We start from the raw sequence: 43277 nt of genomic DNA, 5'->3' as shown, positions 1-43277 counted from the left end.
CATTTTCACTGAGCTTTGACAAACATTGTAACTACAATATTCTAATGTCACTTTTAACCCATTTAGAAACGGTTGTCTGGATTTAGCATGATAACGTTTAACGATCCGGTCGCGTACAACCGGGCTATCGGGTAACAGGTTATCGAAGAAGTTAAACACGGCATCAGAGGTGATATTCCCCCTCTGCAATGGCAGCGATAGCGACAACGGCCTGGCATAACGGTTGGCTAACCACTCCGGCGCATACCTAAAAGTGTGCGCGCCATTGGCCAACTTCGTTAACTCGCCTACCCGCTGGTTGTTCATCCAAGTGACAAGTTTAGGCATTACCACTCCAGATCTTGCTGTTGTGTTGATTCTGGCGCAGCGTTTTTCGTGTCGCATAGCGTCATTGAGAGTTCAAGTGACTGTAATATCTTAAAAAATGTCGTCAGCGTGGTGTTATCGGGATTATTCTCGAAATTCGAAATCGTCGCCTGCTTAATGCCGATTTTTTTCGCCAGCTCGCTCTGCGTCCAGCCATTTTGCTGACGAACCAGTTTCATTGCATTCGCTAATTGCGTTGGGCTATAGATCATCGGAAAGCTCATCATGCCATACGTCCACAAGAAGTTTATCCGCTCAAGGGGATATTGTCAGTTTTATCCCTTAGTGAGGATAAAGTCAATCTGTAAACGCATTTTATCCGCTCTACGGGATAAACGCTGCGATATCCGCGATCGCGGATAAAATGGAGGATTAAAAAACGGCGCTGATGTGCCATTTGAGGTTGCTGACTAAAGTCGTCAATACTAAACCGCATACCATCTTCGGCATGCGGCTTGATACGGTTTAGCAGATATATTTCACTCCCGGCATGCCCAGCCGTTATCACCTAATCCTAATAAAGAAAAGAAATAGGAATACCGATACTCAAAAATTAACAGCCACGGTTATCAGGATGTGGCTGTCAATAAAACTATAACCCAGGCGCTTTCCATAACGATGTCGTCAGTCCGTGATCAACCAGCCCCAGTTGATCCTGATATACAGCCTGCCACTTATCGCGTGAATCTTGATAAAGTTCATGCTTTTCCGGGTCTGGTGTATGCGTCCGTTCCCAGCGTACAAGACGTTCTCCAGTTTCTGCCATTGATGAATAAATCCCGGCACCGACGCCAGCTGCAATGGCACATCCTAATGCGGTGGCTTCTTTGACCACCGGAATATTAACGGGTAATCCCGCGACATCAGCGAGAATTTGACTCCATAATTTCCCTTTTGAACCTCCGCCTGCAAAGACCAGCGATGTAGGATGAATATTCGAGAAATCAGCAATTTGCTGCAAGTTACACGCCGATACAATCGCCGCATTTTCTTCCAGCGCGCGGAACAACGTCGCTTTGTTACATTTATCCGGATCAATGGACAAGTTAATAAAGGAAGGCGCTGCGTGATACCAGGTTTTAAAGCGCATTCTGTCGGAGAATATCGGCATCACGCCCCACGACCCAGGCGGCACCCGGCTGGCCATCTCTTCAAGCAGCGTGTAAGTGTCGATACCTAAACGTTCGGCAATCAGTTTTTCTTCGGCACAGAAAGCATCGCGGAACCAGCGCATGGTGAGTCCGGTAAAAAAGCTTATAGATTCAGCTTGTACCATGCCAGGAATAACATGGGGATTAACGCGCACGTTCATTTCTGGGTCTGTCATCGGCGCGGCTAAGTTTACAACTTGCTGCCAGAATGTGCCGCCAAGTACGGCAGTTTGTGCCGGGCACACTACACCTAATCCCAGGCAACCAAGCTGTACGTCCCCTCCTCCCACGACCACCGGAGTGCCAGCCTTCAGGCCGCAAAGTTCCGCAGCTTGTGAACTTACCACGCCCAGCAATGTGCCGGTTTCTTTGACAGGAGAAAGAATATCAGCCCGCAGTCCGGCCATATCCAGCAATGCAGGTTTCCAGTCACGGGTGGTTAGATCGAGAAGTCCCGTGGTGCCTGCGTTAGACGGATCGACCGCCAGTTCCCCACTTAACATATAGGCCAGCCAGTCGCTGATCATGGTGATGGTCGACGCTTGTCGGTAGATATCAGAACGATGATGCGCCAGCCAAAGTAATCTGGGAATGGCGCTTAAAGCCAACGTTTGTCCGGTCGCGCGATAAACTTCGTTTTCAAAGGTATTGTTATGCAGTTCTTTAAGTTCGCTGACTTCCCGCGCCGCTCTGGCATCCACATTGGCGCAGGCCCAGATCGGTGTTCCTTCATTGTTATATAAAACAATACCTTCGCGCATCGAACATGCCGAAACGGCAGCAATATATTCCGGCGCGATACCAGAATTATGTAACGCCTGGCGCATACATTCGCACGCCAGTTGCCAGTTCTTATTCAGATCAAATTCCATTGAACCGGGAACGTCAGGTACTGCCAGATGCCGCCACTCCGCCTGTCCTACTGCGATTTGATTGCCTTCCAGGTCGAAAATCACAGCCCGAATACTTCCGGTGCCTGCGTCCAGCGCCATCAGGTAATGCTTTGATTCTGAAGGGGTAAAGAGTCGAGCCATTAGATTGTCCTCGGCTTAAGCGTTCTGTCTGTTCCTCTATACGTTCTCCATCGTTCCCGGTAATAAGGTGATGCTAAATTAACCACGTAAAATCGCAGCGGCAGTATCCTGGTCGGTAACCAGCGCGTTGATGTAGCCGCCTTTCATCGCAGCGGCGATCGCTTCGGCTTTATTTTCGCCCCCTGCGACACCTACTCTAGTTGGAATAGTTGTCATCGCGGTTAAAGGTAAGCCAATCAGTTCGTTATGTATTTTGATATCCGTGACAACGTCACCTTTAGCGTCAAAAAAGTAACCTAAAATATCGCCAATGGCCCCTTTTCGACCAATCATTAACTGTTCGCCCTGGCTGATATAACCGGAGCGAATAATCGTCGCATTCTCTTTTTGATTCACTGCGCCAATGCCGACAATGGCCACATCCGCAGCTTGTGCGGCTAACAGGACATCTTTGACGCAGTTTTCATTTTTCAGCGTTCGGGCAATTTCAGCCGAAGATGCCCGTAATGGCGCCGGAATGATGTTTACGCTGCACGCTGCGTTAAGTTGCCCGATGCCTGTCATATAAGAGCCGACACCACCGGAGAGCGTGACCAGGCGGATTTGCTGTGACGAAATAAACCCACTTAAGCGTTGCAGCGTGTTCATCGTTGCCTCGCCAAAGCCAATCGCCAGCATTTGCTGTGGCTGGAGCAATCCCATCAACATATGCGCTGCGCCGATTCCTAAGCGCCCGCCGACATCTGCATCTGCGAGTCCAGGGATCACCCGCACATGCTGTAATGAAAACTGGCGACGTAATTGCGTTTCATATTCCAGACAGCCTTCAAAGCGAGAATTAATCTGCACGCGAATAATGCCGGACTGATGCCCTTTCTCCAGTAACCGCGACACTTTCAAACGCGTTAGCCCGAGGCGATCGCTAATCTCGCTCTGAGTCAGCCCGTCGTGATAGTAAAACCACGCGATCCGCGCGACCTGTTCTTCTTCACACATTCCCTGTTCTGAAATTGCCGAATCGTTGATTGTCATAATTCATTCTTCACTTTGAACATATTTAAATCTTTAATGCAATTGTTCAGTTATTGCGCGCTTATATCTGTGATAGCCACCACAGTTTGGTCAAACAGCAATGAACAAACGCAACCATAAAAATCAAAATAGCATAAATTGTGATCTATTCGTCGGAATTATGCGCAATAGCCACCTAAGGTTATGAACAAATTAAAAGTAAAAATACATTTGTTCAAAACTCACCTGCAAAACTGAATGGGGGAAATATGCAAACGAGTGATACCCGCGCGTTACCGCTACTTTGCGCCCGCTCGGTTTATAAACAGTATTCAGGGGTTAATGTCCTGAAAGGCATCGATTTTACGTTGCATCAGGGGGAAGTCCACGCCCTGCTCGGCGGTAACGGCGCGGGTAAATCGACGCTAATGAAAATCATCGCCGGTATTACCCCTGCTGATAGCGGTACGCTGGAGATTGGGGGCAACAACTACACCAGATTAACGCCAGTTCATGCTCATCAGTTGGGTATTTATCTCGTTCCCCAGGAACCGCTGCTTTTCCCAAGTCTGTCGATAAAAGAAAACATCCTGTATGGGCTGGCAAAAAAACAGCTTTCTATGCAGAAAATGAAGAACTTGCTGGCGGCGCTGGGCTGCCAGTTTGATCTGCATAGTCTGGCGGGCTCACTGGATGTTGCCGACCGCCAAATGGTGGAAATCCTGCGCGGTCTGATGCGCGATTCGCAAATTCTTATTCTCGATGAACCTACAGCGTCGCTTACCCCTGCGGAAACCGAACGCTTGTTTGGCCGTTTGCGGGAACTACTCGCCACTGGCGTGGGCATTGTTTTTATCTCACATAAGCTGCCGGAAATTCGCCAGATTGCCGATCGGATTAGCGTGATGCGCGACGGAACTATCGCGTTAAGTGGCAAAACCAGTGAGCTGTCTACCGACGACATCATTCAGGCCATTACGCCAGCAACGCGGGAAAAATCTCTCTCAGCCAGTCAAAAGTTATGGCTGGAGTTGCCCGGTAATCGCCCACAACATGCAGCTGGAACATCGGTACTGGCGCTGGAAAATCTGACTGGCGAAGGTTTTATGAATGTCAGTTTTACGCTGAATGCCGGAGAAATTCTTGGCCTGGCTGGGCTAGTGGGGGCCGGGCGCACTGAACTGGCAGAAACGTTATATGGTCTGCGGCCTTTGCGTGGCGGGTGCATCATGTTGAATGGTAAAGAGATCAATAAATTATCTACCGGAGAACGTTTGCATTGCGGTCTGGTTTATCTACCAGAAGATCGCCAGTCCTCAGGATTGAATCTCGATGCTTCGCTGGCGTGGAACGTCTGCGCCCTCACCCATAATCAACGCGGATTCTGGGCAAAAACCGCGAAAGATAACGCCACACTGGAACGATATCGTCGCGCGCTGAATATTAAATTTAACGAATCGGAACAAGCTGCACGAACTTTATCCGGTGGCAACCAGCAAAAAATCCTGATTGCCAAATGTCTGGAAGCTTCGCCGCAAGTATTGATTGTTGATGAGCCGACGCGCGGCGTAGATGTCTCGGCGCGTAATGATATCTACCAGCTGTTGCGCAGCATCGCCGCACAAAATGTGGCTGTGCTGCTTATTTCCTCCGATCTGGAAGAGATCGAACTGATGGCTGACCGCGTGTATGTGATGCATCAGGGTGAAATTACCCACTCGGCACTGACCGGGCGCGATATTAATGTCGAGACCATTATGCGCGTTGCCTTCTGCGATAGTCAGCGTCAGGAGGCGTCATGCTGAAGTTTATTCAGAACAACCGTGAAATCACGGCACTGCTGGCGGTGGTGCTGCTGTTTTTGTTGCCAGATTTTCTCGACCGTCAGTATTTAAGTCTGCAAACGCTGACCATGGTTTATAGCAGCGCACAAATCTTGATCCTGCTGGCGATGGGCGCGACGCTGGTGATGCTGACGCGCAATATTGATGTTTCGGTAGGCTCAATTACGGGTATGTGCGCGGTGCTATTGGGGATATTACTGAATGCGGGGTATTCACTGCCTGTTGCTTGTGTCGCGACGTTACTGCTCGGCTTGCTCGCGGGATTTTTCAACGGTGTACTGGTCGCGTGGCTAAAGATCCCTGCCATTGTCGCTACGCTCGGTACATTAGGATTGTACAGAGGCATCATGCTGCTGTGGACTGGCGGTAAATGGATTGAAGGGTTACCCGCCGAACTGAAACAACTCTCCGCCCCGCTACTGTTTGGCGTTTCCGCGATTGGTTGGTTGACGATAATTCTGGTGGCATTTATGGCCTGGCTGCTGGCGAAGACGGCGTTTGGACGCAGTTTTTATGCCACGGGCGATAATTTACAGGGCGCTCGTCAATTGGGCGTTCGTACAGAAGCCATTCGGATTGTGGCATTTTCGTTGAACGGCTGCATGGCGGCACTGGCGGGGATTGTGTTTGCTTCGCAGATTGGGTTTATCCCTAATCAGACCGGCACCGGGCTGGAAATGAAAGCTATCGCTGCCTGCGTGCTGGGCGGCATTAGTTTGCTCGGCGGTTCCGGCGCGATTATCGGAGCGGTGCTCGGCGCCTGGTTCCTGACGCAGATCGATAGCGTACTGGTGCTGTTGCGCATTCCGGCATGGTGGAATGATTTTATCGCGGGCCTGGTTCTGCTGGCGGTGCTGGTGTTTGATGGACGCCTGCGTTGCGCGCTGGAACGTAATCTGCGGCGGCAAAAATATGCCCGCTTTATGACGCAACCGCCATCCGTTAAACCCGCTTCGTCAGGTAAAAAACGGGAGGCCGCGTAATGCGTATTCGCTACGGTTGGGAACTGGCCCTTGCCGCACTGCTCGTTATTGAGATCGTCGCATTTGGTGCAATTAACTCGCGGATGTTAGATCTCAATATGTTGCTGTTCAGCACCAGTGACTTTATCTGCATTGGCATTGTCGCCCTACCGCTGACGATGGTGATTGTCAGTGGCGGGATCGATATTTCGTTTGGTTCGACCATCGGCCTCTGCGCCATTGCATTGGGCGTACTGTTTCAAAGTGGTGTGCCGATGCCACTGGCGATTCTTCTGACATTACTGCTCGGCGCATTGTGCGGGCTGATCAACGCCGGATTAATCATCTATACCAAAGTTAACCCGCTGGTGATTACGCTTGGCACACTGTATCTGTTTGCCGGAAGCGCTCTGCTGCTTTCCGGGATGGCCGGAGCGACAGGGTACGAAGGTATTGGTGGATTCCCGATGGCGTTTACTGATTTCGCTAACCTGGATGTGCTGGGACTCCCTGTTCCGCTGATTATCTTCCTGATATGTCTCCTCGTTTTCTGGCTGTGGCTGCATAAAACCCATGCCGGACGTAACGTGTTTTTGATTGGGCAAAGCCCACGCGTGGCGGTTTATAGCGCGATTCCAGTTAACCGTACCTTATGTGCGCTCTATGCCATGACAGGGCTGGCGTCTGCGGTCGCCGCTGTGCTGCTAGTGTCGTATTTTGGTTCCGCGCGTTCCGATCTCGGTGCGTCGTTTCTGATGCCCGCCATCACCGCAGTGGTGCTCGGCGGTGCCAATATTTATGGTGGCTCCGGTTCCATTATCGGCACCGCCATTGCGGTTTTATTAGTGGGATATTTGCAACAAGGTTTGCAAATGGCAGGAGTGCCAAATCAGGTGTCCAGCGCCCTTTCCGGTGCGCTGCTTATCGTCGTTGTCGTTGGTCGTTCCGTTAGCCTGCATCGCCAGCAAATTAAAGAGTGGCTGGCGCGTCGGGCCAATAACCCATTGCCATAAAGGATATCTTCATGACACTTCATCGCTTTAAGAAAATCGCCTTACTTAGCGCCCTTGGCATTGCCGCAATCTCTATGAATGTGCAGGCCGCAGAGCGTATTGCATTTATTCCCAAACTGGTTGGCGTGGGATTTTTTACCAGCGGTGGCAACGGCGCACAACAAGCGGGTAAAGAGTTGGGCGTTGATGTGACCTACGACGGGCCGACAGAACCCAGTGTTTCTGGTCAGGTACAGTTGATTAATAACTTCGTCAATCAGGGATATAACGCCATTATCGTTTCTGCGGTTTCGCCAGATGGTTTATGCCCGGCGCTGAAACGCGCCATGCAACGTGGGGTGAAAGTACTTACCTGGGATTCTGACACCAAACCGGAGTGCCGTTCTTACTACATTAACCAGGGAACGCCCGCCCAGTTGGGAGGTATGTTGGTGGATATGGCGGCGCGCCAGGTAAATAAAGACAAAGACAAAGTCGCGTTTTTCTACTCCAGCCCCACGGTTACCGACCAAAACCAGTGGGTGAAAGAAGCGAAAGCGAAAATCGCCAAAGAACATCCAGGCTGGGAAATTGTCACTACGCAGTTTGGCTATAACGATGCCACCAAGTCATTACAAACTGCCGAGGGGATATTAAAAGCCTATAGCGATCTCGATGTCATTATCGCCCCCGACGCCAACGCCCTGCCTGCTGCCGCGCAAGCCGCTGAAAACCTGAAAAATGACAAAGTTGCGATTGTGGGATTCAGTACGCCAAATGTGATGCGTCCGTATGTAGAGCGCGGCACGGTGAAAGAATTTGGCCTGTGGGATGTGGTTCAGCAAGGCAAAATTTCGGTCTATGTCGCAGATGCATTATTGAAAAAAGGTGCAATGAAAACGGGCGACAAGCTGGATATTCAGGGCGTAGGTCAGGTGGAAGTCTCGCCAAACAGCGTTCAGGGCTATGACTACGAAGCGGATGGTAATGGCATTGTACTGTTACCGGAGCGCGTGGTTTTCAATAAAGAAAATATCGGCAAATACGATTTCTGATGTGCATTACTTAACCGGAGTAAGTTATGGCAGATTTAGACGATATTAAAGATGGTAAAGATTTTCGCACCGATCAGCCGCAACAAAATATCCCTTTTACCCTCAAAGGTTGCGGTGCTCTGGACTGGGGAATGCAGTCTCGTTTATCGCGGATATTTAATCCGAAAACGGGTAAAACCGTGATGCTGGCCTTTGATCATGGTTATTTTCAGGGGCCGACTACCGGACTTGAACGCATTGATATAAATATCGCCCCACTGTTTGAACATGCCGATGTATTAATGTGTACACGCGGTATTTTACGCAGCGTGGTGCCACCCGCGACCAATAAGCCAGTGGTACTGCGGGCGTCAGGTGCGAACTCTATCCTTGCGGAATTAAGTAATGAAGCAGTGGCGTTATCGATGGATGACGCCGTGCGCCTGAACAGTTGTGCGGTGGCGGCGCAGGTTTATATCGGCAGCGAATATGAACATCAGTCGATCAAAAATATTATTCAGTTGGTCGATGCTGGAATGAAAGTGGGAATGCCGACCATGGCAGTCACTGGCGTGGGCAAAGATATGGTGCGCGATCAGCGTTATTTCTCGCTCGCGACCCGAATCGCCGCTGAAATGGGGGCGCAAATTATCAAAACCTATTATGTCGATAAAGGTTTTGAACGGATTGTTGCCGGATGTCCGGTACCTATTGTTATTGCTGGCGGTAAAAAATTACCGGAGCGCGAAGCGCTGGAAATGTGCTGGCAGGCTATCGATCAGGGCGCTTCTGGTGTGGATATGGGGCGAAATATTTTCCAGTCAGACCATCCGGTGGCGATGATGAAAGCCGTACAGGCGGTGGTTCACCATAACGAAACGGCTGATCGGGCATATGAACTCTATCTGAGTGAAAAACAGTAACTGCGGATTTAAGGAGAAGAATCATGCACGTCACACTGGTTGAAATTAACGTTCATGAAGACAAGGTTGACGAGTTTATCGAGGTCTTTCGCCAGAACCACCTGGGCTCGGTACAGGAAGAAGGTAATTTGCGCTTCGATGTCTTACAGGACCCGGAAGTGAATTCGCGCTTTTATATTTACGAAGCCTATAAAGATGAAGACGCAGTGGCGTTCCATAAAACTACGCCCCACTACAAAACCTGTGTCGCGAAACTGGAAGCGCTAATGACCGGGCCGCGTAAAAAACGTGTGTTCAATGGGTTGATGCCGTGAGGCGAATTCATCAGTTTTATCTACAATTGGGGTAACGCGCTGACGGGAGTAAAAAAATGTCTGACTGGAACCCCTCTTTATATCTGCTCTTTGCCGCTGAACGATCGCGTCCGGCGGTGGAGCTGCTTGCCAGAGTGCCGCTGGAGAATGTCGAATACGTTGCCGATCTTGGCTGTGGCCCAGGTAACAGCACCGCCCTGCTGCATCAACGTTGGCCTGCGGCCAGGATAACGGGCATCGACTCGTCTCCGGCGATGATTGCCGAAGCGCGCAGTGCTCTTCCAAAGTGTCAGTTTGTGGAAGCAGACATCCGCAACTGGCAACCGAAACAGGCACTTGATCTGATTTTTGCTAATGCCTCGCTGCAATGGCTGCCCGACCACTACGAATTGTTTCCTCATCTGGTTTCATTACTTAATCTCCATGGTGTGTTGGCAGTACAGATGCCAGATAACTGGCTGGAGCCGACCCATGTGCTGATGCGCGAAGTCGCCTGGGAACAAAATTATCCAGATCGCGGGCGTGAGCCGCTGGCTGGCGTTCATGCTTATTACGATATTTTGAGCGAAGCCGGATGCGAGATTGATATCTGGCGAACCACTTACTATCACCAGATGCCGTCGCACCAGGCGATTATTGACTGGGTGACCGCAACCGGATTACGCCCATGGTTGCAGGATCTGACTGAGAGCGAACAGCAGCATTTTCTTACGCGCTACCATCAGATGCTGGAAGAGCAGTATCCACTCCAGGAGAACGGGCAGATACTGCTGGCATTCCCGCGACTTTTTATTGTTGCCCGACGTACGGAGTAATTATCACGTCAGCTGGTAATGGCGATCGGGAAGAATTTTCGCTGGAATTTCTGCTTCATCGTTCATCTGTAACAGGTCAATTTCAATAGCGTTGCAGATGGCATCCAGTGGTAAATCGTTGTTTTCTGTACCGAACGGATCTTCAAGTTCTTCCGCCAGACAATCCAGCGAAATAAAGGTGTAGGAAATCAGCACAGAGATAAAAGGCGTCATGTAATGCAGATCCACGACCAGCGCGAACGGCAGCATGATACAAAACAGATAAACGGTACGATGCAAAATCAGGGTGTAGGCAAAGGGAATTGGCGTATAGGCAATGCGCTCGCAGCCTGCCAGAACCGCTGAAATATCATTAAGCCGATCGTTGAGGCTAATAAACAGGATATCTGAAAGTTGTCCATTGCGTCGCTGAACCGCCAACCACTCCCCCATTATCAACAAGATACGGTTAGCTGGAGTGTTTGAAGCCAGTACACGCTGAAGATCTTCGGCATTGAGATAATGTGCCAGCACTTCCGCCTGTGGTTGTTTGCGTAACGTCATGCGTAAACAGTGGGCGAAGGCGATTTGCAGTCGGGCAAACTCCCTTACACTTGCCGAATCTGGCAAAGTCGTTTTTACCTCACGCAATAATGACCGTGAAGCAATCATCAACTGCCCCCAAAGTTTGCGTGCTTCAACATAACGGGCATACCCCGCGTTATTACGAAAACCCAAAAAGATGGCGATGGCGACACCGAGAATGCTGAACGGTGCAAGGGTGAATTTGATGCCCAGATGCGTGTACCAGGGCAGCATGAAAATAACAGCGATAGAAAAGAGAAAATTGAGTAGTAAGCGCGAGGATATCTTGGATAATACTGAACCGTGCCAGACAAAAATACGGCGCAGCCAGTGTTGTTGTGGACGAACAATCATGGTTATCTTCAGGCGTGGAAAAGTCGCCCTATTAAACGTGATTACGATCACATTCTCAAGATGCTACTTACAAATTACCTACAAGCTTACAACATTAACAGGTGCTGCATGTGGCACCTGTTAATGATAAAGGCACATAGGATGTTGTAACTAATATAGTGAAATAAGAAACCCGGTCGAAACCGGGTTCAGAGTATTAGCACAACGGACGTACAGCTTCGCGCATCCCTTTTTCCAGAATGGAATCCAGGTCATTAGCAACCAGTTCGACCAGGCCAGGCACTTGCGTCAGGTCCTGTTCCCAGTGGTCTTTTTCTGCCAGCACAGTAGCGACCAGCTCCTGGGTGTCGATGATACGGTCACGATGCTGGCTCCAGAGTTGCTGATAACGTTCCAGCCAGTGGGCATCATCCTGAACCGGATACGCTTCCCCGTTACGTTCTCCACGATAGAATGCAATCAATGCGGCTAACGCGAAGGTCAGTCGGGCCGGAAGTTTACCGTTCACCTTCTGCCCTGCCAGCAACTGAGGCAGAATTCGGGTACGGAACTTAGTCATACCGTTGAGCGCGATGGAAAGCAGCTGATGCTTAATATACGGGTTACGGAAACGCCCGGTTACCGCACTGGCGAAAGATTCCAGTTCATCACGTGGCAAATCCAGTACTGGAATAATTTCTTCGTAGATGGCTTTCTCAACGAATGCACAAATTTCAGCATCGTTCATCGCTTCGCCTACAGTATCCAGCCCTGCCTGGAACGCAACTGGCACCAACGCGGTGTGTGCACCGTTGAGGATTGCCACTTTGCGCTCTTTATACGGTTTAATATCGTCAACAATCAGCACGTTGAGCGGATATTTGTCCAGACGCAGTTCAGTCGCTAAAGATTTCGGCCCCTGAATTACAAACAGGTAAAAGTGTTCAGCGGTATCGAGGAAACCATCGTGATACCCCAGTTCTTCTTCCAGTTTCGCCACTTCATCACGCGGATAACCGGTAACGATACGGTCCACCAGCGTTGAACAGAAGCTATTAGCCTGATCCAGCCATTGAATAAATGCTTCTGGTAGCGCCCACTCCTGCGCGTAGCGCAGAACCAGTTCACGCAGCGCATCGCCGTTATAGTCGATCAGTTCACACGGGATGATAATCCAACCTTTATCCAGCGCACCGTTGAAATGACTAAAACGTTCGAACAACAGGCGAGTCAGTTTTGCCGGATAGCTTACCGCTGGCGCGTCAGCAAATTTGTCGCCTGCATGGTAGCTGATACCTGCTTCGGTGGTGTTAGAGAAAACAAAGCGCATTTCCGGGTTGTGCGCCAGTTTCAGGAATTCATCGTATTCACTGTAGACGCTGATTTCACGATTAACAGAACGAATCAGACGCGCATCGCTGACCGCCTCGCCCTTCTCATTCAAACCACGAATGATGGTGGTGTACAGACCATCCTGAGTGCTCAGTGACGGCGGGAATGAAGTTTCAATCGGACGAACTACGACCACACCAGAATTCAGATCGGTGTGCTCATTCAGGAGATCAATTTGCCAGTCGACAAAGGCACGCAGGAAGTTACCTTCACCAAACTGAATGATACGTTCTGGATACTGTGCACCGGGAAAATCGCGACGATTTAGTGTTTTCACAATGGGTTCCCTTTTGATTAGTCATACAACCTGTTTGAATTGGTACGACAGGTTAGCAAACTTTGATACGCTGAACCCCTGTTTTGATCAACTCGCGGCGAACAATTCACATTTTTTGGCGAAAAATGTGCTGTTGGTCAAGGTTCCGGAAAGTGAAAGCTTGTAATCATGATTTCCGGTAAAAATGGGAAATGACAAAATTGGTAGAACAAATTAGATGTTCACCGCCAAAAAATCACAACCTGTCAGACAACTTCTTCGCCATAATGCATAGTGCTGGTTCGATTTCGCCCGTCTTTTTTCGAGCGATAAAGGCAAGTATCAGCTTCTACCATCAACTTGTTGAAATCATCGATTAACGTACGAAATGTTGCACTCCCACTTCCGACACCAATGCTAACCGTCAAATAAAGCGTTTTTTGTTGCCAGATAAACGGTTGCATTTCTACGCCTTTACGGATTTTTTCCGCCATCAGCAGACCATCCACAGGATTCACTGAAGGCACTGCAACAGCAAATTCTTCGCCGCCCATCCGCGCCACCAGCCCTTTATCACCAACTATCTTCTGTATATGCCGGGCAAACACGCTTAAAACTTTATCGCCACATTCATGACCATAGTTGTCGTTTATGCTTTTGAAATAGTCGATATCAAGCAGCATCACCGTCAGATGTTGTGTCTGTTGTAGTGACGGATTTTTTAATGCCTCAAAAAGACCTGAGCGCGAGTAAACCTGGGTGAGAAAATCAAAATCGGCACGCAGAGAAACTTGCTTAACCAGCGAATTAATTGCCGCCACGCTAAAGGAAACCATGATTGGGCAAATTGCCATGGTAGCAATCCCCAGACGAGCGGAGAACATTTGTGGGATAGAGAACGGCGAACCGACGGCGATATCTATCACCGAATTTGCCACCAGCACGATTTCCACCGCGCCCGTCAAAAAAGTCAGCAAACACGTTACCTGCGGGGTATAGCGTACCGCACACCAGATCAATGCAGGCAGTGGGAACGCCAGACTCCCCGCCCCGCCAATCACCACAGAGGCAATCACCGATACAATGAGCGCAATAAACGGCATCATCTGTTCTGCTTTAAAGCGTGGCAACGCCCTGGGGATCGCCAGCGTCAACATACACGGAACAATTAACACGCCCGTCGAAAACTGTTCGCTAAACCAGTCAGCAAGTAAGGGCCAAAAATCCAGACTATCAATACTTACTGAACCAACCGCCCCGACAATTGCGCATAATAATGCGGCTATAAGGCAATAATTAAACAAGCGTAAGGCACTTACTGGCTCATACTTATTTTTCCCCAGTCGCTTATCCCTCAGCACTAACCGAGCCACGGTCACAATAAACATCATATTGGACAAGTTGATGACCAGTGAAACTAAACCCCATTCGGTAGTCATCGCATCATAAGCCATCATCGCCACGTAACTGATTGCATAGTAATGCAGCCGATTGAGCCAGACATACCGGGCAAAAACCCCTGCCATCACACCATTCAGCGGCCAGAAGAGAGAGAGTTCATGAACCAGACGTAACTCTGCACCAACAAAATAGAACAGCGTGGTTAGCGCAAAAATCGCGATGCTGTTACGTAGCAAATGGCCTTCCAGGAACAAATGGAAAGTTGAGATGGGGTGTACACGCATTAATTATCTGTCCATACAATTGCAGGCTGCAATTATTTTAACGCAATAAGTAAATTCTCATAAAGGATAGCATGTTCACTGGCAGCGGTGACAAATAAAGATATTAATCCGATACGGCTTTGTCGAAATCTGACATTCTTATGGCTGATTCATCTGAATAACCAGCCAGTGGTAGATAACCGTCACAATATAACGTTGTTGTTCCTCACTTAACGAAACACCCTGCGGAATGTTGTGCCACTTAGCCAGACAGCCGCGACAACATGTTGCTGTAGCATGCTGGGCAATAAACACCGGATGCCCGCGCATTGGAGTTTGCTTGCCATCGTTCGCCGGTAAGGCCGGGGCAAGACGTTTAGCGACAAAATCCGCCGCATGTTGTTCGATAACCGGCGCGCCCTTCTCCAGACAATACTGACGCTCCTTCACGCCTAAACGAAAGCGGGAGCGAAATTTTGAACGGGATAAACGCGCGAAGAGTGGATCAAGAGACTGCATTAGTAAACCGAGCGTCCTAATTGTTTCGTCAATTGTTCAAGTACTGCAATACCGGCAAGAGAGTTACCTGCGTCATCCAGTTCCGGACTCCAGACCGCAATGGCCATTTCATGTGGGACGATCGCCACAATACCGCCACCAACGCCAGATTTCGCCGGAAGTCCCACCCGCCAGGCAAACTCGCCCGCGTTCTGGTACATACCACTGGTTGCCATCAGCGCGTTAATTTGTCGCGCCTGCATTGGCGTTACCACCGGCTCATCGATATGAATAGCCTTCCCCTGATTTGCCAGAAAGACAAACGTTCGGGCCAGCTCAACGCAGCTCATTTTTAGTGCACAGTAGTGAAAGTAGTTTTGCAGTACTGTTGTCACATCATGATGGAAATTGCCAAACGACTTCATCAGCCAGGCTATCGCCGCATTTCTCGCAGAATGCTCGAACTCTGAACGCGCTACCACCGTATCGTAGGCAATATCAGACACGCCGCTTAGTCCACGCACCACTTCCAGCATACGTTGCCGTGGGGCGCTTAATCGCCCTTGCAACATGTCGCAGACCACCAGCGCACCGGCATTAATAAAAGGATTTCGTGGAATACCCTGTTCCATTTCCAGTTGGACCAGAGAATTGAATGGCGATCCCGACGGATCCTTGCCTACACGTTGCCAAATCTCTTCTTCGGAGTAATGACGCATTGCAACAACGAGGCTGAGCACTTTAGAAATAGACTGAATTGAAAAACGCTCTTGCGCGTCTCCGGCCTGAAAAAGCTGCCCGTCAACGGTACAGATAGCAATGCCCAGTCGGGAACCCTCTACCGTTGCCAGTGCCGGAATATAATCCGCGACTTTCCCCCGACCAATTAGCGGTCGTACTTGCCGCAAGATGTTTTCTAAGATTGCATTATCCATGGCGACTGCCACTCTCTGCTCCTTGCTCGCAGGTCTGAAAAGACCTGCGAGTATAACAGAGCTAAATATGTGACGTCAGATCCGGTCTTTCCATACCGTCTGGATATTACAGAACTCATGTAACCCAAAATGGGAAAGCTCACGACCAAAGCCGCTCTTCTTCACACCGCCAAACGCTACCCGTGCATCACTGGCGCTGAAACCATTGATAAACACCCCTCCACATTCCAGACGTGCTGCCATTTTTTTCGCCAGTGCTTCATCAGAGGTAATAATGGTTGCAGAAAGTCCAAACTCGCTGTCATTAGCCAGTTTAAGTGCATGTTCAGCATCTTTCGCAATGGTGATTGCCGCGACGGGTCCAAACAATTCTTCACGAAACGCGGTCATTTCTGGCGTGACGTCTGCGAGAACCGTTGCCGGATAGTAGTTTCCTGCGCCTGCTACCTTTTCCCCTCCGAGTAACAGACGGGCGCCCTGTGCCAGCGATTTTTCAACCTGATGATGTAGCTCATCACGCAAATCGAAACGCGCCATCGGTCCGAGGTCGTTTTCCTCATGACTCGGATCGCCCATTTTCAACGCCGATACCGCCGCCACAAAACGTTCGGTAAATGCAGAGGCAATCCCCTCTTCGAGGATAAAGCGTTTTGCTGCTGCACAAACCTGCCCGGTATTCTGATAACGTCCGGCAACCGCGGCTTTCACGGCCAGGTCCAGATCGGCATCGTTAAGCACAATAAACGGGTCGGAACCGCCCAGTTCAAGCACACATTTTTTCAGCGCCGCCCCAGCCTGCGCGCCAATGGCTGCTCCCGCACGGACACTTCCGGTGACGGTAACCGCAGCAATGCGCGGGTCTTTAATCATCTGGCTTACACCGTCATTGTCGGCATTCAACCAGCCATATACGCCTTGTGGGATACCTGCATCGTTAAAGACCTGAGCAATTAACTGTGCACAGCCCATCACATTTGGCGCATGCTTAAGCAAATAACCGTTACCTGCCAGGATAATGGGAACAGCCCCTCGCATCACCTGCCATAACGGAAAGTTCCACGGCATAATCGCCAGGATCGTCCCCATAGGACGATATTCAATAACCGCTTGCTGATTTTCTACCTGCGTAGGTTCGCTCTTCAGCATTGCCGGGCCATGCTCTGCATACCAGTCGCACAAGTTTGCCGATTTCGCCACTTCGGCACGCGCCTGTTTGATCGGTTTCCCCATTTCTCGAGTGATCATTTGCGCCATCTCTTCGCTACGGGCGCGCAAAGCCTTACCGAGATCACGCAGTTTTTCTGCGCGATAATCTACGTTTGTTACGCGCCAGTCGCTAAAGCCTGCCGCTGCGAGCCGAAGTGCGTGTTCAATATCGTCAGCGCCAGCCCACGGCAGTGCAGAAAGTTGTTCGCCATTGGCTGGATTTATTGAAATAGCATGGGTAAGCGGAGTAATGGTCATCCGGGTATCTCCTTCGTGAGTTATGGTGTGAAGATACGCAGATTTACTCTTTCGTTAAAATGAATAATATTAAGTCACTTGTTCACGAATCGAGAATGCTATGGATCTGACCCAACTGGAGATGTTTAACGCCGTTGCCGAGGCTGGCAGCATTACCCAGGCGGCAGCAAAAGTGCATCGTGTGCCATCTAACCTGACTACCCGTATCCGCCAGCTGGAAACAGAACTCGGCGTGGAACTGTTTATTCGCGAGAATCAGCGTTTACGTCTCTCTCCTGCCGGGCATAATTTTTTGCGCTATAGCCAACAAATTCTCGCGTTGGTCGACGAAGCGCGAAATGTTGTTGCTGGCGATGAGCCACAAGGCTTGTTTTCTCTCGGTTCGCTGGAAAGCACCGCAGCGGTACGCATCCCAGCTACACTGGCAGAATTTAACCGTCGTTATCCTAAAATTCAGTTTTCCCTTTCCACTGGCCCTTCCGGAACTATGCTGGACGGTGTACTTGAGGGAAAACTGAATGCGGCATTTATTGATGGTCCGATTAACCATACAGCCATTGACGGGATGCCGGTGTACCGCGAGGAGTTGATGATCGTTACGCCGCAAGGACATACTCCCGTTACCCGCGCTAGTCAGGTTAATGGTTGTAATATCTATGCCTTCCGCGCTAACTGCTCGTATCGCCGCCACTTTGAGAGCTGGTTTCATGCCGACGGCGCAGCGCCGGGGACAATTCATGAGATGGAGTCATATCACGGTATGCTGGCCTGTGTAATCGCCGGAGCGGGAATTGCGCTTATTCCTCGTTCCATGCTGGAAAGTATGCCGGGGCATCATCAGGTTGAAGCCTGGCCATTAGGTGAGCAATGGCGTTGGTTAACGACATGGCTGGTCTGGCGTCGTGGCGCGAAGACTCGTCAGCTTGAGGCGTTTATTGAACTGCTTGACACATCGCTGGAACAGCATGAAGCGGCAAAATGAGATGTGGATCACAAAGTCATTGTATTCACATCATTAACCGTTTTAAGATCATTTCATCACCTTTTCGCAACTCACCCGATAATCTGTTATGACAACAAACACTGTTTCCCGCAAAGTGGCGTGGCTACGGGTAGTTACGCTGGCAGTAGCCGCCTTCATCTTCAATACTACCGAATTTGTCCCTGTTGGCCTGCTTTCTGACATTGCGCAAAGTTTTCACATGCAAACTGCTCAGGTCGGCATCATGTTGACCATTTATGCATGGGTAGTAGCGCTAATGTCATTGCCTTTTATGCTAATGACCAGTCAGGTTGAACGCCGCAAATTGCTGATCTGCCTGTTTGTGGTATTTATTGCCAGCCATGTGCTGTCATTTTTATCGTGGAGCTTTACCGTTCTGGTGATCAGTCGAATCGGCGTTGCTTTCGCACATGCTATTTTCTGGTCGATAACGGCGTCTCTGGCGATTCGCATGGCGCCAGCAGGTAAACGAGCGCAGGCGTTGAGTTTAATCGCTACCGGTACAGCACTGGCAATGGTATTAGGTTTACCCATTGGTCGAATTGTGGGGCAATATTTCGGCTGGCGAACGACGTTTTTTGCCATTGGTATTGGAGCGCTTATCACCCTGCTATGCCTGATTAAGTTACTTCCATTACTCCCCAGCGAGCATTCCGGGTCGTTAAAAAGTCTTCCGCAACTGTTCCGCCGCCCGGCATTGATGAGCATATATTTGTTGACGGTAGTGGTGGTTACCGCGCATTACACGGCATACAGCTATATCGAGCCTTTTGTGCAAAACGTAGCTGGGTTCAGTGCCAATTTTGCTACAGCATTGCTGTTAATGCTCGGAGGCGCAGGCATTATTGGTAGCGTGATTTTCGGCAAACTCGGCAATCAGTATGCGTCTACGCTGGTGAGTGCGGCAATTGCGTTATTGCTGGTGTGCCTGGCGCTACTGTTACCTGCGGCGAACAGTGAGATGCACCTCGGCGTACTGAGCGTTTTCTGGGGGATTGCGATGATGATCATCGGCCTTGGGATGCAGGTAAAAGTGCTGGCGCTGGCACCGGATGCTACCGACGTTGCGATGGCGCTATTTTCGGGGATATTCAATATTGGTATCGGCGCCGGGGCGCTGGTGGGTAATCAGGTGAGTCTTCACTGGTCGATGTCGATGATTGGCTATGTTGGCGCGGTGCCTGCTCTCGCTGCGTTAATATGGTCAATTGTCATATTCCGCCGCTGGCCAGTGAAACTCGAAGAACAGACACAATAGTTGAAAGGCCCATTCGGGCCTTTTTTAATGGTACGTTTTAATGATTTCCAGGATGCCGTTAATAATAAACTGCACTCCCATACACACCAGTAAGAAGCCCATCAGGCGGGAGATCGCTTCAATTCCCCCCTTGCCCACCAGCCGCATAATTGCGCCAGAGCTACGTAGGCTTCCCCACAAAATGACCGCAACCAGAAAAAAGATCAGCGGCGGCGCAACCATCAGTACCCAGTCTGCGAAGGTTGAACTCTGACGTACTGTGGACGCCGAACTGATGATCATCGCAATGGTCCCCGGTCCAGCGGTACTTGGCATTGCCAGTGGAACAAAGGCGATGTTGGCACTGGGTTCATCTTCCAGCTCTTCGGATTTGCTTTTCGCCTCCGGTGAGTCAATCGCTTTTTGCTGGGGGAAGAGCATACGGAAACCAATAAAAGCGACAATTAAGCCGCCAGCAATACGCAGACCGGGAATCGAAATCCCGAATGTGTCCATCACCAGTTGTCCGGCATAGTACGCCACCATCAAGATGGCAAAAACATATACCGAGGCCATTAATGACTGACGATTACGTTCGGCGGTGTTCATGTTACCCGCAAGCCCGAGAAACAACGCTACGGTGGTTAACGGGTTAGCTAACGGCAATAACACCACCAGCCCCAAGCCTATCGCTTTAAACAAATCTAACATTGGTGGTTGTCATCCTGTGTCGCTAGTTACCTGCGAAAAGTATAAAGGGTAAACAAGGAGAAAGTTTCACTCTTTAACTAATCTTGCAGCACACTGCGCAATACTTGAACCGATTTAGCAAATCGTGGCATCGAGGGATTCATTCGTTTGACTTATACTTGCCTGGGCAATATTATCCCCTGCAACTAATTACTTGCCAGGGCAACCATTGTGAAAAGTACCAGCGACCTGTTCAATGAAATCATCCCATTAGGTCGCTTAATCCATATGGTTAATCAGAAGAAAGACCGTCTGCTTAACGATTATCTGTCACCGCTCGATATCACCGCGGCACAGTTTAAAGTGCTCTGCTCTATCCGCTGCGCAGCATGCATTACTCCCGTTGAGCTGAAAAAAGTCCTTTCGGTTGACCTTGGCGCGCTGACCCGCATGTTGGATCGACTGGTTTGCAAAGGCTGGATTGAGCGGTTGCCGAACCCGAATGACAAGCGCGGCGTGTTGGTGAAACTCACCAGCAGTGGCGCGGCAATATGTGAACAATGCCATCAATTAGTTGGCCAGGACCTGCATCAAGAATTAACAAAAAACCTGACGGCGGACGAAGTGGCAACGCTTGAGCATTTGCTTAAGAAAGTCCTGCCGTAAACAAAAAAAGAGGTATGACGATGTCCAGACGCAATACTGACGCTATTACCATTCATAGCATTTTGGACTGGATCGAGGACAACCTGGAATCACCACTGTCACTGGAAAAAGTGTCAGAGCGTTCAGGTTATTCCAAATGGCACCTGCAACGGATGTTTAAAAAAGAAACCGGCCATTCATTAGGTCAATACATCCGCAGCCGTAAGATGACAGAAATCGCGCAAAAGCTGAAAGAAAGCAACGAGCCAATCCTCTATCTGGCAGAACGTTATGGTTTCGAGTCACAGCAAACGCTGACTCGCACCTTCAAAAATTACTTTGATGTTCCGCCACATAAATATCGGATGACCAATATGCAGTGCGAGTCGCGGTATTTGCATCCATTGAACCATTACAACAGTTAATAAAAATGTGACAACGTCACTGAGGCAATCATGAAACCACTTTTATCCGCAATGGTAACCGCGCTTATTCTGTTTTCCGCGCAGAGCTTTGCGGAGCAAACCTCGCAACCGGTCGTTACTTCCTGTGGCGATGTGGTGATTGTTCCCCCATCGCAGGAACAACCACCGTTCGATTTAAATCACATGGGTACAGGCAGTGACAAATCGGATGCGCTGGGCGTGCCCTATTACAACCAACACGCCATGTAGTTTATTCAGGCCCCGGCATATCGGGGCTTGTTAGCCTCTCATCTTCACCGCTTTACGCCACTGCAAACCAAACACATTGATATACAGTCCGGTCATAATAAGCACGGCCCCTAAGAATTGCAGACCTGTTAGGCGTTCATCCAGCAGTAACGCTGCACTTGCCAGACCGACTACCGGCACCAGTAATGATAAGGGTGCGACACGCCATGTCTCATAGCGTCCAAGCAGCGTACCCCAGATCCCGTAACCAACTATCGTCGCCACAAATGCCAGATACATCAACGCCAGAATGGTGGTCATGTCGATAGTGACCAGACTGTGAATCATTTTTTCGGCGCCATCGAGAATGAGCGAGGCGACAAAAAACGGGATTATCGGGATTAATGCGCTCCAGACGACCAGAGACATCACTGCCGGACGGGATGAATGAGACATGATCTTTTTATTGAAGATATTGCCACTCGCCCAACTAAATGCCGCCGCCAGGGTCAAAATAAAACCGAGCATCGCCACATGCTGACCGTTAAAGCTATCTTCGATTAACACCAGTACACCAAAAATCGCTAACGCAATCCCCGCCAGTTGCTTACCGTGCAGCCGTTCGCCAAAAGTAAAAGCACCGAGCACGATAGTAAAAAACGCCTGAGCCTGTAAGACCAGCGAGGCTAGCCCTGCCGGCATACCGAAGTTAATGGCGCAAAAGAGAAAGGCAAACTGCGCAAAACTGATGGTTAAACCATACCCCAGCAGTAAATTCAGCGGTACTTTTGGTCGCGCCACGAAAAAGATTGCCGGGAAGGCGACCAGCATAAAGCGTAAACCGGCCAGCATCAGCGGTGGCATGTTATGGAGCCCCACTTTGATGACCACAAAATTAAGCCCCCATACAACGACGACTAATAGCGCCAACAACCCATCTTTCCGCGACATTTTCCCGCCTCTGAATTTTCATTTTTTGTCAGCAATCAACTTAGCTGAATTTACTTTTCTTTAACAGTTCATTCGTTAATCACCGTTTACCACGGCATTAATGGCAAATAAGTCGCTATACTTCGGATTTTTGCCATGCTATTTCTTTACATCTCAAAAACAAAACATAACGAAATGCATTGTCGGACAGCCAAATGAACTTATCTCTGAGACGCTCTACTTGCGCCCTTCTCGCCTCGTCGTTGTTATTAACTATCGGACGCGGTGCCACGCTGCCATTTATGACTATTTACTTGAGTCGCCAGTACAGTCTGGGTGTCGATCTCATTGGTTATGCGATGACAATTGCGCTCACTATTGGTGTCGTTTTTAGCCTCGGTTTTGGTATCCTGGCGGATAAGTTCGACAAGAAACGCTATATGTTACTGGCAATTACGGCCTTCGCCAGCGGTTTTATTGCCATTCCCCTGGTGGACAGCGTCACGCTGGTGGTACTTTTTTTCGCACTCATCAACTGTGCCTATTCCGTTTTTGCCACTGTATTGAAAGCCTGGTTTGCCGACAATCTTTCATCCACCAGCAAAACGAAGATCTTCTCGATCAACTACACCATGCTCAATATTGGCTGGACCGTCGGCCCGCCACTCGGCACGCTGTTGGTCATGCAGAGCATCAATCTGCCCTTTTGGCTGGCAGCTATCTGCTCTGCGTTTCCCATGTTATTCATTCAAATTTGGGTAAAGCGCAGTGAGAAAATCATCGCCACAGAAACAGGCAGCGTCTGGTCGCCAAAGGTTTTGTTACGGGATAAAGCGCTGCTGTGGTTCACCTGCTCTGCCTTCCTGGCATCTTTCGTGAGCGGTGCCTTTGCCTCTTGTATCTCGCAATATGTGATGGTCATAGCGGATAGTGGTTTTGCAGAAAAAGTGGTCGCAGTGGTTCTGCCTGTTAATGCCGCTATGGTAGTTACGTTGCAGTATTCCGTTGGGCGGCGTATTAACCCGACCAACATACGCGCGCTGATGACGGTAGGCACACTCTGTTTTGTCGTCGGTCTGGTCGGTTTTATTTTTTCCGGAAACAGCCTGCTATTGTGGGGAATTTCAGCCGCGGTATTTACTGTTGGTGAAATTATTTATGCTCCCGGTGAGTATATGTTGATTGACCATATTGCGCCGCCTGGAATGAAAGCCAGCTATTTTTCCGCCCAGTCATTAGGCTGGTTGGGGGCAGCGGTAAATCCATTAGTGAGTGGTGTTGTGCTGACCACTCTCCCGTCTTCCTCGCTGTTTATCATCCTGGCGGTAGTCATCATTGCCGCGTGGGCGCTGATGTTAAAAGGTATTAACGCCAGACCCCAGGGGCAGCCAGCACTCTGTTGACATTCGTGCCGTGCCACTACTGGCACGGCTTTGCTAATCATTATTCTGAGGCAAAGGCATAGCCTTCATCTTCCCAACCGGTTATCCCGCCGAGCATGATTTTAACCGGCTTTCCGAGTCGAGCCAGTTTGAGTGCCGCACGGTCTGCACCATTACAATGTGGCCCCGCGCAATACACCACAAATAGCGTATCGTCCGGCCATTCGGCCATTCTTTCTGCGGTCATTTGCTTATGGGGTAAATGGAGAGCGCCTGGGATATGCCGACGAGCGAAGTCCTCTTCACGACCAACCACATGAAGTAAAACGAAATCATCGCCAATATAAGCCAGAGAGTCATGAACATCGGCACAATCTGTTTCGACACTCAAGCGCGCGAGAAAATGCGCCTCAGCAACTTCTGGCTTCGCTGTGGTAAATTCAGTGACATAACGCATAGTGCTTTTTCCTTTTGGTTTGTTGTGTTAACAATAATGTAACCAATCTACTTTTCACTGACCGCCTCCCGATATGCCAGAAAAGAGCAAAATGATGACAACGTTACAACGCCCGCTGGTCGTTGCACTGGCTTATGACGGGCTATGTACTTTCGAATTTGGCGTAGCCGTTGAAATATTCGGCCTGCCACGACCGGAACTGGGCGATAACTGGTATCGTTTTGCCGTTGCTGCGGTAGAGCCTGGTGCGCTGCAAGCCACCGGGGGGATCCACGTGGTGGCAGATGGAGGGCTGGAATTATTGCCCAACGCCGATATGGTTATTATTCCTGGCTGGCGTGGAATAGATGCAAAAGTGCCAGAGATGCTATGTCAGTCATTGCGCGAAGCACACCAGCGCGGTACCCGCCTGGTATCGATATGCTCTGGCGTGTTTGTCCTTGCCGCTGCGGGCCTTCTTCACCAGCGAAAAGCGACCACCCACTGGCGCTACACTGAACAACTCCAGCACCGTTACCCTTCAATCAGCGTAAGTGACAATGTGTTATATCAGGATGAAGGACAAGTGATGACCTCCGCCGGAAGCGCCGCGGGGATCGATCTGTGTTTACATATCGTGCGCAAAGATTTTGGCCATGAGATTGCTAATAATGTCGCCCGACGGCTGGTCATACAGCCACATCGCCAGGGGGATCAACCACAAAATCTGACGCGCCCAATGGCCTCACCGCGTGAAAGTCAGACGTTAGGTGCATTATTCGACTTTTTGCAGCAGAATCTGGCACAAACACATACTGTGTCTTCCCTCGCCGAGCGGGTAAATATGAGTCCGCGCACTTTTTTGAGACGTTTTGAGGCCTTAACCGGCATGACGCCCGCCCGCTGGCTGCTCAATGAGCGCTTAATACGAGTTCAGGATTATCTGCAAAATTCGGCTTTTAACATCGATAAAATTGCCGAGCTGACGGGTTTTGGCAATTCAGCGTTATTGCGTCATCACTTTCACCAACGTTTTTTATTATCCCCTTCGCAATATCGTAAAAACATCCATTCCCCATCACAATAACCGCCTGATTCAGCCTTTGTTTAGGTAATCTCTGCTAATATCTTTCTCATTGAGATGAAAATTAAGGTAAGCGAGGAAACACACCACACAATAAACGGAGGAAAATAATGTTGGGTAATATGAATGTTTTTATAGCTGTTCTGGGAATAATTTTATTTTCTGGCTTTCTGGCCGCATATTTCAGCTACAAATGGGATGACTAATGAACGGAGATAATCCCTCACCTAACCGGCCCCTTGTTACAGTTGTGTGCAAGGGGCCTGATTTTCTGACGGCAAAAAAAACCGCCAGTAAACCGGCGGTGAATGCTTGCATGGATCGATTTGTGTTTTGCTTTTACGCTATCAGGCATTTCTCTGCGCTGGTAACGGTTCTTTGACACAGTAGCATTATTTTTCTCAATGAATGTTAAACAGAGCTTAAACTCGGGCTATCACACTCTGCTCGTCAATAAACATGCAGCGATTTCTTCCGGTCTGCTTGCCTTCGTACATTGCTCTGTCAGCCCTTCCAATAACCACATCCAACGGTTCTTCAGGAAACGCGCGGCTCACGCCAGCGGTCACTGTTATTGGGATATGTCCGCCAGGATGCGCTATGGCATGGTTATCGACTAACTGACAAATACGTACCCCAGCACGACACGCCTCAGCATCATTTTGCGCTTTGATGATAATAATAAACTCTTCACCACCATAGCGATAAACCGTATCGTAGTCACGCGTCCAACCGGCTAAGTAAGTCGCCAGGGTTCGTAATACCACATCACCGATTAAATGTCCGTAGGTATCATTAACCAGTTTAAATCGGTCTATATCCAGCAGCATTAAATAAAGATTTAATGGTTCAGCATTACGTAATTGATGCTCAAAGGATTCATCAAGTACCCGACGGCCAGGTAATCCCGTCAATACATCCATATTGCTACGAATAGTCAGCAAATAAATTTTGTAATCTGTTAATGCTGCGGTAAAAGAAAGCAACCCTTCCTGAAATTCCTCAAAATGAACTTCCTGCCAGCGATTTTCGACAATAGCCAGCATTAATTCCCGGCCACAGTTATGCATATGCTGATGGGTAGAATCTATTATCCGAACGTAGGGTAATTCATCACTATCGAGTGGTCCATGATGATCAAGCCACCGACCAAACTGGCACAGTTCATAAGAATGGTTATCCGTAATTTCTGGCCGACTGGTATCCCTCGCTACCACGCTATGAAACATACTCACCAGCCACTGGTAATGGGCATCGATAGCCTTATTGAGATCTAACAAGATAGCATCGATTTCCGTTGTCTTCTTGATCATTGCCACTCCTTTTTCACAATTCCTTGTGCGCTCTATTATAACGAGAGAAAAGAAAATTTATGTCAACAATTCCATAGAAAAAACATTAATTAATGGATAAAAATATAACAGCGTGATTTAAAACAAAATAAACAGAAAAAAGTGATTAAATCTGTCAGAACACGTTAAATTCAAGCCAGAAGATATAATACCGATTATGCCAAAGAGAAGAAGGTAATGGCCTGAAAGGTTAGGGCTTTTGGCAGTATTATAAATCCAATTATTTCTGCAAATGTACGCAGATCCCGGATAACTAAAAAAGAAATGAACAGCATATTATAATATAGCACCGGACTGGATGTAGCCCGGTGCTATATGGGGGAATTATACGTTCAAGCCGCGATGTTGCAGCATCGGTGTAATCTGTGGTGCCTTACCTCGCCACTGGCGATACAAACGTTCTAAATCTTCGCTATTACCTTTGGAAAGGATAGCGTCGCGAAAACGTTGCCCATTTTTACGCGTTAAACCGCCTTCCTCGACAAACCATTGATAACCATCGTCTGCCAGCATTTGCGTCCACAGATACGCGTAGTAACCCGCCGCATATCCGCCACCAAAAATGTGAGCGAAATAACTGCTGCGATAACGCGGCGGTACAGCGGGAAGATCCATGTTTTCCGCCGCCAGCGCCCGAAGCTCGAAATCGTCCACGTCCTGGCGTGCTTCATTCTCCTCCAGACAATGCCAGCGCATATCAAGAAGTGCTGCGCTAAGTAACTCGCTCATCTCGTAGCCCTTATTAAACAGGCTGGCATTGCGCATTTTCTGTTGTAACTCTTCCGGCATGGTTTCTCCGGTTTGGTAATGCCTCGCATAGCGAGAGAATACCTGCGGATTTGTCGCCCAGTGTTCGTTTATTTGTGAAGGGAACTCGACGAAATCACGCGGCGTGTTGGTGCCAGAAAGCGTCGCATAACGTTGGCTGGCAAACAGGCCGTGCAGCGTATGACCAAATTCATGGAATAAGGTTATAACATCGTCCCACAATAACAATGCAGGTTCGCCTGTCGCTGGTTTCTGATAATTGCAAACATTGTAAATAACGGGACGTGTTTCATTGAGCGTGGATTGCTCAACAAAATTCCCCATCCACGCGCCGCCGCTTTTGGAATCACGGGCAAAGAAATCACCGTAAAATAGCGCAAGCCCGACTCCATTATGGTCAAATATTTCCCATACGCGCACATCCGGGTGATAGACAGGTATATCAAAGCGCTCGACAAATTTAATGCCGAAAAGCTGGTTGGCAGTCCAGAATACTCCCTCATTCAACACCGTGTTCAATTCGAAATAAGGTTTGAGCTGCGCTTCATCGAGACAGAATTTCTCGCGTCTTACCTGCTCGGCATAAAATGCCCAGTCCCACGGCTGGACGCTAAATCCGCCTTGCGGCTTTTCGATAACCGCCTGAATAGACGACAGTTCATCGTCTGCTCGCTTACGCGCGGCCGGGACAATTTCACGCATGAAGTTAAGTGCTGCTTCGGGGGTTTTTGCCATCTGGTCGGCGATTTTCCACGCAGCATAATGAGGGAAACCAAGCAGTTTCGCCTGCTGCGCGCGGATCTCCACTAGCCGTTGAATAATGGCACGGGTATCGTTAGCGTCATTTTTTTCTGCCCGCGTCCAGCCCGCAGTAAACAGTTTTTCACGCGTCGCGCGATCGCGCAGTTCGGCAAGCGCCGGTTGCTGGGTGGTATTCAGTAGTGGGATAAGCCACTTGTTATCCAGACCTTTCTCGCGCGCTGCATCCGCCGCCAGGGCAATATCTTGCTCACTCATCCCCGCCAGTTGCTCAATATCGTCAACCACCAGCCCACCGGATTTGTTCGCCGCTAATAACCGCTGGTTAAACTGACTGATGAGGGTCGCAGCCTCTGTATTCAGCACTTTTAATTTTGCCTTATCGGCCTCTGCAAGTCTGGCCCCGGCAAGAACAAAACGTTGATGAATCACCTCGACCAGTCGAATGGATTCGCTATCAAGACTCAGAGATTCACGGCGCTGCCAGATGGCATCGACCCGAGCGAACAATTCGCCGTTCAGGTAAATGTCATTAGCCAGTTCCGCAAGTTCTGCCGAGAATTGTTCATCAAGACGCTGTAATTCATCGTTGGTATGCGCCGAGGTCATAGCGAAGAAGACGCTGGTTACACGTGTGAGTAATTCCCCGCTCTTTTCAAGAGCCAGAATAGTGTTAGTAAAATCGGGCGTCTGCGGGTTTAACGCTATCGCTTCTATCTCAGCCCGCTTTTGCCGCATCCCCTCGTCGAATGCCGGGCGATAGTGATGATTTGCAATCTGATCAAAATGGGGCGCCATATAAGGCAGCGTGCTCTGCGTAAGAAAAGGATTCGTCGTTGACATTTTCTACTCCTGAAAACGAGGTGTTCCATAGCGTAGGCTTACTGATAACGGAGTGCAATGTTGCAAACCAGTATTACCCGCTCTTAAGCATCACGTGCTATGTTAGTGACACACAAAAGCGTTGAGGAACAGTGAGATGATCGTATTAGTAACTGGAGCAACGGCAGGTTTTGGTGAATGCATTACTCGTCGTTTTATTCAACAAGGGCATAAAGTTATCGCTACTGGTCGCCGTCAGGAGCGGTTGCAGGAGTTAAAAGACGAGCTGGGAGATAATTTGTATATCGCCCAACTGGACGTCCGTAACCGCGCCGCCATTGAAGAAATGCTGGCATCACTTCCTGCCGAATGGAGTGAGATTGATATTCTGGTGAACAATGCTGGACTGGCGCTGGGTATGGAACCTGCACATAAAGCGAGCGTTGAAGACTGGGAAACCATGATTGATACCAACAATAAGGGCCTCGTGTATATGACGCGGGCAGTCTTGCCGGGCATGGTTGAGCGCAATCGTGGTCACATTATTAACATTGGTTCAACGGCGGGTAGCTGGCCATATGCAGGTGGCAATGTCTACGGCGCGACAAAAGCGTTTGTTCGTCAGTTCAGCCTGAATCTACGCACAGATCTGCACGGTACGGCAGTACGTGTCACAGACATCGAACCGGGACTGGTAGGCGGCACCGAATTTTCCAATGTCCGTTTTAAAGGCGATGACGGCAAAGCAGAAAAAACCTATCAAAATACCGTTGCGCTGACGCCAGAAGATGTCAGCGAAGCCGTCTGGTGGGTAGCCACTCTTCCCGCTCACGTTAACATCAATACCCTGGAAATGATGCCGGTTACCCAAAGCTATGCCGGGTTGAATGTCCATCGGCATTAATTTTTATACCCGGCCTCACCGCCGGGTTATTGCTTGTCACAAAAAAGTGGTAGACTCTTGCAGTTAACCCACTCAAAAGCAATAACGAATGACCGTCGAAACACAACTTAATCCCACACAGCCTGTCAATCAGCAAATTTACCGTATTCTTCGCCGCGACATTGTGCATTGCCTGATTGCACCAGGTACGCCGTTGTCGGAAAAAGAAGTTTCTGTTCGTTTCAATGTGTCACGCCAGCCGGTTCGCGAAGCCTTCATTAAACTGGCTGAAAACGGCCTGATTCAAATTCGCCCGCAGCGTGGCAGCTACGTCAATAAAATCTCCATGACCCAGGTTCGCAATGGCAGTTTTATTCGACAGGCCATTGAGTGCGCGGTGGCACGGCGGGCAGCGAGCATGATCACTGAAAGCCAGTGCTACCAACTTGAGCAAAACCTTCATCAGCAACGCATTGCCATTGAGCGCAAGCAACTGGATGATTTTTTTGAACTTGATGACAACTTCCATCAGCTCCTGACTCAGATTGCTGGCTGTCAACTCGCGTGGGATACCATTGAGAATCTGAAAGCGACCGTTGATCGCGTACGCTATATGAGTTTCGACCGCGTCTCCCCACCAGAAATGCTATTACGCCAACATCTCGATATTTTCTCTGCCCTGCAAAAACGTGATGGCGATGCCGTTGAAAAGGCAATGGCATTGCATTTGCAGGAGATTAGCGAGTCCGTACAGCTAATACGCCAGGAAAATAGCGACTGGTTCAGCGAAGAGTAATTCTTTACCTCTCATCCCATTCGGGGTGAGAGTTCATCCCCCTTCTTCTGGTTTATGCAAGCATCAAAAAAGATGTGAACTTGATCATAAACAAAAAAATATTCACTCGACAGGAGTATTTATATTGCGCCCGTTACGTGGGCTTCGACTGTAAATCAGAAAGGAGAAAACACCTATGACGACCTACGATCGTAACCGTAACGCAATCACTACTGGCAGCCGTGTTATGGTTAGCGGCACCGGTCACACTGGCAAGATCCTGTCGATTGATACTGAAGGTCTGACCGCAGAGCAAATCCGCCGCGGTAAAACCGTAGTAGTTGAAGGTTGTGATGAAAAACTCGCGCCTCTGGACCTGATTCGTCTCGGCATGAACTAAGCGTGTGAATGCCGCCGATGGCGGCATTGCTGTCACTTATCACTTCACCGCATATTTCGCCACGGTCGCTTTCGCGCCATGCGCTAATAAAGACAAATACGCTTCCGTCACCTTTGCAGTGAACAACGCATTGTTCGGCAAATCATCACCAAATATCGCATTAATCGCCATCAAGGACTGCACGCGCACTTGCCCTTCTGCACTACTTTGCACGGCCTCCTGAATGACCGGTAATAACGGGTCACTAATTTCGATGGGATTACCCTGCTCATCAACACCGCCGACATACCGCATCCAACCGGCGACGCCAAGCGCCAACAGATCGAACGCGCTGCCCTGTTTCAGATGCCAGCGAATGGAATCCAGCATTCGCTGCGGGAGTTTCTGACTGCCATCCATCGCAATCTGCCAGGTTCGATGGCGTAACGCTGGATTACTGTAGCGTTCAATCAGTCGATCCGCATAATTTTGCAGATCCACGCCCTGCACTTTCAGCGTCGGCGCCTGTTCCTGCAACATCAAGGCATGTGCCGCACGGCGATAATTTTCATCTTCCATGCAGTCATTAATATGCTGATATCCGGCCAGATAGCCCAGATACGCCAGGAATGAATGACTGCCGTTGAGCATACGCAGTTTCATGTCTTCATAAGGCAGCACATCGCTGACCAGTTCAGCACCTGCTTTTTGCCATTCCGGACGTCCGGCAACAAAGTTATCTTCAATAACCCACTGACGGAACGGTTCACAGGCTACACCTGCTGGATCGCGCACACCGGTGAGCTGCTCTATTTTATTCAGCGTTTCAGCCGTCACCGCCGGGACAATGCGATCGACCATTGTCGAAGGAAAAGTCACATTTTCGACAATCCATTGCGCCAGTTCCGCATCAACAGCATGCGCATAAGAAGTGACAACGTCACGCATTACATGACCATTTTCCGGCATATTGTCGCACGACATCACCGTAAATGCCGGTAACCCTGCGGCCTTGCGCCGGGCCAGCGCCTCCACAATAACCCCTGGTGCCGTTTTCGGCTGGTGGGGGTTGTTTAGATCGTCAACGATCATTGGGTGATCCAGCATTAACTGCCCGGTCGCCGGAGAGTGAAAATAGCCTTTCTCTGTAATAGTCAGAGAAACAATTGCAATTTGCGGTTCGCACATGGCAGCAAGCACAGCGTCTAAACCGTCTATTTGCACGTGCAACGCTTTTTTCACTACCCCCACTACACGAGCGGTCCAGGCATCGGCCGACATTTCCGCGACGCTAAAGAGATTATCCTGCTGTTTCAGGTCGACGATTTGCTGCTCACCGCCAATCAGATTTACTTCGTAATAACCCCAGTCACTGCTGTGCTCACTCGCAAGAATATCGGTATATACCGCCTGATGTGCGCGGTGAAATGCACCAAAACCTAAATGCACGATCCGTGGAACTAACTGTGAGCGATCATAACCGGGAAGTGTGGCTCTGGCATTCAGAAGTCTATTTTCCATAAAAATACCTGTTAATTTCAATCAAAAGATAAGTAACACTTGCTATCAATCAGCAATGAATAACGCTACGGCAAGTTCAGGCCTTACATCAGTAATGAAGGTAAGAACAGCGCGATTTGCGGGAAAATAACCAGCAAAATAATGAATGAGAGAAATGCAATTAAATATGGGATCGATGCACGTACAAACGCAACTGAACTACAATTTAATATTCCGCACACGGTATACATACATATGCCAACCGGTGGTGTATTTGCGCCTAATAAAGTTAATACTACAAAAATCATACCGAAATGAATCGGATCAAAACCGGCTTCAATTGCAATGGGCAACAAAATGGGTGTTAGCAGAAGGATAATCACACTACCATCAAATAACATTCCTGCAACTGCAATAAATGCAAGTAACAAGAATAGAATACCATATTTATTTTCGGTAAATGCCAGTATCGTTTCCGCCAGTTGTTGTGGGATTTGGTCAAGGATCGTGATATGTCCCAATATCGCTGCGGACATAATTAACAGCATAACCACACCAATATCATTGATTGTTTCTTTGAGCACATCCCATAAAACAGAATTATCTAAAGCCTTGTAGATATAACGACCAATAATAAAAGAATACAAAACAATAAACGCGCCTGCTTCTGTCGTGGTGAATATCCCAAGACGAATCACGACGATTAATACCACCGGAAACATCAACGCCCAAAAGCTTTCTTTAAAACTGAGCCATACTTCCTGTCGACATGGCAGCGAGGCAGTCTCTGGCTTGATATTCATTTTTCGGGCAAGAATATAATTCGTCAGCATCAGTATTGCCGTTAACAATAAACCAGGAAAAATACCCGCAATAAACAATTTACCGATAGAAACGTTGCCAACAAAACCATACAGAATCATTAATATACTGGGAGGAATGGTTGCCGTTATCAAAGAGCTAAAAGCAATGACGACAGCACTGAATGCTTTCGGATACCCCCGAGCTACCATTGGTAAGCCAAGCACTCTCGCTTGCATTGCTGCATCGACTGTTGCCGAACCCGATACGCCTCCCAGTAAACATGCCAAAAGCACGTTAATCTGCGCCAGACCGCCAATCATCCAGCCAGAAATCACACGTGCAAAATCAAGCAGACGCCCTGTGACACCCGATTTGTTCAGCAAATTGCCGACCAATAAAAAAAGTGGCGTCGCCAGAATAGGAAATGATTGAGTGGGTGCAGAAAATTTTTGAAAAGCAATACCGACAGGTAAAAAATCAGCAGTAAAGAAATAACTTAGACTTGATATAGCGATTACCATTCCGACAGGCATACCAACACAGAGTAATGCTACAAATAAAATAACGGCTATCAGCATGTTTCCTCCTGTGCAATGATAATTTTTTGCCGGCATCCCTGGAGAATAAATGACAGTGATGTAACGACCATTAATAAACACCCGGTAGGCACAGCACTGTTTAACCAGGCAATTGATATCTCAGTGACGGGCAGTACCTGATTGTGTGTCGTCCATGTAAAGCTAAAACCATACCACACACCGCAGAGTAAAAAGCCCAGAATAAATACCTCGTTAAACCACAAGCAAAATGTCTGTAATTTTTTAGAAAATAAATTGGTCAATGCATCAATACCAATATGCCTACGCGTCTGAAAGGCATAGTCAATAGCAAACATACTGACCCAGGCAAAAAGCACCATTGCTATTTCCAGCGACCAAATCACCGGATAACCAATACTCCGACTAATACCTCCGATCAGAATTATTAATACAATAGAAATCAGACCAAGACGGGAAAGTACAAGTTCAGCCTTACGAAAACCATTCATTGATGTACCTCAACTGAAGAAGCAGAGCCGAAACTCTGCTTGTATTATTTTAATTAATAATTGTTTTTACCTGCTTGTATGCCTCGCTCAACCCCAGCTTTTCTGGTACATAACGACATCCATCAATAAAAGGTTGGATATCCACATCTGATATTGTCATTCCTTTATTTGTCATTTCATCCAGCATCTTATCGCCTGCTTGAATGGTATTCTCTGATGCGATATCACCATTTTTCTGCGATTCTTCACGCAATATTTCTTGTTGTTCTGGCGTCAGGCTGGACAGCCATTTTTGTGAAACAATAATCCCTGTCATTAAATGAATGTGGTTGGTTTTTGTAATGTATTTGGTTATTTCATACAACTTAGAACCATACACCGCTGTTGGCTGGGCTTCAGCCGCATCGACAACACCAGTCTGAATCGAAGAATAAACTTCAGACCAGGACAGAGGCGTTGGTGCCCCCCCCATACACTTGATCGTTTCAATGGTAACTGGGGCTTCAAGTGCGCGAACACGCACCCCATTGAGATCGGATGGTTTAGTAATTGGCTTTTGCGTTACCAGCATCCGTGCCCCTTGATACCAGTTGAATGACAATGGCGTCAGTCCTGAATTGCTGGCCATTTTATCACTCCATTGCAAGAACACCGGACTCGCAATAAATGTTTTCAGTGCTGCGTAATCTTTAAATACGAAAGGTGCCGGAATAATGGCAAACTCTGGCACAAATTGCGCCAAACGAGCCCCATCCACCACCACACCAACATTGCTTCCCGCCTGTGCATGTTGTAACAGTTCGTTATCTGCACCCAACTGACCGCTGGAAAAAAGCTTAACTTTCACTTCACCTTTTGTCCGGGTTTCAACGCCTTTTTTAAAACCTTGCAACCCTTTATAAATCGGATCATCCGGTGAAAGTGATGTGCTAACATTTAATGACTCGGCCGCATAACCAGCACTAAAAATAAAGAAAGGTAATACACAGGCCAGTCTAATAACTGCTGTTGTTTTATTCGCCTTCATATTTAATTCCTTTTTACAACGTGTCAAACATAGGTTATTAACACGCAAATTAAGTGGCGTATTACTTCATCCCCAATAGAGCCGGAAGCCACAATGAGAGTCCTGGTATGTAAGAAACCATAAATAGCAAAATGATATTTCCTGTAATAAACGGAATTACCGCTTTACTGATCTCTCCTAAAGAAACACGGGCAATTCCCTGCGAAACGAAGAGGCACACGCCAACAGGTGGTGTCGTCAGGCCGATAACAAGATTCATTACCATCATTACTGCAAAATGGATTGGATCCATACCGATAGCTGTCGCAACTGATAGTAATGGGGTAAAGAGAATCAATAGTGCTGCGATGGTTTCCATAAACATGCCGACCAACAACAGCAGCAGGTTAATCATTAGAATTAACAAATATTTGTTGCTTGTAATAGATAACATGCCATCAGCAATTTGCTGCGGGATCCCTTCAGATGTCAGGATCCAAGCAAAAACATTGGCGAAACCAACCAGCATCAAAATGCCAGCCGTACCGCTGATGCTTTCCATCATACATCCCATGAATTTGCTCACAGTCAAGTCACCATAGACAAAAAAGCCCACGATCAACGAAAACACAACAGCAAATACAGATGCTTCAGTCGGAGTAAACAGACCAGTAACCAAACCGCCGATAATCATGACCGGCATTAAAATTGCCCAGATCGCCCCACGCGTAGCATGTAACCGTTGACGAAATGTAGCCCGCTCGCCTTTTGGATAACCCCGTTTATGCGCCAGGTACCATGCGATACTGGCCATGGTTAAGCCCATCATTAAACCAGGAACTGCCCCAGCGATAAAAAGTTTACCCACTGACAAACCGGTTAACGTACCAACAATGATCATTGGTACACTGGGCGGGATAATTGGACCGACTGTCGATGCCACTGCAGTTATTGCCCCAGAAAATGGTGCATCGTAACCACTGCGTTTCATTGCGGGGATCATTACTGATCCAATGCTGGCGGCTTCGGAAACTGCCGTGCCGGAAATACCTGCAAAGATCATTGAACCGCTAACGTTGGCCATTGCTAAACCGCCACGAATGTGACCCAGCCATGCGTTACTGAAAGATACAATTCGGTCAGTAATGCCGCCGCCGTTCATTAATCCTCCCGCAAGCAAAAAACCGGGGATACAAAGCAGTACAAAAGAGTCCATACCACTAAAGAACTGATTCGCCATAATGGCGAGTCCCATATCAGTGACCAGTAGATAGAAGATTGACGATAACGCAAGGGAGAAAATAACCGGTACTCCCAGCATAAGTGAAACAAAGAATATCACAAACAGACCAATAGTCGGATTCATGCGCTGTTCTCACATTAGATAATTCTATTTCCGCCCTTGCGGCGTAAAATCCCGAATCAAATTAAACAAAGTAAAAAGCGATATGTTTCCGGTAATGATAATCACCGAGGATGTCACCCATGCCTGTGAAATAGGCAGTGTAGTAGCCATACGCCACATTGTGCTTTCTACATATTCTACGGAATTGATCATTAGAGTAATTGAGCAGGTAAGAATAACCAAATCAATAAGTAGCACCAGATATTTTTTCAAACCAGATGGCAGCAGACTTACGACCAAATCAACGTTCACCAATTCACGTTTACCCGTTGCCAGTGCACAACCAAATGCGACAACGTAAACCAGTAGAAAGCGAGCGACCTCCTCTGTCCATGCTGGCGAACTTATTGGTAATGGACGAGATATAACCTGGAGCAATACTACACCAATGAGCGCAACTAATAAAACCGTACCAATAGTTAAATAAATTTTTTCTATATATCCATATAACTTATTAAACATATTTTCCCCTCAGTAGCTCAAAAAGGGGGAACATCTCCCCCGTTTAATATTATTTTGTTGCTCGAGCTTTTTCGTAAAGAGGTTTGATTTGTGGATTAATTGATTTTTCAACTGATTCATTTGCTATCCGAGCAAACTCGTTCTGATGTACATCAACCAGCGTCATCCCTTTCGCTTGCAGAGCTTCAACTAATTTAGCTTCATCCTGTAAATATAGTTCGTGTTCATAGGCCTGTGCCTCTTTGCCTGCATCAATAATAGCCTGCTGGTATTCTGGCTTCAGCTTATTAAACTTCTTCGTCCCCATAACCAGATAGATCCAGCTACGAACATGTTCTGTCCGGTTAAGATACTTCTGCACTTCAAAGAAACTACCACTCATAATCATAGAAAGTGGATTTTCCTGCCCTTCAATCACTCCCTGCTGCAAGCCAGTAAAGACTTCAGAAAATGCCATTGGTGTCGGTTGCGCGCCCAAATCTTTCCAAACGTTGATGAACATTGGTACGTTCGGTAAACGTAGAGTTAACCCTTTAAGTTCTTCCGGATTGGTAATCGGACGGTTAGACGTCAGGTTACGGGGGCCGCGTTCAAACCAGGCGATGGTTTTCAGTTTCACACGCTCTTCAATATCTTTGGATATTTGTGCGCCAACTTCACCATTAACAATTTTTGCCATTTGTTCTGAAGAAGTAATCATATAAGGCACTGCCAGCAATGCCGCAGAAGGTGCCCAGTTTTGTAATGACTCACCTGTAATGGTCATATCAACGCTTCCTAGCTGAATTGCGTTAATAATATCCATTTCTTTACCTAATGATTCATTAGGATAGATTTTAACTTCTACCGCATTATTTGTTTTTTGCTTTACCAACTCAGCAAACTTCAGTGAGGCTTTATGCCAACTATGTTCTTCATTTACAGGATGCCCTAATTTTAGGGTAACATCTGCGGCGATAGCTGAAAAACTTAATAATCCACCAAACAGAGTACAAAGTGCCAGAGATAGCTTTTTCTTTTCCATGATTAATGTTCCTTTGTAGGTACAGTTACTTTTATATAAGACATTCAGGACTCGGGGAATTTCAATAATACTTTGCACAGCCCTTCTTGTTGAGACTCGATGAGTTTAAATGCTTCATGTACATGTTGAATATCAAAAACATGACTTATAATATTCTCCGGATGAATTAATCCCATCACCATCCACTCAATAACTGTAGGGAACATACGACAATTTAAACGCGATGAATAGAGGGTTAACTCACGACGAGTTAATTCTTGTTGCGCTATTGCGGACGGTGTCGCAGAAAAACCTAAAAGTCCAATTCGCCCGGCAGGAGAGATTAACGTCACGGCTTCTTCCAGGATAGATGGATGGCAAACCGCATCATAAATTAACGTAGGTGTTAGTTTATTATTGTGCAGAAATTCCCGTAATGAACCATTCCGGTTATTAAAAGTATGAGTCGCACCACAACGTCCTGCCATAAGCAGGCGATCTTCGCGTTGATCCACCACAATGACTGGAATCTGCCAGACGTTACACAAAACATCAATAATTGTTAAACCTGCCGGACCTGCTCCATATACCAGTGCAACATCCGTTGGGAAAACCCCCGTACGATTGGTTACATTGGCGGCTACCGCATACGGTTCAATTGCCGCTGCAAGGTTTGCTGGTATAGATTCCGGCACTCGCCAGATGTTAGTTGCTGGAACACAGGTATAATCGGTAAAGCCACCATCGCGATGAACGCCTAATACGTTTAAGCTTTCGCACACATTCGGGCGCCCAATTGAACATGGATAACAATGACCGCAGCTAATGACAGGATCAACCACGACGCGTTCACCAATGCGTTGCGGAGAGATATTGTCCCCTACACTGGTTATCGTTCCGACAAATTCATGTCCTACGATACGAGGGTAAACAGCAAAAGGATTTGCGCCATGATAAATATGCAGGTCTGAACCACATATCCCTGCATACTCAACTTTGACACAAACTTCATCAGCTTTTGGCGCAGAAGAAACGCTATCAATCAGATGCATTTGTCCAGGTTTTTCAACCACAACACTAACCATATATTCCGTCCTTACCAGTTCCAGAGTGTGCCATCTTCCAGGCGTGCGACTGGCAGATATGCAGGTTCATAGGGATATTTCGCTGCCAGCTTTTCATCAAACTCGATGCCAAGACCCGGTTTATCGCCCGGATGCATATAGCCGTTATCAAACGTCCAGTTATGCGGGAAGACTTCGAGCATTTGTTCGGAATAGCCCATATATTCCTGAACGCCGAAATTTGGTACCCACAGATCAAAGTGCAGCGCCGCTGCCATGCAGACTGGTGACAAATCAGAAGGACCGTGTGAGCCAGTGCGTACCTGATACAGGGATGCAAAATCAGCGATCCGACGCATACCGGTGATGCCGCCCGCATGAGTCAGCGTGGCGCGGATATAGTCGATGAGTTGTTCTTCTATCAGTTGTTTGCAGTCCCAAATGCTATTGAAGACTTCACCCACCGCAATTGGCGTGACGGTGTGTTGGCGAATGAGGCGGAAACACTCCTGGTTTTCCGCAGGCGTCGGGTCTTCCATCCAGAACATGCGATAATCTTCAATGCTTTTACCAAAGCGCGCCGCTTCAATAGGCGTTAAGCGATGGTGCATGTCATGCAGCAGATGTTCATCAAAACCAAACTTGTTACGTACCGCGTCGAACAGTTTTGGCATGAAATCGAGATATTTTTCCGTCGACCACAACTGCTCTTCTGGCCACTGCCCTTTGGTCGCAGGTTCATAAGCCAGCCCTTTGCCTTTGGACATGCCATAGGTGGTCTTCATGCCTGGAATGCCGCACTGTACGCGGATGGCTTTGAATCCTAGTTCCTGATGACGAGCATAATCATCCAGTGCCTCATCAATGGAGTGACCGGTCGTGTGACAATAAACCATAACCCCTTCGCGAGACGCGCCACCCAGTAGCTGATAAAGCGGCATGTTGGCGGCTTTGGCTTTAATGTCCCACAGCGCCATATCAACAGCTGAAATGGCCGACATGGTGACTGGACCGCGACGCCAGTACGCCCCTTTATAGAAAAACTGCCAGATATCTTCGATACGGTGTGCATCGCGACCAATGAGTTGTGGGCAAAGATGATCTTGCAGATAAGATGCTACCGAAAGCTCGCGTCCGTTAAGCGTGGCATCGCCAAGACCGGTAATACCATTCTCGGTGGTGATTTTTAAGGTGACAAAATTACGTCCTGGACAGGTGACAAAAACTTCAGCCCCTACGATCTTCATGTTTTATTCCTTGCATCGATCTTCGTGATGCATGAAATCTACGCAGCTGAACCACTACCATACAAGTATGAAGACACAAAAAAGCCAGAATGATCACAAAAAAAGGCGCGTATTTGCGCCGTGAATAGATCTAAAGACAGCCAGATTTTGCTGTTATTTTGGACGCCATGTATGGCATATCTTATTAATAATAAAAGAGATTTATCATTCCAGGCAAAATCAAACTCGTCCCCAGCCAGCAACAATAATCAACATCCCGCATAGCGCGACCAATGCTCCAGTCCAGTCGTAGAGACTGAGTTTTACGCCATCCACAACCCGCAGCCACAGCAGCGCCGTGCAAACATAAACGCCACCATAAGCGGCATACACTCGCCCACTGGCCGCCGGATGCAATGTTAACAGCCAGACGAAAAGCGCCAGAGAAATCCCCGCCGGAACCAGCAGCCATACGCTGGCGTTCCGTTTAAGCCATAGCCAGGGTAGGAAGCATCCGACAATTTCACACAAGGCGGTAGCAAAAAACAGTAACGTTGTTTTAATCATCTTTGTCACTCATTGACATCATGTATATTTATGGCTCGACATAATATCATCACCCTATACATCCTTCTGGTACGTTTTGCGTTCGCAGTGGATCGTGTAAAATCCCCTTTAAACATTCATGTAAGGAATGAATCATGAATATTACTTCCAGCAAACGGCTCGGACTGCTCGCTTTTCTGCTACCTTGCGCACTGGCATTTAGCGCAACGACTCATGCAGAAACCAATAAACTGGTGATTGAGTCTGGCGACAGCGCACAGAGTCGCCAACAGGCGACAATGGAAAAAGAACAATGGAATGAAACTCGCAATTTGCGTCAAAAAGTCAATAAACGCGCCGAGAAGGAATGGGATAAAGTTGACTCCGCATTCGATAGCCGCGATAAATGCGAACAAAGTGCCAACATTAATGCCTACTGGGAACCGAATACTTTACGTTGCCTGGACCGTCGTACTGGCCGCGTAATTACCCCCTAACCTGTTATTGATATAAGGAATGTAAGGACACGTTATGACAAGCGCCCACAGTGTTAAGCTACGTCCGCTGGAGCGTGAAGATTTACGCTATGTGCATCAACTCGACAATAACGCCAGCGTGATGCGTTACTGGTTTGAGGAACCCTACGAAGCCTTTGTTGAACTCTCTGATCTGTACGATAAACATATTCACGATCAGAGTGAGCGCCGTTTCGTGGTGGAGTGCGATGGTGAAAAAGCGGGTCTGGTGGAACTGGTTGAAATTAACCATGTCCACCGCCGCGCAGAATTTCAGATAATCATCTCCCCGGAATACCAGGGCAAAGGTCTGGCAACACGCGCAGCAAAATTAGCAATGGATTATGGCTTCACTGTTCTTAATCTCTATAAGCTGTATCTGATTGTCGATAAAGAGAATGAAAAAGCGATTCACATTTACCGTAAGCTCGGTTTTACGGTCGAAGGTGAACTGATGCATGAATTCTTTATTAATGGTCAATATCGCAATGCCATTCGCATGTGTATATTCCAGCATCAGTATCTGGCGGAACATAAAACGCCGGGTCAGGCGATGCTGAAGCCGACCGCGCAATAGCGTTAATAATAATCAATGGTATTTTTGATAGTGTAAACCCGTTCGACGGCGGGTTTTTCCGCTTCATCAACAATGATCAATTGGCAGTCCACCGGATTGGCGTGACTGTCATATTCACAGCTTTGCTTCACATTACCAACTTGTTGATTATTCAGTAAAGTAACCGCCGTGTAATCGAGTTTTTTGATCGGATCAGTTGATGGTGTTGCCGTGACTGATAACGTTTTATCATTGCTTACCGTGGTTTTACCCAACGGATAGCCCTGTTCATCATACCTATAATCCACTTTCATCTGTTTACTGCTGGCTTTAACTACAAAGCCATTATCATCGGTTTCCCAACTCACTCCGGCGGAAGGTAATTCTGCTAACTGGCATTTACCCTGTAAACGTACTTTTTTCTCCAGTGTCTGCGCATCACGGTAATAATTCGCATCCAGCACTAAGGCAACCACGGTATTATTTTCCAGATCCAATAATTCAAGCGAATCGAAGCAACCTTCTTCCGATAAGCTGCCTGAAACACGTTTCGTCACTTCCCCTTGTTCATTCATCAATGTCTGGGTGAAATCTTTAACCGGACCACGCAGCGGATCGAAATCAAATTCATTAGAGAAGCTGGCCATCTCTGGCGTAAAAGAAAACGTCACTTCTGCGCGATCGCATCCTGTAAGCATTATCGCGAGCAAACATGGCAGTAATTTGAAATTCACTTTAGTCACCAGACAGTAGAGATTATTATCAATCATAGTAGTAAATACAGTGCTTTAC

46 protein-coding genes and 1 pseudogene are annotated in these 43277 nt (G+C 48.1%); 21 read left to right on the top strand and 26 right to left on the bottom strand.

The window, feature by feature from the left end; translation table 11 throughout:
• From FEK50_RS12370 to lsrR, 4 genes are all read right to left on the bottom strand, one after another.
• Positions 1 to 327: HipA N-terminal domain-containing protein (locus FEK50_RS12370; protein WP_240783259.1), on the bottom strand; the 327-nt coding region annotated here is incomplete at its 3' end.
• Positions 327 to 593 (bottom strand): type II toxin-antitoxin system antitoxin HipB, encoded by a 267-nt coding sequence (gene hipB / locus FEK50_RS12365; protein WP_130260632.1) that lies wholly within the window; start codon positions 591 to 593, stop codon positions 327 to 329. The genes FEK50_RS12370 and hipB, both read right to left, overlap by 1 nt.
• A 365-nt stretch (positions 594 to 958) precedes the next feature.
• Positions 959 to 2551, bottom strand: coding sequence for an autoinducer-2 kinase (lsrK, locus tag FEK50_RS12360; RefSeq protein WP_131161897.1), 1593 nt, complete (start codon positions 2549 to 2551; stop codon positions 959 to 961).
• 78 nt (positions 2552 to 2629) lie between these two features.
• Positions 2630 to 3583, bottom strand: a complete 954-nt coding sequence (lsrR, locus tag FEK50_RS12355) for a transcriptional regulator LsrR (protein ID WP_130260630.1) — start codon at positions 3581 to 3583, stop codon at positions 2630 to 2632.
• A gap of 248 nt (positions 3584 to 3831) precedes the next feature.
• Here lsrR and lsrA point away from each other — a divergent pair, with 248 nt between their 5' ends.
• The 7 genes from lsrA to tam are packed head-to-tail and all read left to right on the top strand — an operon-like array spanning position 3832 to position 10446.
• Positions 3832 to 5367 carry an autoinducer 2 ABC transporter ATP-binding protein LsrA gene (gene lsrA / locus FEK50_RS12350; protein ID WP_131161898.1) on the top strand — a complete coding sequence of 512 codons (1536 nt, stop codon included), beginning with the start codon at positions 3832 to 3834 and terminating at the stop codon, positions 5365 to 5367.
• Positions 5361 to 6389, top strand: a complete 1029-nt coding sequence (lsrC, locus tag FEK50_RS12345) for an autoinducer 2 ABC transporter permease LsrC (protein ID WP_131161899.1) — start codon at positions 5361 to 5363, stop codon at positions 6387 to 6389. Before lsrA ends, lsrC begins: the two co-directional genes overlap by 7 nt.
• On the top strand, positions 6389 to 7381 hold the full coding sequence (gene lsrD / locus FEK50_RS12340; protein ID WP_130209233.1) for an autoinducer 2 ABC transporter permease LsrD: 993 nt from the start codon (positions 6389 to 6391) through the stop codon (positions 7379 to 7381). Before lsrC ends, lsrD begins: the two co-directional genes overlap by 1 nt.
• Positions 7382 to 7392: 11 nt before the next feature.
• Entirely contained in the window at positions 7393 to 8415 is a 1023-nt protein-coding gene (gene lsrB, locus FEK50_RS12335) for an autoinducer 2 ABC transporter substrate-binding protein LsrB (protein ID WP_131161900.1), read from the top strand.
• Positions 8416 to 8441: 26 nt separating this feature from the next.
• Positions 8442 to 9317, top strand: a complete 876-nt coding sequence (lsrF, locus tag FEK50_RS12330; RefSeq protein WP_000774178.1) for a 3-hydroxy-5-phosphonooxypentane-2,4-dione thiolase — start codon at positions 8442 to 8444, stop codon at positions 9315 to 9317.
• A 23-nt stretch (positions 9318 to 9340) separates the two neighbouring features.
• Complete coding sequence (gene lsrG, locus FEK50_RS12325; RefSeq protein ID WP_130209237.1) at positions 9341 to 9631, top strand: (4S)-4-hydroxy-5-phosphonooxypentane-2,3-dione isomerase; 291 nt, start codon at positions 9341 to 9343, stop codon at positions 9629 to 9631.
• A gap of 56 nt (positions 9632 to 9687) precedes the next feature.
• Positions 9688 to 10446, top strand: coding sequence for a trans-aconitate 2-methyltransferase (gene tam / locus FEK50_RS12320; RefSeq protein ID WP_131161901.1), 759 nt, complete (start codon positions 9688 to 9690; stop codon positions 10444 to 10446).
• A gap of 3 nt (positions 10447 to 10449) precedes the next feature.
• On the opposite strand, the gene FEK50_RS12315 is transcribed toward tam, so the two are convergent.
• The 6 genes from FEK50_RS12315 to sad form a co-directional block, all read right to left on the bottom strand.
• Complete coding sequence (locus FEK50_RS12315; RefSeq protein WP_130260624.1) at positions 10450 to 11364, bottom strand: bestrophin family protein; 915 nt, start codon at positions 11362 to 11364, stop codon at positions 10450 to 10452.
• 196 nt (positions 11365 to 11560) lie between these two features.
• Complete coding sequence (gene uxaB, locus FEK50_RS12310) at positions 11561 to 13012, bottom strand: tagaturonate reductase (protein WP_131161902.1); 1452 nt, start codon at positions 13010 to 13012, stop codon at positions 11561 to 11563.
• A 245-nt stretch (positions 13013 to 13257) separates the two neighbouring features.
• Positions 13258 to 14676 (bottom strand): diguanylate cyclase, encoded by a 1419-nt coding sequence (locus FEK50_RS12305; RefSeq protein WP_131161903.1) that lies wholly within the window; start codon positions 14674 to 14676, stop codon positions 13258 to 13260.
• Positions 14677 to 14814: 138 nt separating this feature from the next.
• On the bottom strand, positions 14815 to 15174 hold the full coding sequence (locus tag FEK50_RS12300) for a DUF4186 domain-containing protein (protein ID WP_001191034.1): 360 nt from the start codon (positions 15172 to 15174) through the stop codon (positions 14815 to 14817).
• Complete coding sequence (gene glsB, locus FEK50_RS12295) at positions 15174 to 16100, bottom strand: glutaminase B (RefSeq protein ID WP_130260621.1); 927 nt, start codon at positions 16098 to 16100, stop codon at positions 15174 to 15176. Before glsB ends, FEK50_RS12300 begins: the two co-directional genes overlap by 1 nt.
• 63 nt (positions 16101 to 16163) lie before the next feature.
• Complete coding sequence (gene sad / locus FEK50_RS12290) at positions 16164 to 17552, bottom strand: succinate-semialdehyde dehydrogenase (protein ID WP_131161904.1); 1389 nt, start codon at positions 17550 to 17552, stop codon at positions 16164 to 16166.
• 100 nt (positions 17553 to 17652) lie between these two features.
• Between sad and FEK50_RS12285 the strand changes: the two genes are divergently transcribed.
• Positions 17653 to 18534 (top strand): LysR family transcriptional regulator, encoded by an 882-nt coding sequence (locus FEK50_RS12285; protein WP_130219101.1) that lies wholly within the window; start codon positions 17653 to 17655, stop codon positions 18532 to 18534.
• Positions 18535 to 18622: 88 nt separating this feature from the next.
• A complete protein-coding gene (ydeA, locus tag FEK50_RS12280) occupies positions 18623 to 19813 on the top strand; it encodes an L-arabinose MFS transporter (RefSeq protein ID WP_130260618.1) in 1191 nt (396 codons plus the stop codon).
• A 24-nt stretch (positions 19814 to 19837) separates the two neighbouring features.
• Here the strand turns inward: ydeA and marC are convergent, their stop codons facing one another.
• The gene (gene marC, locus FEK50_RS12275; RefSeq protein ID WP_130209251.1) at positions 19838 to 20503 is read right to left on the bottom strand and encodes an NAAT family transporter MarC; all 666 of its coding nucleotides are present in this window, start codon (positions 20501 to 20503) and stop codon (positions 19838 to 19840) included.
• Positions 20504 to 20713: 210 nt separating this feature from the next.
• On the opposite strand from marC, the gene marR reads away from it, so the two are divergent.
• Genes marR through marB form a run of 3 tightly spaced genes read left to right on the top strand, consistent with a single transcriptional unit; the run spans position 20714 to position 21801 of the window.
• Complete coding sequence (marR, locus tag FEK50_RS12270) at positions 20714 to 21148, top strand: multiple antibiotic resistance transcriptional regulator MarR (protein ID WP_130209253.1); 435 nt, start codon at positions 20714 to 20716, stop codon at positions 21146 to 21148.
• A 20-nt stretch (positions 21149 to 21168) separates the two neighbouring features.
• Positions 21169 to 21552: an MDR efflux pump AcrAB transcriptional activator MarA gene (gene marA, locus FEK50_RS12265; RefSeq protein ID WP_130209255.1), complete on the top strand. Its 384-nt coding sequence runs from the start codon at positions 21169 to 21171 to the stop codon at positions 21550 to 21552.
• Between the two features lie 30 nt (positions 21553 to 21582).
• Positions 21583 to 21801 carry a multiple antibiotic resistance protein MarB gene (gene marB / locus FEK50_RS12260; protein ID WP_130209257.1) on the top strand — a complete coding sequence of 73 codons (219 nt, stop codon included), beginning with the start codon at positions 21583 to 21585 and terminating at the stop codon, positions 21799 to 21801.
• Positions 21802 to 21831: 30 nt separating this feature from the next.
• Here the strand turns inward: marB and eamA are convergent, their stop codons facing one another.
• Positions 21832 to 22731 carry an O-acetylserine/cysteine exporter gene (eamA, locus tag FEK50_RS12255; RefSeq protein WP_131161905.1) on the bottom strand — a complete coding sequence of 300 codons (900 nt, stop codon included), beginning with the start codon at positions 22729 to 22731 and terminating at the stop codon, positions 21832 to 21834.
• Positions 22732 to 22925: 194 nt separating this feature from the next.
• On the opposite strand from eamA, the gene ydeE reads away from it, so the two are divergent.
• On the top strand, positions 22926 to 24113 hold the full coding sequence (gene ydeE / locus FEK50_RS12250) for an efflux MFS transporter YdeE (protein ID WP_130260616.1): 1188 nt from the start codon (positions 22926 to 22928) through the stop codon (positions 24111 to 24113).
• Between the two features lie 40 nt (positions 24114 to 24153).
• Here ydeE and FEK50_RS12245 read toward each other — a convergent pair whose 3' ends face one another.
• A complete protein-coding gene (locus FEK50_RS12245; RefSeq protein WP_001271101.1) occupies positions 24154 to 24549 on the bottom strand; it encodes a rhodanese-like domain-containing protein in 396 nt (131 codons plus the stop codon).
• Between the two features lie 94 nt (positions 24550 to 24643).
• Between FEK50_RS12245 and ftrA the strand changes: the two genes are divergently transcribed.
• The 3 genes and pseudogenes from ftrA (at position 24644) to FEK50_RS24515 (ending at position 25920) form a co-directional block, all read left to right on the top strand.
• Positions 24644 to 25615 carry a transcriptional regulator FtrA gene (gene ftrA / locus FEK50_RS12240; protein ID WP_131161935.1) on the top strand — a complete coding sequence of 324 codons (972 nt, stop codon included), beginning with the start codon at positions 24644 to 24646 and terminating at the stop codon, positions 25613 to 25615.
• A gap of 107 nt (positions 25616 to 25722) precedes the next feature.
• Positions 25723 to 25818: a protein MgtS gene (gene mgtS / locus FEK50_RS12235; protein WP_064529968.1), complete on the top strand. Its 96-nt coding sequence runs from the start codon at positions 25723 to 25725 to the stop codon at positions 25816 to 25818.
• Positions 25818 to 25920: pseudogene (locus FEK50_RS24515) on the top strand (hypothetical protein). The gene mgtS and the pseudogene FEK50_RS24515 overlap by 1 nt, the downstream one beginning before the upstream one ends.
• 114 nt (positions 25921 to 26034) lie before the next feature.
• On the opposite strand, the gene FEK50_RS12230 reads toward FEK50_RS24515, so the two are convergent.
• Both FEK50_RS12230 and dcp read right to left on the bottom strand, forming a co-directional pair.
• Positions 26035 to 26925: a diguanylate cyclase gene (locus FEK50_RS12230; protein WP_131161906.1), complete on the bottom strand. Its 891-nt coding sequence runs from the start codon at positions 26923 to 26925 to the stop codon at positions 26035 to 26037.
• 363 nt (positions 26926 to 27288) lie between these two features.
• Positions 27289 to 29334 (bottom strand): peptidyl-dipeptidase Dcp, encoded by a 2046-nt coding sequence (gene dcp / locus FEK50_RS12225; protein ID WP_131161907.1) that lies wholly within the window; start codon positions 29332 to 29334, stop codon positions 27289 to 27291.
• Between the two features lie 136 nt (positions 29335 to 29470).
• On the opposite strand from dcp, the gene ydfG reads away from it, so the two are divergent.
• The 3 genes from ydfG to ydfZ all read left to right on the top strand — a co-directional run bounded on the left by ydfG (position 29471) and on the right by ydfZ (position 31371).
• On the top strand, positions 29471 to 30217 hold the full coding sequence (gene ydfG, locus FEK50_RS12220) for a bifunctional NADP-dependent 3-hydroxy acid dehydrogenase/3-hydroxypropionate dehydrogenase YdfG (RefSeq protein ID WP_130260613.1): 747 nt from the start codon (positions 29471 to 29473) through the stop codon (positions 30215 to 30217).
• Between the two features lie 88 nt (positions 30218 to 30305).
• Positions 30306 to 30992 (top strand): DNA-binding transcriptional regulator rspR, encoded by a 687-nt coding sequence (rspR, locus tag FEK50_RS12215; RefSeq protein WP_131161908.1) that lies wholly within the window; start codon positions 30306 to 30308, stop codon positions 30990 to 30992.
• Between the two features lie 175 nt (positions 30993 to 31167).
• Entirely contained in the window at positions 31168 to 31371 is a 204-nt protein-coding gene (ydfZ, locus tag FEK50_RS12210; RefSeq protein ID WP_000214710.1) for a putative selenium delivery protein YdfZ, read from the top strand.
• Between the two features lie 39 nt (positions 31372 to 31410).
• Here ydfZ and FEK50_RS12205 read toward each other — a convergent pair whose 3' ends face one another.
• The 10 genes from FEK50_RS12205 to FEK50_RS12160 all read right to left on the bottom strand — a co-directional run bounded on the left by FEK50_RS12205 (position 31411) and on the right by FEK50_RS12160 (position 41435).
• Entirely contained in the window at positions 31411 to 32871 is a 1461-nt protein-coding gene (locus FEK50_RS12205) for a mannitol dehydrogenase family protein (protein WP_131161909.1), read from the bottom strand.
• An 83-nt stretch (positions 32872 to 32954) separates the two neighbouring features.
• Positions 32955 to 34232 (bottom strand): TRAP transporter large permease, encoded by a 1278-nt coding sequence (locus FEK50_RS12200; RefSeq protein WP_131161910.1) that lies wholly within the window; start codon positions 34230 to 34232, stop codon positions 32955 to 32957.
• Positions 34226 to 34702, bottom strand: coding sequence for a TRAP transporter small permease subunit (locus FEK50_RS12195; protein WP_131161911.1), 477 nt, complete (start codon positions 34700 to 34702; stop codon positions 34226 to 34228). Before FEK50_RS12195 ends, FEK50_RS12200 begins: the two co-directional genes overlap by 7 nt.
• A gap of 49 nt (positions 34703 to 34751) precedes the next feature.
• Positions 34752 to 35729: a C4-dicarboxylate TRAP transporter substrate-binding protein gene (locus FEK50_RS12190; protein ID WP_131161912.1), complete on the bottom strand. Its 978-nt coding sequence runs from the start codon at positions 35727 to 35729 to the stop codon at positions 34752 to 34754.
• 61 nt (positions 35730 to 35790) lie between these two features.
• Positions 35791 to 37074: a TRAP transporter large permease gene (locus FEK50_RS12185; protein ID WP_130260610.1), complete on the bottom strand. Its 1284-nt coding sequence runs from the start codon at positions 37072 to 37074 to the stop codon at positions 35791 to 35793.
• 24 nt (positions 37075 to 37098) lie between these two features.
• A complete protein-coding gene (locus FEK50_RS12180; RefSeq protein ID WP_130209275.1) occupies positions 37099 to 37575 on the bottom strand; it encodes a TRAP transporter small permease in 477 nt (158 codons plus the stop codon).
• A 49-nt stretch (positions 37576 to 37624) separates the two neighbouring features.
• The gene (locus tag FEK50_RS12175; protein WP_130209277.1) at positions 37625 to 38599 is read right to left on the bottom strand and encodes a TRAP transporter substrate-binding protein; all 975 of its coding nucleotides are present in this window, start codon (positions 38597 to 38599) and stop codon (positions 37625 to 37627) included.
• A gap of 44 nt (positions 38600 to 38643) precedes the next feature.
• Complete coding sequence (locus tag FEK50_RS12170; RefSeq protein ID WP_130260609.1) at positions 38644 to 39663, bottom strand: Zn-dependent oxidoreductase; 1020 nt, start codon at positions 39661 to 39663, stop codon at positions 38644 to 38646.
• Positions 39664 to 39674: 11 nt separating this feature from the next.
• On the bottom strand, positions 39675 to 40889 hold the full coding sequence (gene rspA, locus FEK50_RS12165; protein WP_131161913.1) for a starvation-sensing protein RspA: 1215 nt from the start codon (positions 40887 to 40889) through the stop codon (positions 39675 to 39677).
• Positions 40890 to 41108: 219 nt separating this feature from the next.
• Positions 41109 to 41435: a YnfA family protein gene (locus tag FEK50_RS12160; RefSeq protein ID WP_130209283.1), complete on the bottom strand. Its 327-nt coding sequence runs from the start codon at positions 41433 to 41435 to the stop codon at positions 41109 to 41111.
• A 134-nt stretch (positions 41436 to 41569) separates the two neighbouring features.
• On the opposite strand from FEK50_RS12160, the gene FEK50_RS12155 reads away from it, so the two are divergent.
• Positions 41570 to 41911, top strand: a complete 342-nt coding sequence (locus FEK50_RS12155; RefSeq protein WP_130209285.1) for a DUF1283 family protein — start codon at positions 41570 to 41572, stop codon at positions 41909 to 41911.
• A gap of 34 nt (positions 41912 to 41945) precedes the next feature.
• Positions 41946 to 42506, top strand: coding sequence for a spermidine N1-acetyltransferase (speG, locus tag FEK50_RS12150; protein ID WP_064529978.1), 561 nt, complete (start codon positions 41946 to 41948; stop codon positions 42504 to 42506).
• 2 nt (positions 42507 to 42508) lie between these two features.
• On the opposite strand, the gene FEK50_RS12145 is transcribed toward speG, so the two are convergent.
• Positions 42509 to 43219 (bottom strand): YnfC family lipoprotein, encoded by a 711-nt coding sequence (locus FEK50_RS12145; RefSeq protein ID WP_130209287.1) that lies wholly within the window; start codon positions 43217 to 43219, stop codon positions 42509 to 42511.
• Positions 43220 to 43277: the final 58 nt, after the last annotated feature.

Source organism: Escherichia sp. E2586, from assembly GCF_005781105.1.
Classification (GTDB): Bacteria; Pseudomonadota; Gammaproteobacteria; order Enterobacterales; family Enterobacteriaceae; genus Escherichia.
Note: the sequence above shows the minus strand (reverse complement) of the source record. Positions and strands in the feature narration are given on the sequence as shown.

Coding starts and splice junctions, on each gene's coding strand:
- lsrF (WP_000774178.1), top strand. CDS start 8,442: ATGGCAGATTTAGACGATATTAAAGATGGTAAAGATTTTCGCACCGAT.
- FEK50_RS12175 (WP_130209277.1), bottom strand. CDS start 38,599: ATGGAAAAGAAAAAGCTATCTCTGGCACTTTGTACTCTGTTTGGTGGA.
- lsrC (WP_131161899.1), top strand. CDS start 5,361: ATGCTGAAGTTTATTCAGAACAACCGTGAAATCACGGCACTGCTGGCG.
- lsrB (WP_131161900.1), top strand. CDS start 7,393: ATGACACTTCATCGCTTTAAGAAAATCGCCTTACTTAGCGCCCTTGGC.
- speG (WP_064529978.1), top strand. CDS start 41,946: ATGACAAGCGCCCACAGTGTTAAGCTACGTCCGCTGGAGCGTGAAGAT.
- marA (WP_130209255.1), top strand. CDS start 21,169: ATGTCCAGACGCAATACTGACGCTATTACCATTCATAGCATTTTGGAC.
- dcp (WP_131161907.1), bottom strand. CDS start 29,334: ATGTCAACGACGAATCCTTTTCTTACGCAGAGCACGCTGCCTTATATG.
- sad (WP_131161904.1), bottom strand. CDS start 17,552: ATGACCATTACTCCGCTTACCCATGCTATTTCAATAAATCCAGCCAAT.
- FEK50_RS12305 (WP_131161903.1), bottom strand. CDS start 14,676: ATGCGTGTACACCCCATCTCAACTTTCCATTTGTTCCTGGAAGGCCAT.
- FEK50_RS12160 (WP_130209283.1), bottom strand. CDS start 41,435: ATGATTAAAACAACGTTACTGTTTTTTGCTACCGCCTTGTGTGAAATT.
- FEK50_RS12285 (WP_130219101.1), top strand. CDS start 17,653: ATGGATCTGACCCAACTGGAGATGTTTAACGCCGTTGCCGAGGCTGGC.
- FEK50_RS12195 (WP_131161911.1), bottom strand. CDS start 34,702: ATGAATGGTTTTCGTAAGGCTGAACTTGTACTTTCCCGTCTTGGTCTG.
- ydfG (WP_130260613.1), top strand. CDS start 29,471: ATGATCGTATTAGTAACTGGAGCAACGGCAGGTTTTGGTGAATGCATT.
- FEK50_RS12190 (WP_131161912.1), bottom strand. CDS start 35,729: ATGAAGGCGAATAAAACAACAGCAGTTATTAGACTGGCCTGTGTATTA.
- marC (WP_130209251.1), bottom strand. CDS start 20,503: ATGTTAGATTTGTTTAAAGCGATAGGCTTGGGGCTGGTGGTGTTATTG.
- FEK50_RS12180 (WP_130209275.1), bottom strand. CDS start 37,575: ATGTTTAATAAGTTATATGGATATATAGAAAAAATTTATTTAACTATT.
- mgtS (WP_064529968.1), top strand. CDS start 25,723: ATGTTGGGTAATATGAATGTTTTTATAGCTGTTCTGGGAATAATTTTA.
- ydeA (WP_130260618.1), top strand. CDS start 18,623: ATGACAACAAACACTGTTTCCCGCAAAGTGGCGTGGCTACGGGTAGTT.
- ydeE (WP_130260616.1), top strand. CDS start 22,926: ATGAACTTATCTCTGAGACGCTCTACTTGCGCCCTTCTCGCCTCGTCG.
- ftrA (WP_131161935.1), top strand. CDS start 24,644: ATGACAACGTTACAACGCCCGCTGGTCGTTGCACTGGCTTATGACGGG.
- FEK50_RS12170 (WP_130260609.1), bottom strand. CDS start 39,663: ATGGTTAGTGTTGTGGTTGAAAAACCTGGACAAATGCATCTGATTGAT.
- FEK50_RS12245 (WP_001271101.1), bottom strand. CDS start 24,549: ATGCGTTATGTCACTGAATTTACCACAGCGAAGCCAGAAGTTGCTGAG.
- FEK50_RS12205 (WP_131161909.1), bottom strand. CDS start 32,871: ATGGAAAATAGACTTCTGAATGCCAGAGCCACACTTCCCGGTTATGAT.
- rspR (WP_131161908.1), top strand. CDS start 30,306: ATGACCGTCGAAACACAACTTAATCCCACACAGCCTGTCAATCAGCAA.
- FEK50_RS12200 (WP_131161910.1), bottom strand. CDS start 34,232: ATGCTGATAGCCGTTATTTTATTTGTAGCATTACTCTGTGTTGGTATG.
- lsrA (WP_131161898.1), top strand. CDS start 3,832: ATGCAAACGAGTGATACCCGCGCGTTACCGCTACTTTGCGCCCGCTCG.
- lsrK (WP_131161897.1), bottom strand. CDS start 2,551: ATGGCTCGACTCTTTACCCCTTCAGAATCAAAGCATTACCTGATGGCG.
- FEK50_RS12155 (WP_130209285.1), top strand. CDS start 41,570: ATGAATATTACTTCCAGCAAACGGCTCGGACTGCTCGCTTTTCTGCTA.
- marB (WP_130209257.1), top strand. CDS start 21,583: ATGAAACCACTTTTATCCGCAATGGTAACCGCGCTTATTCTGTTTTCC.
- eamA (WP_131161905.1), bottom strand. CDS start 22,731: ATGTCGCGGAAAGATGGGTTGTTGGCGCTATTAGTCGTCGTTGTATGG.
- FEK50_RS12315 (WP_130260624.1), bottom strand. CDS start 11,364: ATGATTGTTCGTCCACAACAACACTGGCTGCGCCGTATTTTTGTCTGG.
- FEK50_RS12230 (WP_131161906.1), bottom strand. CDS start 26,925: ATGATCAAGAAGACAACGGAAATCGATGCTATCTTGTTAGATCTCAAT.
- ydfZ (WP_000214710.1), top strand. CDS start 31,168: ATGACGACCTACGATCGTAACCGTAACGCAATCACTACTGGCAGCCGT.
- lsrD (WP_130209233.1), top strand. CDS start 6,389: ATGCGTATTCGCTACGGTTGGGAACTGGCCCTTGCCGCACTGCTCGTT.
- hipB (WP_130260632.1), bottom strand. CDS start 593: ATGATGAGCTTTCCGATGATCTATAGCCCAACGCAATTAGCGAATGCA.
- tam (WP_131161901.1), top strand. CDS start 9,688: ATGTCTGACTGGAACCCCTCTTTATATCTGCTCTTTGCCGCTGAACGA.
- FEK50_RS12300 (WP_001191034.1), bottom strand. CDS start 15,174: ATGCAGTCTCTTGATCCACTCTTCGCGCGTTTATCCCGTTCAAAATTT.
- lsrR (WP_130260630.1), bottom strand. CDS start 3,583: ATGACAATCAACGATTCGGCAATTTCAGAACAGGGAATGTGTGAAGAA.
- rspA (WP_131161913.1), bottom strand. CDS start 40,889: ATGAAGATCGTAGGGGCTGAAGTTTTTGTCACCTGTCCAGGACGTAAT.
- lsrG (WP_130209237.1), top strand. CDS start 9,341: ATGCACGTCACACTGGTTGAAATTAACGTTCATGAAGACAAGGTTGAC.
- FEK50_RS12185 (WP_130260610.1), bottom strand. CDS start 37,074: ATGAATCCGACTATTGGTCTGTTTGTGATATTCTTTGTTTCACTTATG.